The 51,028-nt window shown below is 38.1% G+C and carries 54 protein-coding genes, 3 tRNA genes, 1 other RNA gene, 1 pseudogene and 1 other annotated feature; of the genes and pseudogenes, 7 read left to right on the top strand and 52 right to left on the bottom strand.

Features of this window, described 5'->3' with window-relative positions; genetic code table 11:
• The 22 genes from ACVRWY_RS05065 to ACVRWY_RS04960 form a co-directional block, all read right to left on the bottom strand.
• The coding region (locus ACVRWY_RS05065) for a VirB4-like conjugal transfer ATPase, CD1110 family (RefSeq protein WP_447455782.1) at nt 1-2,245 on the bottom strand (2,245 nt) is incomplete at its 3' end.
• Nucleotides 2,202-2,555, bottom strand: a complete 354-nt coding sequence (locus ACVRWY_RS05060) for a PrgI family protein (protein WP_014636950.1) — start codon at nt 2,553-2,555, stop codon at nt 2,202-2,204. The genes ACVRWY_RS05065 and ACVRWY_RS05060, both read right to left, overlap by 44 nt.
• Before the next feature lie 61 nt (nt 2,556-2,616).
• Nucleotides 2,617-3,471, bottom strand: coding sequence for a VirB6/TrbL-like conjugal transfer protein, CD1112 family (locus ACVRWY_RS05055; protein ID WP_354368565.1), 855 nt, complete (start codon nt 3,469-3,471; stop codon nt 2,617-2,619).
• A gap of 18 nt (nt 3,472-3,489) precedes the next feature.
• Nucleotides 3,490-3,732 carry a hypothetical protein gene (locus ACVRWY_RS05050; protein WP_001072182.1) on the bottom strand — a complete coding sequence of 81 codons (243 nt, stop codon included), beginning with the start codon at nt 3,730-3,732 and terminating at the stop codon, nt 3,490-3,492.
• Nucleotides 3,733-3,749: 17 nt separating this feature from the next.
• Nucleotides 3,750-5,567, bottom strand: a complete 1,818-nt coding sequence (locus ACVRWY_RS05045) for a VirD4-like conjugal transfer protein, CD1115 family (protein WP_354368562.1) — start codon at nt 5,565-5,567, stop codon at nt 3,750-3,752.
• The gene (locus ACVRWY_RS05040) at nt 5,567-6,055 is read right to left on the bottom strand and encodes a hypothetical protein (RefSeq protein WP_002936460.1); all 489 of its coding nucleotides are present in this window, start codon (nt 6,053-6,055) and stop codon (nt 5,567-5,569) included. The genes ACVRWY_RS05045 and ACVRWY_RS05040 overlap by 1 nt, the downstream gene beginning before the upstream one ends.
• Nucleotides 6,056-6,132: 77 nt before the next feature.
• Nucleotides 6,133-6,717: a CPBP family intramembrane glutamic endopeptidase gene (locus tag ACVRWY_RS05035; RefSeq protein ID WP_354368559.1), complete on the bottom strand. Its 585-nt coding sequence runs from the start codon at nt 6,715-6,717 to the stop codon at nt 6,133-6,135.
• 2 nt (nt 6,718-6,719) lie between these two features.
• The gene (locus tag ACVRWY_RS05030) at nt 6,720-6,953 is read right to left on the bottom strand and encodes a hypothetical protein (protein WP_001005705.1); all 234 of its coding nucleotides are present in this window, start codon (nt 6,951-6,953) and stop codon (nt 6,720-6,722) included.
• 8 nt (nt 6,954-6,961) lie between these two features.
• The gene (locus tag ACVRWY_RS05025; protein ID WP_354368557.1) at nt 6,962-7,345 is read right to left on the bottom strand and encodes a thioredoxin domain-containing protein; all 384 of its coding nucleotides are present in this window, start codon (nt 7,343-7,345) and stop codon (nt 6,962-6,964) included.
• A 10-nt stretch (nt 7,346-7,355) separates the two neighbouring features.
• Nucleotides 7,356-7,784, bottom strand: coding sequence for a hypothetical protein (locus ACVRWY_RS05020; RefSeq protein ID WP_044667138.1), 429 nt, complete (start codon nt 7,782-7,784; stop codon nt 7,356-7,358).
• Nucleotides 7,768-9,123, bottom strand: coding sequence for a DNA (cytosine-5-)-methyltransferase (dcm, locus tag ACVRWY_RS05015; RefSeq protein WP_354368555.1), 1,356 nt, complete (start codon nt 9,121-9,123; stop codon nt 7,768-7,770). Before dcm ends, ACVRWY_RS05020 begins: the two co-directional genes overlap by 17 nt.
• A gap of 148 nt (nt 9,124-9,271) precedes the next feature.
• Entirely contained in the window at nt 9,272-10,090 is an 819-nt protein-coding gene (locus ACVRWY_RS05010) for a replication initiator protein A (protein ID WP_354368553.1), read from the bottom strand.
• Nucleotides 10,087-10,260, bottom strand: a complete 174-nt coding sequence (locus ACVRWY_RS05005; protein ID WP_032514088.1) for a hypothetical protein — start codon at nt 10,258-10,260, stop codon at nt 10,087-10,089. Before ACVRWY_RS05005 ends, ACVRWY_RS05010 begins: the two co-directional genes overlap by 4 nt.
• Nucleotides 10,261-10,459: 199 nt before the next feature.
• On the bottom strand, nt 10,460-10,828 hold the full coding sequence (gene rplL, locus ACVRWY_RS05000) for a 50S ribosomal protein L7/L12 (protein WP_354368551.1): 369 nt from the start codon (nt 10,826-10,828) through the stop codon (nt 10,460-10,462).
• A 67-nt stretch (nt 10,829-10,895) separates the two neighbouring features.
• Entirely contained in the window at nt 10,896-11,399 is a 504-nt protein-coding gene (rplJ, locus tag ACVRWY_RS04995; protein ID WP_354368549.1) for a 50S ribosomal protein L10, read from the bottom strand.
• A 35-nt stretch (nt 11,400-11,434) separates the two neighbouring features.
• Nucleotides 11,435-11,566 (bottom strand) — a sequence feature (ribosomal protein L10 leader region).
• Nucleotides 11,567-11,643: 77 nt separating this feature from the next.
• Complete coding sequence (gene mmuM / locus ACVRWY_RS04990; RefSeq protein ID WP_354368547.1) at nt 11,644-12,591, bottom strand: homocysteine S-methyltransferase; 948 nt, start codon at nt 12,589-12,591, stop codon at nt 11,644-11,646.
• A gap of 8 nt (nt 12,592-12,599) precedes the next feature.
• Nucleotides 12,600-13,976, bottom strand: coding sequence for an amino acid permease (locus tag ACVRWY_RS04985; protein ID WP_354368545.1), 1,377 nt, complete (start codon nt 13,974-13,976; stop codon nt 12,600-12,602).
• Between the two features lie 147 nt (nt 13,977-14,123).
• Nucleotides 14,124-14,720 carry a ribosome biogenesis GTP-binding protein YihA/YsxC gene (gene yihA / locus ACVRWY_RS04980; RefSeq protein ID WP_354368543.1) on the bottom strand — a complete coding sequence of 199 codons (597 nt, stop codon included), beginning with the start codon at nt 14,718-14,720 and terminating at the stop codon, nt 14,124-14,126.
• An 8-nt stretch (nt 14,721-14,728) separates the two neighbouring features.
• The gene (gene clpX / locus ACVRWY_RS04975) at nt 14,729-15,952 is read right to left on the bottom strand and encodes an ATP-dependent Clp protease ATP-binding subunit ClpX (protein ID WP_354368541.1); all 1,224 of its coding nucleotides are present in this window, start codon (nt 15,950-15,952) and stop codon (nt 14,729-14,731) included.
• A gap of 23 nt (nt 15,953-15,975) precedes the next feature.
• Nucleotides 15,976-16,146, bottom strand: coding sequence for a hypothetical protein (locus tag ACVRWY_RS04970; protein ID WP_354368539.1), 171 nt, complete (start codon nt 16,144-16,146; stop codon nt 15,976-15,978).
• A gap of 4 nt (nt 16,147-16,150) precedes the next feature.
• Nucleotides 16,151-16,660: a dihydrofolate reductase gene (locus ACVRWY_RS04965; protein ID WP_354368537.1), complete on the bottom strand. Its 510-nt coding sequence runs from the start codon at nt 16,658-16,660 to the stop codon at nt 16,151-16,153.
• 75 nt (nt 16,661-16,735) lie between these two features.
• Nucleotides 16,736-17,575, bottom strand: coding sequence for a thymidylate synthase (locus ACVRWY_RS04960; protein WP_354368535.1), 840 nt, complete (start codon nt 17,573-17,575; stop codon nt 16,736-16,738).
• Nucleotides 17,576-17,756: 181 nt separating this feature from the next.
• Here ACVRWY_RS04960 and ACVRWY_RS04955 point away from each other — a divergent pair, with 181 nt between their 5' ends.
• Together ACVRWY_RS04955 and ACVRWY_RS04950 are read left to right on the top strand one after the other, a co-directional pair.
• Nucleotides 17,757-18,923, top strand: a complete 1,167-nt coding sequence (locus tag ACVRWY_RS04955; RefSeq protein ID WP_354368533.1) for a hydroxymethylglutaryl-CoA synthase — start codon at nt 17,757-17,759, stop codon at nt 18,921-18,923.
• A gap of 5 nt (nt 18,924-18,928) precedes the next feature.
• Nucleotides 18,929-20,206 (top strand): hydroxymethylglutaryl-CoA reductase, degradative, encoded by a 1,278-nt coding sequence (locus ACVRWY_RS04950; protein ID WP_354368531.1) that lies wholly within the window; start codon nt 18,929-18,931, stop codon nt 20,204-20,206.
• A 22-nt stretch (nt 20,207-20,228) separates the two neighbouring features.
• On the opposite strand, the gene fni is transcribed toward ACVRWY_RS04950, so the two are convergent.
• The 10 genes from fni to ACVRWY_RS04900 all read right to left on the bottom strand — a co-directional run bounded on the left by fni (nt 20,229) and on the right by ACVRWY_RS04900 (nt 28,510).
• The gene (gene fni, locus ACVRWY_RS04945) at nt 20,229-21,239 is read right to left on the bottom strand and encodes a type 2 isopentenyl-diphosphate Delta-isomerase (protein ID WP_354368529.1); all 1,011 of its coding nucleotides are present in this window, start codon (nt 21,237-21,239) and stop codon (nt 20,229-20,231) included.
• Between the two features lie 3 nt (nt 21,240-21,242).
• Complete coding sequence (locus ACVRWY_RS04940; protein ID WP_354368527.1) at nt 21,243-22,235, bottom strand: phosphomevalonate kinase; 993 nt, start codon at nt 22,233-22,235, stop codon at nt 21,243-21,245.
• Complete coding sequence (gene mvaD, locus ACVRWY_RS04935; RefSeq protein WP_354368525.1) at nt 22,236-23,195, bottom strand: diphosphomevalonate decarboxylase; 960 nt, start codon at nt 23,193-23,195, stop codon at nt 22,236-22,238. It abuts the gene before it with no gap.
• Nucleotides 23,177-24,055, bottom strand: coding sequence for a mevalonate kinase (mvk, locus tag ACVRWY_RS04930; protein ID WP_354368523.1), 879 nt, complete (start codon nt 24,053-24,055; stop codon nt 23,177-23,179). Before mvk ends, mvaD begins: the two co-directional genes overlap by 19 nt.
• An 87-nt stretch (nt 24,056-24,142) precedes the next feature.
• Nucleotides 24,143-24,406 carry a hypothetical protein gene (locus ACVRWY_RS04925; protein WP_354368521.1) on the bottom strand — a complete coding sequence of 88 codons (264 nt, stop codon included), beginning with the start codon at nt 24,404-24,406 and terminating at the stop codon, nt 24,143-24,145.
• A 45-nt stretch (nt 24,407-24,451) separates the two neighbouring features.
• Nucleotides 24,452-25,216 carry an amino acid ABC transporter ATP-binding protein gene (locus ACVRWY_RS04920; protein ID WP_354368519.1) on the bottom strand — a complete coding sequence of 255 codons (765 nt, stop codon included), beginning with the start codon at nt 25,214-25,216 and terminating at the stop codon, nt 24,452-24,454.
• A gap of 12 nt (nt 25,217-25,228) precedes the next feature.
• A complete protein-coding gene (locus ACVRWY_RS04915) occupies nt 25,229-25,909 on the bottom strand; it encodes an amino acid ABC transporter permease (RefSeq protein WP_354368517.1) in 681 nt (226 codons plus the stop codon).
• A gap of 3 nt (nt 25,910-25,912) precedes the next feature.
• A complete protein-coding gene (locus ACVRWY_RS04910) occupies nt 25,913-26,605 on the bottom strand; it encodes an amino acid ABC transporter permease (protein ID WP_354368515.1) in 693 nt (230 codons plus the stop codon).
• Nucleotides 26,606-26,614: 9 nt separating this feature from the next.
• On the bottom strand, nt 26,615-27,496 hold the full coding sequence (locus tag ACVRWY_RS04905) for a transporter substrate-binding domain-containing protein (RefSeq protein ID WP_354368513.1): 882 nt from the start codon (nt 27,494-27,496) through the stop codon (nt 26,615-26,617).
• Between the two features lie 12 nt (nt 27,497-27,508).
• Nucleotides 27,509-28,510 (bottom strand): uroporphyrinogen decarboxylase family protein, encoded by a 1,002-nt coding sequence (locus ACVRWY_RS04900; protein WP_354368510.1) that lies wholly within the window; start codon nt 28,508-28,510, stop codon nt 27,509-27,511.
• Between the two features lie 189 nt (nt 28,511-28,699).
• Here ACVRWY_RS04900 and ACVRWY_RS04895 point away from each other — a divergent pair, with 189 nt between their 5' ends.
• A complete protein-coding gene (locus ACVRWY_RS04895) occupies nt 28,700-29,608 on the top strand; it encodes a LysR family transcriptional regulator (protein ID WP_354368508.1) in 909 nt (302 codons plus the stop codon).
• 83 nt (nt 29,609-29,691) lie between these two features.
• Here ACVRWY_RS04895 and ACVRWY_RS04890 read toward each other — a convergent pair whose 3' ends face one another.
• From ACVRWY_RS04890 to ACVRWY_RS04865, 6 genes are all read right to left on the bottom strand, one after another.
• On the bottom strand, nt 29,692-31,443 hold the full coding sequence (locus ACVRWY_RS04890) for an ABC transporter ATP-binding protein (RefSeq protein WP_354368506.1): 1,752 nt from the start codon (nt 31,441-31,443) through the stop codon (nt 29,692-29,694).
• Nucleotides 31,436-33,199: an ABC transporter ATP-binding protein gene (locus tag ACVRWY_RS04885; protein WP_354368504.1), complete on the bottom strand. Its 1,764-nt coding sequence runs from the start codon at nt 33,197-33,199 to the stop codon at nt 31,436-31,438. Before ACVRWY_RS04885 ends, ACVRWY_RS04890 begins: the two co-directional genes overlap by 8 nt.
• 2 nt (nt 33,200-33,201) lie before the next feature.
• Complete coding sequence (locus ACVRWY_RS04880; protein ID WP_354368502.1) at nt 33,202-33,633, bottom strand: MarR family winged helix-turn-helix transcriptional regulator; 432 nt, start codon at nt 33,631-33,633, stop codon at nt 33,202-33,204.
• 128 nt (nt 33,634-33,761) lie between these two features.
• Nucleotides 33,762-34,172, bottom strand: a complete 411-nt coding sequence (locus ACVRWY_RS04875) for a peptide deformylase (RefSeq protein WP_354368500.1) — start codon at nt 34,170-34,172, stop codon at nt 33,762-33,764.
• A gap of 109 nt (nt 34,173-34,281) precedes the next feature.
• Nucleotides 34,282-35,631, bottom strand: coding sequence for an NADP-specific glutamate dehydrogenase (gene gdhA / locus ACVRWY_RS04870; protein ID WP_354368498.1), 1,350 nt, complete (start codon nt 35,629-35,631; stop codon nt 34,282-34,284).
• Between the two features lie 181 nt (nt 35,632-35,812).
• Nucleotides 35,813-36,733: an AEC family transporter gene (locus ACVRWY_RS04865; protein ID WP_354368496.1), complete on the bottom strand. Its 921-nt coding sequence runs from the start codon at nt 36,731-36,733 to the stop codon at nt 35,813-35,815.
• Nucleotides 36,734-36,854: 121 nt separating this feature from the next.
• Between ACVRWY_RS04865 and ACVRWY_RS04860 the strand changes: the two genes are divergently transcribed.
• Complete coding sequence (locus ACVRWY_RS04860; protein ID WP_354368494.1) at nt 36,855-37,358, top strand: DUF308 domain-containing protein; 504 nt, start codon at nt 36,855-36,857, stop codon at nt 37,356-37,358.
• 55 nt (nt 37,359-37,413) lie between these two features.
• Here the strand turns inward: ACVRWY_RS04860 and ssrA are convergent.
• Nucleotides 37,414-37,764, bottom strand: a transfer-messenger RNA (tmRNA) gene (gene ssrA / locus ACVRWY_RS04855).
• Nucleotides 37,765-37,842: 78 nt separating this feature from the next.
• Here ssrA and ACVRWY_RS04850 point away from each other — a divergent pair.
• A complete protein-coding gene (locus ACVRWY_RS04850; RefSeq protein ID WP_354368492.1) occupies nt 37,843-38,454 on the top strand; it encodes a TVP38/TMEM64 family protein in 612 nt (203 codons plus the stop codon).
• A gap of 47 nt (nt 38,455-38,501) precedes the next feature.
• Here the strand turns inward: ACVRWY_RS04850 and ACVRWY_RS04845 are convergent, their stop codons facing one another.
• The 3 genes from ACVRWY_RS04845 to ACVRWY_RS04835 are packed head-to-tail and all read right to left on the bottom strand — an operon-like array spanning nt 38,502 to nt 40,347.
• Nucleotides 38,502-39,260 (bottom strand): ABC transporter permease, encoded by a 759-nt coding sequence (locus ACVRWY_RS04845; RefSeq protein WP_354368490.1) that lies wholly within the window; start codon nt 39,258-39,260, stop codon nt 38,502-38,504.
• A complete protein-coding gene (locus tag ACVRWY_RS04840; protein WP_354368488.1) occupies nt 39,260-39,979 on the bottom strand; it encodes an ABC transporter ATP-binding protein in 720 nt (239 codons plus the stop codon). Before ACVRWY_RS04840 ends, ACVRWY_RS04845 begins: the two co-directional genes overlap by 1 nt.
• On the bottom strand, nt 39,976-40,347 hold the full coding sequence (locus ACVRWY_RS04835; protein ID WP_354368486.1) for a GntR family transcriptional regulator: 372 nt from the start codon (nt 40,345-40,347) through the stop codon (nt 39,976-39,978). The genes ACVRWY_RS04840 and ACVRWY_RS04835 overlap by 4 nt, the downstream gene beginning before the upstream one ends.
• Nucleotides 40,348-40,508: 161 nt before the next feature.
• Here ACVRWY_RS04835 and ACVRWY_RS04830 point away from each other — a divergent pair, with 161 nt between their 5' ends.
• Nucleotides 40,509-41,126: a DUF3862 domain-containing protein gene (locus ACVRWY_RS04830; protein WP_354368484.1), complete on the top strand. Its 618-nt coding sequence runs from the start codon at nt 40,509-40,511 to the stop codon at nt 41,124-41,126.
• 178 nt (nt 41,127-41,304) lie between these two features.
• Here the strand turns inward: ACVRWY_RS04830 and ACVRWY_RS04825 are convergent.
• The 10 genes and pseudogenes from ACVRWY_RS04825 to parE form a co-directional block, all read right to left on the bottom strand.
• Nucleotides 41,305-41,376 (bottom strand) — tRNA-Arg (locus ACVRWY_RS04825).
• A gap of 35 nt (nt 41,377-41,411) precedes the next feature.
• Entirely contained in the window at nt 41,412-42,611 is a 1,200-nt protein-coding gene (gene rpsA / locus ACVRWY_RS04820; RefSeq protein ID WP_354368482.1) for a 30S ribosomal protein S1, read from the bottom strand.
• A 124-nt stretch (nt 42,612-42,735) separates the two neighbouring features.
• Nucleotides 42,736-42,807, bottom strand: a tRNA-Gln gene (locus ACVRWY_RS04815).
• A 6-nt stretch (nt 42,808-42,813) separates the two neighbouring features.
• Nucleotides 42,814-42,894, bottom strand: a tRNA-Tyr gene (locus ACVRWY_RS04810).
• A gap of 49 nt (nt 42,895-42,943) precedes the next feature.
• Entirely contained in the window at nt 42,944-43,174 is a 231-nt protein-coding gene (locus ACVRWY_RS04805) for a DUF2969 domain-containing protein (RefSeq protein WP_354368480.1), read from the bottom strand.
• Nucleotides 43,175-43,242: 68 nt separating this feature from the next.
• On the bottom strand, nt 43,243-44,286 hold the full coding sequence (locus ACVRWY_RS04800; protein ID WP_354368478.1) for a branched-chain amino acid aminotransferase: 1,044 nt from the start codon (nt 44,284-44,286) through the stop codon (nt 43,243-43,245).
• Nucleotides 44,287-44,418: 132 nt separating this feature from the next.
• Entirely contained in the window at nt 44,419-46,866 is a 2,448-nt protein-coding gene (gene parC, locus ACVRWY_RS04795; RefSeq protein ID WP_354368476.1) for a DNA topoisomerase IV subunit A, read from the bottom strand.
• Between the two features lie 370 nt (nt 46,867-47,236).
• Nucleotides 47,237-47,743, bottom strand: a complete 507-nt coding sequence (locus tag ACVRWY_RS04790) for a YkvA family protein (protein WP_354368474.1) — start codon at nt 47,741-47,743, stop codon at nt 47,237-47,239.
• Between the two features lie 46 nt (nt 47,744-47,789).
• Nucleotides 47,790-48,151, bottom strand: a pseudogene (locus tag ACVRWY_RS04785) (Fic/DOC family protein); the annotation flags it as partial.
• Between the two features lie 23 nt (nt 48,152-48,174).
• The gene (gene parE, locus ACVRWY_RS04780) at nt 48,175-50,124 is read right to left on the bottom strand and encodes a DNA topoisomerase IV subunit B (RefSeq protein WP_354368472.1); all 1,950 of its coding nucleotides are present in this window, start codon (nt 50,122-50,124) and stop codon (nt 48,175-48,177) included.
• A 118-nt stretch (nt 50,125-50,242) separates the two neighbouring features.
• Between parE and plsY the strand changes: the two genes are divergently transcribed.
• Nucleotides 50,243-50,887 (top strand): glycerol-3-phosphate 1-O-acyltransferase PlsY, encoded by a 645-nt coding sequence (gene plsY / locus ACVRWY_RS04775; RefSeq protein WP_354368470.1) that lies wholly within the window; start codon nt 50,243-50,245, stop codon nt 50,885-50,887.
• Nucleotides 50,888-51,028: the final 141 nt, after the last annotated feature.

Raw genomic sequence — 51,028 nt, 5'->3', positions numbered from 1 at the left:
CTGCCCCTTTTTCAGGATTGACCAAGTATTTCTCCAGTTCCTTGGAAAGTCCAAGCATATGCACCAATTCTTCGCGATCGCTCTTAGCCTGTTTTAATAGAATCATAAACTCGCTATTGGCAATAATGCGTCTGCCATTAGCATCCAAAAGAAGCGTTTCTACATTCTGAGTAATACCTGTCGGTATCGCCCCATACTTACGGACACGACTCCAGAGTTTAAAGAAAAAATCAGAGGCATACTTGTCCAATAAGAGAAGCTGCATTTCATCAAAGTAAATCCAGGTCTTCTTGCCTAGTTTTTGATTTTTCACCACACGATTCCAAATCTGGTCAAAGATAACCATGAGGGCAATCTGTTTTAATTCATCGCCTAACTTTTTGACATTGTAAATCAGGAAATGACTGTCTGTTTTAATATTGGTCCGATGTGAAAATATGTCCAGCGACCCTTCCACATAGAGTTCCATATCCAGTGCCAAGTCCTTAGCTTCCTGTTCAGGTTGTTGAGCTAAGACAAAGACCCATTCGACCAAGGACGGTGTGTCAAAATGCTTATAGGTCAAGCGTGTCACACGGTCAATCAAGGACTTCTCACGACCATCCATTTTGCGATCCAAGAGCTTCCCAATCCAAGACAAGAGAAATTCGGACTTAACCTTAACCGGATCCTCATCCATATTCTCATCAGATAGATCTAAGACATTTAAGAAGGTAGTGGAATCTGGAGCAATATCAATACTCTCCCCACCAAAGGCTTGGCCGATTATACTGTACTCATTTTCTGGATCAACAATAATAATTTCAGTATCACTATCTGCTTCCTTGAGCTTTGTAGAGATGATTTCATGTTTTGTCGCCATCCCTTTGCCCGCTCCAGAAGTCCCTAAAATCAAACCTGACGGAGTATTTAACTTGCCACGGTCAATACTGATGATATTACTTGAGATTTGATTGATGCCATAAAATTTCCCACCCTTGTCCTGAATATCAACGGAAGTCCAAGGTGCATTCACGGCAATGTTTGAAGTCAATAGAGACCGAGAAACACCTTCAAGATAGTTCTTCCCAAATGGCAAGAGACTATTAAAAGCAGCTTCTTGCATATAGGTCAAGTTATCGATAATCATATCATTAGACCCTGCCACTTGCTTGATAATACCAAGAGATTGTTTGAGTTGGTCTTCAGTATCCGCAAGCACTCCAATTAGAAATACGGTGTCAAACAGCTTATCTCCTGTCTGGGTCATGGTTTGAAGAAGAGCTTCTGCTTCATCGATGTTGTTTTCAAGAACATGGCCGACCTTCTCCAAATAGATTCCAGTCCGAGCCATCTTTTGTTGTTCCCCAATCTTTTGCGATTCCATCAAGGTCTTCTTGGTTCGTAGCTTGGTCATGGTTTCAGACTTGGTAGAGCCTTTAGCATGCAGACTAATCATCACTTCCAAATCTGACTGCATCAAGTCTCGAATAAATTTATCCCCTAACTCCATGCCATAGTCACGAACATAGACAATCTGTAATAATCGATCGTCCAATTCAATATGATTTTTGTGTTTAAAGGAAAGGTAGGTTGGGGCAATAAAGTGTTTGGTGGATTGACCTGAGAGGGTCAAATCCTTGTAAGAAAACGGTAAATGATTTTCACCCCGCAACATATCCGCAAGGACATTCACTCGCTCCTCTCCACCGAGCAGACCAAGAGATACATCAATCTCTGAAAAGCCACTCTTGAAATATTCCCCAATCTGTGACAGAGAACGAAAAGCTAGTTTTGGTGTTTGGTCGCTCTTGCCAAATGAAAGAAACTTGACAGCTGAAAAGTTGTTCTCACCCGCCTCTAAGTTGGCATCCATCATGCGATTCAATTCATCACGATAAGCATCAAACCCATCTTCCTGTAAGGGATAGAGAATACTCTTACGGAATTTTTCCAGATTGACTTTTTGATTGAAAATAGTCAATTGGAAATTGGTCTTATCATCCAGTGAATTGATTAAATCGGAATATTTCTCAACAATAGCTCCCTTATCGTCTAAGCCAACTGTTTGATAATTAATATCTCCTAAGAGATAGGTTTGTGAGAAGTAACTTGGACTGACCTGCATAAGGCCATTCTGAAAAAGCCCTTGATAAGCTAACGTATTTATGGTAGAAGGTCTAATCTCCTGTTTCTGTGTTTTCGTCTTTTGCTTTTGGTCATTAGAAGATGTCTTTGGTTTCATTGAGTGTTTTAATTTTTTCACGTTGGTCTCCTTTTCTTCCAGTTATTGTACGGTCTGGCACTGTTAGTTCATAATGAAATCGGTACCTGAGATAGGTTTCAAATGGTAAGTCATTGGGGCGATAGACTCCAAATAACATGAGTGGAATGGTAAAGCTAAAAACAAAACCATAGACAAACCAATCCCCAAATTGCCAGTAAAATAGGTTCAAGCCCAATACCAAAATGGTTATGGCGACGGCTGGAAATACAAAAATAACCTGTCTAGTTGTAAATCCTAGCCATGCCCTGTGTTGAACCTTTGAGATGTCCTTAAAGACACGAGTGTTCATAAATGTTCTCCAATCTAAGTAAGCTATAAAAAGAGGAGGCGAGATAGTGACTCCCTTCCTCCTACATCCCCAAAATACTTCGGGCGGTTCGTTGACTGCCAACTAAGGCAATGATTAACAATATGGCCTGTACCAAGCCACCAAACATAATGGCGAGTGATTCCATCACTCCAGCTCCATTTGATACGGCAATCTTTCCAGCCGATTCAAACAAGGGAACAAGAGATACAATTAGAAAAATCAAAATACCTTGAATGGCATAGACCATGATGTTTTTAAGGTAACCAATCCCAACACTTCTCCAGTCATCACTAAGAAAGGTTGGAATGGTAACAGGAGCAAAAGGAATCATCAGATAGAGTTGGATAAAGCGAATGGTAATCAAGATATTGACAACCATGATGCTGGCCATTCGTACCAACCAAATGAGAATCGCAAAAAAGCCAATAATCATTTTTCCTACAATTCCAGATCCCTTAATGCCTGAAATGGTATCATAATTAGCACCACCATTCGTGACAAGACTTGCCACTTGTTCAATAACATAAGAGGCAATGGCAATAATGGCTTCCACAATAACCGTCGTATTGGTAATCACGACCGCGACCATGATGTAGCTGACAATCATAGGTGCCATGGCTTCAAAGGTCATTGCACCACCTGAGTTTGCAATTTTCTTGGCCATTTTTGAAAATTCGAGTACGAGAACAACCGCAAGAATAGCTACTCCCAAGGGTTGCATAATCCCCTTGGTAATGGCTGTCATGTAAGACCACACCGTCGGATTAAAGTCCGCTAGTGACTTAACCAAGTTGGCGGTTGATTCTAAATCCACATGAAACCCTTCAAAAAGGCTATCGCTAGATACTTTTTCAGAGGCTAGAAATACAAAAGGTGACGTAAAATTCATTATCATGTCATGTGCTATCCTCCCCTAAATGGTAATCTGAGTCACAAAAGCACCAGCGGCTCCCACCATGACCCCACCAACAATTTCTAGAATAGCATTTCGGACACCTGGCCCACCATCTTTAATGTTGGTTGAAAGGTTGATAATGCCCATGACAACAAGAAAGGCTCCTACTGCAATTAAGCCTTTTTGTAATAGAGACATGGCTTGGGAGAACATGGAGCTGGCGTCCACTCCGTAAACAAAGCCTGTTAGTTTTTGATTCATATAATTCCTCATTTCTATTAATGTAGTGTCGTTTCTGTGCTTAAATCCCTTATTTTATGGCCTGACAATTCTAGCTCTTCCTCAGCGGTTAGGGGATTGATATGATAGTGCCACCACCGTTCATCGGTTTCCTTATCCGCAAGCCATTTCCAATTCTTATGTTTGGGTGGAAAATATTTCTTGGTTCGAAAAACAGGAACCCCTGCAATGCGTACAAGACACTCATCTCGTTTCATATTCCCTACTTCATCAGCCGTCATCAAGTCACGGGCAATTTTCTGATGAGAGGTAGAACTTGAGCCAGTCTGCCCAAAAGAACGACTGGTACTTCTGACATCAATGGTTTGTTTGCCTAATAGACCACTCATAAATTTGAAAGTTTCCTCGTCATTTCCACCCAAATAGAGGAGGCTGTCACAGTTCCCCAGTATAGTTTTCCAAGCCTCTTTTTCCTTATAAAGTCCTTGGAGTTGAGCAATATTTTGGAGAATAGGCACAAGACTCATATTCCTAGAACGAACTGTTGAGGTTTGTTCAGCAAAGTCTGGGATTTCTCCGACATTCGCAAACTCATCCAGATAGCTTCTAACATGAATAGGCAGTTGCCCTTTAAAGTCCACATCAGCCTGTCTGGTCAAAGTGGAGAAAACCGTAGAGAAAAATAATGCAGATAGAAAACGAAAGGTCGTATCATTGTCTGGAATAACAAGATATACCATGGTCTTTTGAGTGCCCCACGTTTTCAAATCCATAGTGTCTTTTTGCGTCAAATCAATCACCGATTGAATATTAAAAAGGGCGAACTTAGCGGTCGTCACAGCAATGACCGAATCCAAGGTCTTATCCTTATAGTTTTGAAAATCCGCCCAGTTTCGCATGGTAAAGTTTTCGTGACCATATTTTTTAGCATAATCTTCAAACAGGACTTCAAGAACACTTTTGTCCTGATTGTCTCCCTTTGATAAGAGTTTGATGAGTTTCCCAATCTCAGAAAAGGCTGGATAACGGCCACTCTTACGTCTTGCTTCCTGCTCTTGCTTAGAACTTCCTGGTGGATTGTAAAAATCTACCAAATAAGAGGCAATAGCTCTCACCAATGTCATAGAAGCCTCGTCCCAAAATGGATCACTGCGTGAACCAGACCCACGGGTATTGTTAAAATAGACCGTTAACATGCGGTTCAAATCATTCTCTGTTTCTACATAACGAAAGGGATTAAAACCGTCTGAATTGGTCATATTAACCAAGTCTAAAACTTTGACCTGATAACCGTTTTCTAAAAAGAGTTTACCTGTCCTCTCAGCCAAATGGTCTTTAGGATCTACGACAATATTGGAACAATTAAGTTGGATAAGGTTGGGTTTCACAAAGCGAAAGGTCTTGCCTGCCCCAGAACCCCCAATGACAATCAAGTTTTTATTTCGGTCAAACTGGGGTTTCTTCTTTTCCAATAAGGTTAGACGAACATCACGAGCCAAAATCGTGTCATTAAAAGGATTCTTACTGTAAAAGTTCCGCTTTTCCTTATTGGTTCCAAATCGTGCAGAACCGTATTCTTCCCCTTCTCGATAGACCTTCTGTCCTGTCGATACATAAAGATAGACTAGTGTCATCGTTAGAACCCCAAGGATAAAGGCAAGAAGAGATTTTTGAGTAAAGGAAAATAGCCATAAAGGATTGAAAACCTGATTTAACCCCTCTCCTAAGAGGTAGGCAAATCGTTCCATAGGTGGGGCATTGGTTAAACTATCATAGAGCAGGGTTAGACGATGGCAGAAATAACCAAAGGCGAGACCCAAGAGACCAAAGACAAATGCTTTTTGCCTGGAATACATTACAAGGTCACCTCCTTGGTTTTGACTGCCGAAGGTTCTGTCACTCTAATTTTCTCTTTGGCTAGTTCTATCTCTTGGTCCAAGGTTTTATCAAAGGTTAAACCTTCTAGCTTCTCTGGATTAGACATCAGTTTCTTCAACAATTCATCCAAGTGATGATCGAGCAAGGTCTTATCCTTGGCATAAAAGTAGAGATAATCTTTTTGCCAACTAATTGCGATTGGCAGTTTTTCTGACTCCATCAACTCCTTAAATTTCTCCACATCGATTGGCTTATCCAGTATGTCTTTACTAACATCTATCGCTTCAATTGCGTAAGGGCTTTGAAGGAGTTCTTCCAGTTTTTGAACCCCAATCTTATAAGCTGAATCTTGAGCTAAGGCTTGCCTAGCCGACCATTCTAAGAGCTTTAAGAGGGTTCTGACTGTCAATAAACTACTTCTTTCCACGTATTGCATCGCTTGACGTTCTTGTTGTTCAGATGACATGGTGACCTCCTCTTTTTTTCGATTCCCTCTCAAACATAAGGTGTTTCCATAATACGGAAACACTCTTGATTTTGGTATCACAAGAAAGTTACGACATAAGCCAAACTATTCCAAAGTAAATGTAAGATGATTGCCGTCATACAATCAGTTTTCAATCGAACAGCAGCCAAGGTCAAGCCAAGACAGCTATACATGAGCCAACTCCCTAACTGATTGGGGCCATGGGATTGAACAAAGAGAAAACTGGTCACGCCTATTTGTACAAAAGGGAATGTCAATTTTTCCCACAGCAATTGCCTATAAACAATCTCTTCAAGGATACTTGCATTGACCAGAAACAATAAAAAGATAATAGGAGGAACCTGTTTTCCTACTTGTACCAATACCGCTTGATTCCTAGTCTGACCTGGAAATAGGAAGCTGATGAAGACTGCAAAAGCAACCATAGCCACAAAGCCAAGAAGCAACCAACTTAGGCGATTTTGTACGCCCACAATTTTTAATTGAACAGTTTTATGACGGGCAATCTCTAAGCAAGTCACACTTAATAGGACCAATTGTAGCAAGACTAAGACCTTAATCGTCATATACTCTTGTAAGTATAAACTCACCAGAAGTCCGTTAAGCTGTATGGCTAGATAAAACAACACTATCCTTATCATTGTCACCTCTTGAATAAATCTTCATAATCAATATCTAAGACTAGAACGATTCGCTCAACCCATCTTGTCTGTGGCATTAGACGATTGGATTTGTAATGCCGTAATTTTTGATAGAGGCGATTAAACTCACTTGGATAAACATATTGACCTTTGAATACTTTGCGAGCTAGTTCTGCCCAAGTGAGGTCTTTTTCTGCCAGAATGATTTCTAAATTGTCCCAAAATCGTTCATTCATCTTCACACCTACCCTGTCACTTGTTTCATCAGGCTGGCCTGAAACAGCTCTTCTTTTACCTGTCTGGGAAGAAAGGTTCGCACTTCATCTAACCCAATAGCTGGATAGACATGATTCTGGCAGACAATGAGAGGCAAACGAAGGTTTTGGTCTGGCTTTTGTAGAATAAGCTGAATCATCTCATTCAAACTTATCGAATATTGACGCTTAAAGCGAAGAAATCGTGGCGACAGCAACTCAAAACAATCCATTGTTTTGGCAAAGAGTGACAGTAAGATTTCACGGTTTACATCACACGCTTTTATACAACGATAAGTCACACCATAGGTCGTCAAAAGGGTTAGTAAATCTTGATTTGTATTGGCATTATTTCCTAGATATACCTCAAGCATAGGCACCTCCTTATAGGGTTAGGCTATTTTCAACTGTTGGTTCAGGAGTTGAGAAATAGCGACTCATATCAATGGGCATCCGTCCTTCACCAAAGCACTTGACCGTCACTAAAGTCGTTAAAATGCCATCCTTACCCCTAGCAGAATAATTTTCACCAAAGGCACGAAAGGCCAGGTGATTGTCTTTCGTCAAGAGAGTATCTACACCATTTTTAATATCCCTAGTTTCCATAAAATCCGAAATTCGATGAAGATTGGATTCGTAGAATAGGGGATCATTCATCTCTTTGTGGTAATCATCTTCAAAAGTCACCTCAAAGTCACAATCAAAATTGGGGAGCGACAGTATCTTTTGCAGTAACTGATTGGTTTCAACTTGGTGAATACGTTCTTCTAATTCAGTACACTCTAGGATACTTTTCTTATGTAGTAGGTTCATGTTTTTCTTCCTCTTCCATTCTTCTAAATTCTCTGGCAATGGCTTCAATAACCGTCACCGTTACACTATTGCCGGCCTGTTTGTATAGTTGGCTCTTACTAGAAACCCCCTCTGCTCTTTCATAAGCCCAGTCAGGAAAGCCTTGAAGTCTGAAACACTCTCTTGGTGTCAGTCGTCTGATTCTCAGGCGATAAAGTTTCCCCTCTAAGACAATGCCTGTGACTTCATACCACTTATCCTGTCGATATTCCAAAGCAGCAACCACCACTCCCATATTGTCTGAAGTCGTTAGAGTATTGGATATTCCCTTTCCCACACGTCCCCTACGTTTGGTTGAGTCTGGATAAGCCAGATTGACAGAGTCTCCAAGAGTTGCCTTTGCGTAGCCTGTTTTTGTGGCTTCCTTGATTTTCAGAAATGGCAGTTCCTCCCTCAGCAAAATCTTTGGCACCTTGTCTCCACCTTGCATGGTGGTCAAAGTCGGTGACAAGCCAGATATGTCAAATACTCTTCCAGTCTGGTCAAAGCTAGTCGGCAGATTTCCTACGACAACAACTCCGTGTCTGTCTTGACTTGTCAAAGTAAACATAGGGTCTTGATTGTCCTTAAGTCGACGACCATGTTGCCGTTTTTCTAGTCTATCTGGTGTTAAGACTGGAATGGCGATTTTTGCCCCCTCTCCTTTACCTCTTGTTAGTGTAGGAGCAAGTCCACTCGTCAGATAGACTTCACCATTCAAACCATGTTTAGAGGGATTGATATTTCCTAGCCTTTCAAGATGAGCTGGGCTGTCTTCTCTTCTGAGAGGAAATATGAATCTGGAACGGTATCTTCTAGAATGTCCGATAATAAAGACCCGTTCTCTGTTTTGCGGGACTTGGAAGTCCTTGCTGTTAAGCACCTGCCATTCGACATCATACCCCAATTCATCCAGCGTGGAGAGGATTGTGGCGAACGTCCGTCCCTTGTCGTGATTGAGTAGGCCTTTGACGTTTTCCAAAAATAGAAAACGTGGTTGGATTTGTTTGGCCGCTCGAGCAATCTCAAAAAAGAGAGTCCCTCGAGTATCTTCAAATCCCAGTCGTCTGCCTGCGAGTGAAAAAGCTTGGCAAGGAAATCCCCCGCAGATAACCTCCACTTGCCCTCTAAATTGTCTAAAGTCATAGTCTGTGACCTCTTTAATGTCATGATATTCTATTTCTCCTTCTGTGTTAAACATGGCTTTGTAGGATGTTCTAGCGAATTTATCAATTTCACAAAAGCCCAAACAATCATGGCCCTGTGATTCCATTCCTAGCCTAAAACCACCTATCCCAGCAAATAAATCTAAAAATTTCATTCTTCCTCTCTTTCCAAATAAAAAAGAGCCTTACACTTGTAAAACTCTTGCCTATATATGATCATCCATTTCTGGTGCACAGATGATTTCAACAATCAAAATGATGATAGAAATCAGATAGATTCCACCTAGTATCCACCAAATCATCTTATTCACCTCCTTTTACTTCTTGTCGTCTCAGTTGCTTGGTCCACTCTGACAGCACTCCATTAAACACGTATTCAGCTATCACTTCCGCTGACCGAGCAAATCGCATATGTTCCAAAGCATACTGATAACGGTCACTAAAATAAATCATGGCATAGTCACTAGCCGATTGAGATAGACCTGTCTGTCTTAACTGGTCATGAACCAAACCCCAAATATAGTCTCGATCGTACTTGGTCACAGCATCTACTTTTTGAGTAAAGTTTTCTTCTTGTTTGTCATCTACTAGCTGAATCTCCTCCTCGTCCTCAATAAGGAAATCACTCCCTTCAGTTTCACTATATTTAGTCTCACTTCCTTCAGTCTCACTAGGGGCTGAATTTAAGACCGGCCCCGTCTTTCTTTGAGACCCCCCTGGTGTTTTTTTAACACTAGCCCCGTTTGAATCGGAGACTGGGGTAGGTTCATGTTCTAATTCCCCCAAGTAAATTTTATTTGCCAGTCGACCTTTTTCACTAGAAGACTGTTGGACTTCATCAATTAAGCCATATTCACGTAAGGTTTTCTTGATAGAGAGTAATTTTGACTTTGAACAGCCTAAAAGTGCCATCAGATTTGAATTGGAATAAATCAAATAAATTGCCCCATCCTCATCAATCCAGCCTTTACTCAAAGACAACTCCAACCGATCTTTTAAAACCGCGTAGGCTACCTTAACCTCCAGTTTCATATCCTTATACCGTTCACTCTCAAACAAAACTTTAGGGAGTTTATAATATCGCTCTGATGTCTGATACTGATTAGCGGTAATACGTTTCATGATTGTCCCTCCAAGACTAATATTCCAACATTTCCAAATTCATCAAATCGGATTAAACCTACTTGTTCCATTTCATCAATTAGCTGAGTTGCTTTCTCAATATCAACTCCCAAGATAGACGCGAGATGACACATCACGATTTGGCGTGATGATTGTTCCTTCTTTTGCATAATTACCTCCAAAACGCAAAAAAGGGGTAGACAATTTAATGTCTACCCCCCGATAATTTATTAAAACAAAAATCCTGCCAAAGAAATTTTGGCAGGATTTTTGGCAGGAAACCAAATCAATTTATCAGTTTCTATCAATCGCTTATCGCTCTCAAAGACTGGTAAATAGGGATTCCGCAATCTAATTATGATGTGACTCTTATTTAAGAGTAACTGAAGCGCCTGCTTCTTCAAGTTTAGCTTTGATGTCTTCAGCTTCAGCTGCAGCAACACCTTCTTTGATAACTTCAGGTGCACCATCAACAAGAGCTTTAGCTTCTTTAAGACCAAGACCTGTGATTTCACGAACAACTTTGATAACGCCAACTTTTTTGTCGCCTGCAGATGTCAATTCAACGTCGAATGAATCTTTAGCAGCACCAGCGTCAGCAGCACCAGCTGCAGCAACCGCTACAGGAGCAGCCGCAGTTACACCAAATTCTTCCTCGATAGCTTTTACAAGATCGTTAAGCTCAAGGATTGAAGCTTCTTTAATTTCAGCAATAATGTTTTCAATGTTCAATGCCATTGTGATTTCCTCCAAATTTTGTTTTTAATATTAAATAGGTTGTAGCATTAAGCTACTAAAGGCGCTATTAAGCAGCGTCTTCTTCTTTGTTGTCTGCAACCGCTTTGACTGCAAGAGCAACATTGCGAACTGGCGCTTGAAGTACAGATAGGAGCATTGAAAGAAGTCCTTCTCTGTTTGGTAATGTCGCAAGAGCAACGATTTCTTCTTTTGAAGAAACAGCGCCTTCGATAGCACCACCTTTGATTTCAAGTGCTTCAGCTTCTTTTGTAAAGTCGTTGATAACTTTAGCTGGTGCAATAACATCTTCATTTGAAAATGCGATAGCAGTTGGTCCAACGAAAATCTCAGAAAGGCTTTCAAGACCAGCTTTTTCAGCAGCACGACGTAAAATTGAGTTTTTAACAACTTTAAACTCAACATCGTTTTCACGAAGATTACGACGAAGAACAGTATCTTGCTCTACTGTCAAACCACGTGAATCTACAACAACGATAGATGCAGCTGCTTTCATTTTTTCAGCATAAATTTCAACCAATTCAGCTTTTTTAGCAATACTTGCTTGACTCATTAGTGTTTTACCTCCGTAATTATTTTGGGCTGGATTGTTTCAATAAAAAAACGCATCCAAACCTAGACACGAAAGTACAATACGTTCTTTTTAATGACGTTTTGTGCCTCGGCAGGATTATTATGAGCACGCTCCCCTGCTGTCTTAGGTCAGTTTTATTTCAAAACCTTCTATATGATATCACGTCTAGATACTCTTGTCAACACTTTTTATTAATTTTACAAAAAAATAAAGGCTATTGCCTCTATTTTAGAAATTCTGCTAAGGTTTTAATATCTTCTGGTCTTGTACGACAGCAGCCTCCAACTACTTTAGCACCTAACTGATGCCAGCGGATCGTATCGTCCAGAAGTGTGCGACTTGTATCAGCGGTGTCCTGCCAGCTCTGTGTATTACCATCATAAACCTCACCTGAGTTTGGATAGGTTACAAAAGCTTTGTTTGTTTTCTTTCTCAGTTCTTTAAGAAAATCATCGTAAATTACTGGAGCTGAGCAGTTGAGTCCTACTGCTAAGATTTGTGGTGTCTTATTGATTAGCTCTGCAATTTTATCGATAGGGGTGCCATCTGAAATGACCTTCCCATCTTGAGAAGTAAAACTGATATAAACCTCAACATCTGGAAACTCCTCACGTAGAAGCTGACTGAGTGCTTGCGCTTCTAGATAATTTGGAATGGTTTCTAAAGCTAAAAGGTCAACTCCCTCATCCAATAGCAGATGAATACGCTGGCGATGAAAATCTTTTAGTTCATCAAGGGTGATACCACCATAGTTTCCACTGTATTCAGAACCATCGGCTAAATAAGCGGCATAGGGACCTACATCTCCAGAAATCAGTGGGTAATAACGCCCCTCTTTTTCCTCATCAGAAAGCTCTCCCCACACCTCATCCCGTGCTTCTTTAGCTAATATAACCGTCAAACGAATCAACTCTTCAGCTTCTTGAGAAGATAATCCTGTCTCAGCCAAGCCTTCAAAAGTTGCTTGATAAGTTGATGTTGTTATAACATCTGCTCCTGCTCGGATATAGTCCTTATGAATATCTTTAATCAGCTGGGGATTGCTTAATAAGTATTTAGCAGACCAGAGTTTGCCTGACACATCATGTCCTCGAAATTCCAATTCTGTTCCTAAAGCACCGTGTAAGATGATGTACTCCTGCTGTTCTAACAGGTCTTTAAAACGTCCCATATCTCCTCCTAGAATTTTTTAAAACGCCAATAGTGGTAAAGGTAGCACACTATGATAAACGGAATCCCAAAATACAATCCTGCTCGTTGGGAAGCATCCCAGGCAATTCCAATAATTGAAATGACTAATAATGTGATGGTTACATACGGTAAAATAGGGTTAAAAGGTGTTTTATAGTGTAATTCTTCCTCACTATGCTCCTTTAACCATGCTTTTCTGAAATTAATCTGTGCAAGTGGAATGGATAGCCAAACAGCCACTACAGCAAATCCTGCAATCGAGACTAGAGCGAGGAAAACAGTGTCTGCTGTATAAACACTAGCAAAAAGCGCTAATACCGCTCCTACCATAGATAAGAGAAGAGCGCGCATCGGAACGCCATGATCATTAATTTTAACAACTTTTTGTGATAACATTCCCTCATTGGCTAAAGACCAAAGCATACGACTTGACGCATATAGACCTGAGTTCCCCGCTGACAAAATAGCTGTCAAAATGACAAAGTTCATCAAATCCGCTGCAAACGGAATTCCCATTTTATCAAATACCGTTACAAAAGGGGCATCAGTCACTCCCGCTTCTTTCATTGGTAAAAGTGACGCTAACACAATGATGGTCAAGACAAAAAAGATAACTAAGCGTCCGATAGTTGTCTTGATAGCCTTAGGAACAGTCTCTACAGGGTTTTCCGTTTCTCCTGCTGCAATACCAATCAATTCTGTTCCTGAAAAAGCATAGTTAACAGACAGCATAACAGAAACCACTGCAATCGTCCCATTTGGAAAAAGTCCCTCTTTAGTTAAGTTATGAAAGAGTGGCGCACTGCTTGCTCCTTCAAACGGAATCACTCCAAAAATAGCTAATAACCCTAAAATAATGAATAAGATGATTGTAATCACCTTAATGCTTGAAAAATAAAACTCTGCCTCAGCAAAAGAACGTACTGACAAAGCATTAATCGCAAAAATAATAGCAGCAAAAATGGCAGCAAATATCCAAGCTGGGACATCTGGGAACCACCTTCCCATTAACATACCAGCCCCTAAAAACTCGGTCCCTAGTGCTACTGTCCAACAAATCCAATAAAGCCAAGCCACTGTAAATCCTGTTCCTGGACTAATAAATTTTGTCGCATAAGTATGAAAGGATCCAGTCACTGGCATCGCTACTGCCAATTCCCCTAGAGACAGCATCACCAAATAAACAACAATCGCTCCGACTAAATAGGATAAAATCGCTCCAAAAGGACCTGCTTGGGCAATAGTATAACCTGAGCTCAAAAAGAGACCTGTTCCAATAACACCTCCCAGTGATAGCATAAAGAGATGACGACTGGTCATTTTTCGCTGAAACTGACCTTCATTTTCAAAATTATGATTATCCATGAAATCCTCCACAATAAAATATTGAAACTATCATAACATGAATTCTTAAAAAGATGTTATACGGATTTTATAGAGCTTAACATAGTTTTCAACTATAACAAATAGAGCTTAACACGATATCACACCTGGTTAAGCTCTGTTTTTATATCATAAATGTTCTAAAATTATATCCCATGATCGATCTAAGCCTTCTTTGTTAACAGACGAGAAGATGATAAAGGCATCTGATGAATCAAAGTTCAATTTTTTCTTGATAGCCGACTCATGTTTGTTCCACTTTCCTCGAGGAACCTTATCAGCTTTAGTAGCGACCACAATGACAGGAATTTCATAATATTTCAGAAATTCATACATCTGAACATCATCTGCCGATGGATCGTGACGTAAATCAACCAAACTCACAACAGCCCGCAGGTTATCACGACTAGTCAAATACTCCTCAATCATTTTCCCCCACTTAGCACGCTCAGCCTTTGAGACTTTAGCATACCCATAACCAGGAACATCAACAAAACGCAACTTCCCATCAATGTCATAAAAATTCAACAATTGTGTCTTACCTGGTTTACTAGAAGTGCGAGCAAGATTTTTACGCCCCAAAAGTGTATTAATAAAACTAGACTTGCCTACATTTGAACGACCTGCAAGTGCTACTTCAGGTAAGTCATCCTGTGGGTAATGTGCCTTTGAGGCTGCACTCAAAAGAATGGAAGCATTATGCGTATTTAAAACTTCTTCTGACATAAGACCTCCTAAGCTGTTTCTAAAATTGGTTTATCAGTGCCCTCAACTGCAGCTTTAGTGATACGAACAGCCTGAACATCCTCTTGACTAGGGACTTCAAACATGACATCAAGCATAGTCTCTTCGATAATGGAACGAAGTCCTCTAGCACCTGTTTTACGTTCAATAGCTTTGGCCGCGATGGCTTGAAGGGCATCCTCGTCAAATTCTAATTCTACTCCATCATAGGATAAGAGTGTTTTATATTGTTTGACTAAAGCATTTTTAGGCTCTGTTAAAATCATTACAAGATCATCCACTGTCAGTTGCTCTAAGGCAGCAAATACAGGTAAACGACCGATAAATTCAGGAATTAGTCCGAATTTTTGAATATCCTCAGAGATAATTTCTTGCATATAAGAACCATCTTCATCAATTTTACGGTTATTTTGACCAAATCCGATAACTTTTTCACCTAAGCGTTGTTTAACGATTTCTTCTATACCATCAAAAGCACCACCAACGATAAATAAAATATTTTTTGTATCAATTTGAATCATTTCTTGTTGAGGATGTTTTCTTCCTCCCTGAGGAGGGACACTAGCAACTGTTCCCTCTATAATTTTCAAAAGAGCTTGTTGGACGCCTTCACCTGATACGTCACGAGTAATTGAAACATTTTCCCCTTTTTTAGCAATTTTATCAATTTCATCGACGTAAATAATGCCACGCTCTGCACGTTCAATATTAAAGTCAGCTGCTTGAATAAGTTTTAACAAGATATTTTCAACATCTTCACCAACATAACCTGCCTCTGTTAAAGCAGTTGCATCAGCAATTGCAAATGGGACATTCAAACTTTTAGCTAAGGTTTGAGCTAAAAAAGTTTTACCTGATCCTGTCGGACCAATCATCAAAATATTAGACTTCTGCAAATCAACATCAGTCTCATCGGCATTTTCTTTAAAGTTCACTCGTTTGTAATGATTATAAACTGCAACAGCTAAGGCACGTTTGGCACGCTCTTGACCAACCACATATTGATTTAAGATATCGAGTAATTCTTTTGGCTTAGGTGTCTCAGCTAAGTCAGCCAAGACATCTTCTGCTAGCTCTTCTCTAATAATTTCTTGCGATAACTCAACACACTCGTTACAAATAAAAACATTATTAGCCGCAATGATTTTCTTTACTTCTTCTTGACTTTTACCACAAAAAGAGCAATGAAACATAAGATCTGTTGTATTTGTCATGATATCCTCTAAACTTTAATTTTCTAAAATAGTGTTCCATAAAAGGCATGGATGGTATTAACAATATTTGTAAAGGCATTTAGGAGTAGAAAAATCCCTAAGCCATAGCGTCTTTTTTGAAATGCTGGAATAGCACACAAGAGACAAATCACAAATAAAAATGCCGTAAAAACGCCGAAAATACTTCTTTGCATTTATTTACTCTCTTACTTTTCTTATATAATGTAAAACTGTGAAAGCATAAGGATTTCCATCATCTTTGTCATAAAAAACCTCAGAGACTTTTTGATAATCATCTAAATTGATATCGCTTGGAAAATAAGTATCACCTTCAAAACAAGCGTGAATCTTTGTCACAATGAGTTCGTCATAAACATCCTTAAAGGCTGCATAAACATGGCTTCCACCAGTGATAAACAACGTTTTATCTTGTTGATGGTACCAGGTTAAAACTTCATCAATGGAATGGAAAACCTGAGTTCCCAAGACCTGAAAAGATTGATCACGCGTTAAGATTAGAGTTTCTCTTCCTGGTAAAAGACGTCTTTTCATTCCATCAAAGGTAACACGCCCCATCAAAATCGCCTCTCCCATAGTGGTTTTCTTAAAATGTTGGAGTTCTTTTGGCAAGTGCCATGGTATTTTTTGATTTGATCCAATTAATCGATTTTCATCTTCTGCCCAAATGGCAACTAGTTTCTTGCTCATCCTATCTCCTAAAATGCTTTTTTTCTATTTTATCAAAACTCTAGTGAAAATGCATTTGAAAAAATTTTCTCTGCTCTAAATTGCTAAATCAAATTTCAATTGTGGTTTAACTGGATCATAATCAAGTAATACAAAATCTTCAGGTTTAATCTCAAAAAAATTGGTCTTATCAGGAACGTTTAAGACTAAATGTGGCGAGCAACTCGAAGGCTGACGACGTAGTAATTCCTTAGCTTGTTCAAATTGATTATCATAGATATGTAAGTTATTAACAAAATAAAAGAATTTGCCAACTTTCCAACCAAAATGCTTTGCAATCATCATTTGAAGGGCAACATATTGCATGGCATTGATGTGATGAGCAACGAGCATATCATTAGAACGTTGAGTAAGAGTTGCATCAAGATAGATCTCTTCCCCTACTCTTCTAACATCAAACATCGTTTGAAAGGCACATGGAAGTAAGCCAGCTGAAGTATCAAACGCCTCATAATCCCATAAAGAAATGACATTACGTCTATTCCAAGGATTTTCCTCTAATTGCTTTAAAATTTTATTGATGATGTCGTATTTTTTAACAATCGCTCCGTATCGCTCTCCGATATGACCACTTTTATCAACTTCCCAATCATTCCAATACTTGACACCATATTTATCATTTAAAACAGATAAGTCGTTAGTTTGATCTTGATAAATCCAAAAAATTTCCTTAATAGCTGATTTAATGGCAATAGGACGCAGGGTCGTAATGGGAAACTCACCTTTTGAAAGATCATATTCTGCAAAAGAGCCTGTAATATATTTCGAATTAGCTGATGTCCCGTCTTTATACTTAGGTCTAGCTTGCTCACTCCAAACGCCCTCATCCATAATCTTTTGAATATTTTCTTTGAAAATTTGATCTGCTTTAGTCATCATAGCCCCCTATTTTTTTCACTTTGCTTATTCTATCTAAATTTAAAAGAAAAATCTACTAAAAATATTGCCAACGAAATGACTTACTTTGATGACTCAATGTTTATTTTCATCCATTCCATCAAAATATGATAGAATGAAAGTATTAATGACTTTATTTTAGAGGAGTAAGATTTTTCTTATGACAATCGGAATTGATAAAATTAGTTTTTCAACCAGTCACTATGTACTAAAGATGAGCGATTTGGCCCAAGCAAGAGGGGAAGATCCTAAAAAATTTAGCCAAGGCTTGATGCTAGATGCCCTTAGCATTACACCTATAACTGAAGATATTATCACATTAGCTAGTTCTGCCGCTTCTGAAATTTTAGATGACCTTGACAAACAAGCTATTGATATGGTGATTTTTGCTACTGAATCAAGCCTTGATCAAAGTAAGGCAGCAGCCGTTTATGTACACGGTTTATTGGGAATTCAACCCTTTGCGCGTTCAATTGAGATGAAAGAAGCTTGCTATAGCGCTACTGCTGCGCTTAACTATGCCAAATTACACATTGAAAAACACCCTGAATCCAAAGTTCTAGTTTTAGCAAGCGATATTGCAAAATATGGCATTGCATCAGCAGGAGAATCCACACAGGGTGCTGGAGCGATTGCCATGTTGGTTAGCCAAAATCCACGCATCTTGGCATTAAATGATGATAACCTAGCTCAAACACGCGATATTATGGATTTTTGGCGTCCCAACTATTCCGATACACCATATGTCAATGGCATGTATTCGACCAAACAATATCTTGATTGCTTAAAAACAACTTGGACTGAGCATCAAAAGCGCTTTAATTCAACTCTATCAGATTATGCAGCTTTTTGTTTCCATATTCCATTCCCTAAACTAGCTCAAAAAGGTCTTCAAAAAATTATGGATAAACAGTTATCCGAAAACAGAAAGACCCTTCTGATCCAAAATTTTCAAGATAGTATTGCCTATAGTCGCCAAGTCGGAAATATCTACACAGGATCCCTTTACCTTGGATTCTTATCCCTATTAGAAAATAGCCAAAATTTAAAGTCTGGCGATAAAATCGGGTTCTTTAGCTACGGTAGCGGAGCAGTTTGTGAGATCTTCTCGGGACAGTTAGTTGATGGCTTTCAAGATCAACTCAAGTCATCTCGTCTTGAGCAATTAAGTCAGCGAACACCACTTTCAGTTAAAGAATATGAGGAGATGTTCTATGAGGAAACTCAATTAGATCAAGATGGAAATGCTTGTTTTAGACAATATCAAACAGGACCATTTGCCCTAACTGCTATCACCGAACACCAAAGACAATACCAAAAAGTATAATCATTATGAACAAACAAAATTGGACAGGTTTTTCAAAAAAGACCATTTTACAACGTATAGAACATTTAGAAAAACTTCATTTCTTAACAAATTCTTCATCAGAAACACTTTATCAGCACAGAACGCTACCTCTTGAAACCGCTGATCAAATGGTTGAAAATGTGCTAACAACTTATAATCTCCCCTATGCTCTTGCACCTGATTTTCTTGTGGATGGAAAAACTTATCAGCTTCCTATGGTCACCGAGGAGCCATCAGTTGTAGCGGCAGCATCATATGCAGCAAAAATCATTAAACGATCTGGTGGATTTCAAACAACCATTCAAAATCGTCAAATGATTGGCCAAGTTGCTCTTTATCAAGTTCCTGATTTAGAACAGGCTAAAAAAGATATTTTGGCTAATAAAGAACACCTGCTGCAAACCGCAAATGCAGCTCACCCCTCTATTGTAAAACGCGGTGGTGGAGCTTGTGACCTCCGTCTTGATTTTGTTGGAAATGACCCTACATTTTTAGTTGTCTACCTTATCGTTGATACAAAAGAAGCTATGGGAGCCAATATTATCAATACCATGATGGAAGCTTTAACACTAGATTTGGAGCAATTAAGTGGTGGAAAAAGTCTGATGGCCATCTTGTCAAACTATGCGACAGAATCTCTTGTAACTGCACAATGTACTATTGATTTACGTTATTTGAGCAGAAATAAAGATGAAGCATTGGAACTTGGTCAAAAAATGGCTTTAGCAAGCCAACTTGCTCAAGTGGATGTTTATCGGGCCAGTACTCATAATAAAGGGATTTTTAACGGAATTGATGCGCTTGTCCTGGCAACAGGTAATGACTGGCGTGCTATTGAAGCTGGCGGTCACGCTTATGCTTGTAGAAATGGACAATACCAAGGACTTAGCAGTTGGCACTTAGATGAACAACAACATCAAATTATTGGTCAACTGACCTTGCCTATGCCAATTGCCACAAAAGGTGGATCTATCGGCCTTAATCCTAATGTTGCACTATCATTCGACCTTTTAGGTCAACCTGATGCCAAAACACTAGCTAGGCTGATTGTCTCCTTAGGGTTGGCACAAAATTTTGCTGCCTTGAAAGCTTTAACCAGTTCAGGAATTCAAGCTGGACATATGAAATTACAGGCAAAATCATTAGCCTTACTAGCAGGAGCTAGTGAAAAAGAGGTTCCCTTATTAGTTCCACAATTACTTAAATCTCCCCATTTAAATCTCGAAACCGCACAAGAACTCCTCGAAAAAATACGCCAATAAGTGAAACAAAAAGTTCTGGAATTTATTTTCCAGAACTTTTTTTAACTTGTTGTGCTAATTTGCCATATAGTAGGTACTCTACATTTTGTAACTCTGAAATGCTTGAGGCATTTAAAGCGCACATTAGCATTTTTAAATCCGTTTTCCAGCCATTAACGATATCAATGACCTGATCAAGCTCATACTCTTCTACCAAATCAAGCATGGTCCGTGAAAGCCCAACTGCTTTAGCACCTAAAACTAAGGCTTTGATCATATCTAGTGGATGTCTTACGCCTCCTGAAGCTAAAATTTCAATTTCATCTGTCATATCTTGAAGATTTAAGAGCGCCTGAACAGTTGATTGCCCCCATTCATCTAAATATTGACGATTCCCTCCACGTTGATTTTCAATGTAGGAAAAACTTGTTCCTCCTCTACCAGAAATATCAAAAGTTTTTATTCCTAATGATTTTGCGTAAAGAATAGTTTTTTTGTCCATCCCAAAACCAACTTCTTTTAAAACCAAAGGAGTGGTGATTTCCTCACTGTAAGATGTCAAATGCTTCTTCCAATGACTAAAATGACGTTCTCCTTCAGGCATCAGCAATTCTTGCATCAAATTAAGATGAACTTGTAAAAAAACTGGCGATAAATCCTCAATCGCTTTCTGAGCTGCTTGATAAGGTTTGTCGATACCAATATTGGTTGCCAGTTGTACCTTAGGTGCTACCTCTTTAACGGCATAAGAATCATCATTTAAATTTTTTAGAGCCGCACTGTAAGAGCCTGTCACAAACAAAATACCACATGCTTCTGCAACCTGAGCTAATTTTCTATTGATAACTTTACCTTTTTCACTACCACCTGTCATTGCATTGATATAAAATGGATAGTCCCATCGTCTCCCTGCAAATTCTGTCGATAAATCAATCTGATCCAGATCATAATCAGGCAAAGATGAATGGATGAGTTCCATGTCATCAAAACTATTGTAAGGTGATTGGTATTGTCTGGCAAACCTAATATGATCATCTTTACGATTTTGTGTCATTTTCTATAGTTCACTGGCGTATAAAAGCTCAATTCCGAGTTCTTGCCATCTTTCTTTTATTTTTTTTTCGGCAACTTTAGAAAAAACTAAAGCAATACCACAGTCTCCTCCGCCAGACCCACTTGATTTGGCAACAGCTTCTAACCCTTCTGTTGCTTGACGTAAGGCAACTAAATCCTCTGTGTAGATTAAAGGACTCAGATTAGCCAGTAGCTCACTGATACGATTTATTTGTTGAATACTACCTTGTTGATTCCCCTGCTCGATGGCTTTAGTTAATTTCTGAGTGGCTTTTTCTGTTTCAGATAAGAACTGAGGGGTAATGGCTGATTTGACTTGAGTAATCATTTCTGCTGAAATTGATGGCTCTTGCGTCCAACCAACTAAAAATTGACAAGTTAGCTGGGATGAAACTGGCTTGATTTGATAACCCCAATCACTTGCTAACACTTGTCTTAAAGGTATTTCTTGTATCAGTTGGGCTAGGATTTGTCTATCAAAAGATTGATAAAGTATCAAGTCTTCAAAAGCAATACAGGCTAAATCCCCCATTGAACCGTTATCACCGCGTTTTACTAAAATATAGGTTGCTAAGCGAAACAAGCTATCACGAGATAAAGATAAATCATATAACTCAGCCATAGCCTTAATTGTTAAAAGAACAACTGAACCACTTGATCCTATACCAAATTTTTTTCCATCCCTTTCCATCTTTCCTGAAATAGATAGTCGAACTGGCCTTAATTTCAAACCTTGATCAGTAAGAAACTCTTCCATGACCAAGATTGTCTCTTGTATAAGCGCATAATTTTGATCAGGATTTAAATCAACAGTGTAGTTAAACATATCTGAAACCAGCTGATAGGTTTCAGAAAAGTCAATCTCAGCTTGCATTCTGATGTTGATATTTTTTATCAAAGCTGACTGTCCAGGTGTTAAAACAGCATATTCTCCTGCTAGATAAAGTTTCCCACAAGTTGTCACATATTTTGTCATCTATAATTCCTTGGTTTTTGAAACAATGATGTGATAGTCTTTTGATAAGATAGAGGCTAGCTGGTCTAAATCCTCTTCTAGACAAAGTACCTTAACATTTGGTCCCGCATCCATCGTAAAATAACAGCGATGCCCTTCTTGTCGCAAGGACTTCACCTTTTCCATCGCTTGATAAGAGGCTTCTGTCAAATAAGAGAAACTAGGCGTGGCGTGACGTGTCGTAGCATGCATAAAAAGAGCATTAGCTTCTGTTAACTCACCAACTTTTTGAAAATCATTAGCCTTTAGATAGGCCTTCATCGCAACAAAATCTTCTTCAGATTGCTTGACCCACTGCTCAAAATTGGTTGAGGTTTCCATACAAAGCTTCATACCATCCCTACTTGAAATCGGTTTTTTTTGATCAGTCAGCACTAACATAATCATGGCTAGTTTCAAATCTGTCTCTACAGGGTAAATCTCACCTGTATCTTTGTCCCAAGCAGCTAGTGGTCCAAAGAAGCTACGCGAAGATGAGCCTGAACCGTATTTCGAAATTTGAGCCAGTTCTTTTTGACTAAGGCCTTTTTTAAATAACTCATTACAAGACTTAATAACAGCTGATAAGCCACTAGAACTTGAAGAAAGACCTGCTTCAGTTGGCATGTTATTAAACGTGTCAATTTTAACATACTGTGATTGATCCTCTCTAAAAAGATCAATCACCTTACTAATTTTTTCATGTTGCTTTTGATCTTGAAGCACGCCGTTAAGATAAAAAAGGTCACCCTCCACACCACGTTCAGCTAAAGCCGTTTCAGAACTGATAAAAGTAGCTTGTGTTTCTGTGAACATGTTGTCCAAGGTTAATGAAATACTTGACGTTGATGGAATCATTTTGTCAGCATCAGTTTTTCCCCAATACTTAATAATAGCAATATTGGCATATGATTTTACCTTAACTAAATGTGTTCGATCCATGTATTGATCGCTCCTTTTTCCATGAGATGTTGTGATATCAGATTAGCTTGGATAGCATTATGAGCAAGAGCGATAATACAGCCTCCTAGACCACCTCCACTCATTTTTGCTCCTAAGGCACCTGATGACAAAGCCTCAAAAACAAGGTAGTCTGCTTTTTCAATGCTGACCCCTAATTTTTGAAGTTCCGTGTGAGCTTTTGTCATTAAAAAACCAACACTAGCTACTGCTTTTTCAGAAATAGCCTGCTCCATCTGTTCAGTTAGATTTCCCAAGCGATGTAAAATAGGAAGAGATTTTTCTTCCATTGCTTCAACTTTTTTTACAGCTTCCTTGGTTTGACCATGAATGCCAGTATCTGCAATGATGAGGTAAGCATCTAAATTTACGGTCAGTTGGCTAAAACCAACATTACGAATAAATTTAATAGCATGATCACTTAAACAGGTTTTTGCATCTAGTCCACTAGGATTGGTGTGCGCAATAATTTCTGCTTGATTAGCAAGTTGTTCTAGTGTCTCCTTATCCACTGTCTGATTAAAATAATCTAATACAGCTGAAATGGCAGCAATACTAACTGCAGCAGATGATCCCATTCCACGCTTTTCAGGGACAGTTGAGGTAATCTGATAATCAATGTTAGCAGTTTTTAAATTTAAATACTCTAAAGCAGAGAAAATAGCAGTTGATAAGGTATCATCAGGCTGAAATATTAATGGACTATCGCTTGCAGTAATCTGACACTCTACCTCTACATTTTTTAATGGCAAAGCAATAGCAGGATACCCATAAACAACCGAATGTTCTCCTATTAAGATAATCTTACTGTGTGACCACCCTCGGCCCACTTTTCTTTTCATGTTACTCATCAGGTTCTATTTTATTATAAAAACAAAAAATTTGCGACTGTTAACCGCAAATTTTGTAGAATCAAATCATTTTATGCATCAAAAATGGGGAGCAAAGCGTAAATATATTTTTTTAGAAACTTTGATATGGTTATGATCTCTAAACAAACGTTTAGATTTGACTTCGACCAAGTTTTTAAAACTAATGATGTAGTAAACAATCGTTCGTTTGCGATCTTTCTTTTTAAAAACTTTACATCCACTATAAGTACCCTGAAATCGTAACCGTTGATGGAGCATTTTTTCAAAATAAGCTGACATGGTATCACTTCCTTTTCTTGAAGTCGCTTCCAGTTTTATCATATCCCAAGTAAACTCTTTTTTCAAGCAAATATAACCATCAGAATATCAAATTTGGTATTCCACACTATAATGTGGATCTTTTAAGATGCGAGATAAGAATTTTTTGGTCCGCTCTTGTTTTGGATAACCAAAAAACTCTTTTGGTGTTCCTTCTTCAATAATGTGACCCCCATCCATAAAAACAATATGATTGGCCACATCACGCGCAAAGCTCATTTCATGCGTAACAACTACCATGGTCACCCCTTCTTCTGCTAGCTGTTTCATAACCGCTAAAACATCATCAATAAGCTCTGGATCAAGTGCAGATGTCGGTTCATCAAATAAAATCACATCTGGTCTAACCGCTATTGCTCGGGCAATTCCAATGCGTTGTTGTTGCCCTCCTGATAGCTGTTTTGGATAATGGTTTTTATAGTCTAAGAGTCCCACTTTTTTTAGAGCCTCTTCTGCTATTGTTAAAGCCTCTTGTTTGGGAATTTTACGTGCTACCACTAATCCTTCTAAAATATTTTCTAAAGCTGTTTTATTAGCAAAAAGGTTATAATTTTGAAAAACAAAAGCTGTTTTTTGTCGAATAGACAAGATGTCTTTATGGTGTAAATTAGGCAAATGATACTCCTTATTCTCCAATACAAGATACCCCTCATCAGCTTTTTCTAAATGATTAATGGTTCTTAAAAATGTCGTTTTCCCAGAACCAGACGGGCCTAAAATGACCACAACATCTCCTTGATTAACCTTGAGACTCACACCGTCTAGAACCGTCTTATTGCCAAATCTCTTTTTAACATGCTTTATTTCTAACATCAAAATCTCCTCTCACACTCTCTTCAAATAACGGTCAAACCAAGAAAAGCCAAACTGAACTCCTCCACATAAAAGCAGATAGATCACAAAAATTACAAAATAAGCTTCAAAATAATGGTAACCATAAGCTGCCTCTACTTTTGCAATGGCTGTAATATCCTTTATGGTCATCACAAAGACAAGGGAGGTTCCTTTTATTATAGTGATCACTAAGTTACATAAATTAGGTAAAGCCACTTTTAATGCTTGTGGAAATACAATTCGTCTGTAAGATTGTATTGGCGTTAAACCAATGGATAAAGCCGCCTCTATTTGTCCCTTATCGACTGTTAAAATCGCCGAACGAATGATCTCTGATAAACTAGCTGTTGTCATTAAACTAAAAATAATATAAGCATAATAAATTGGGTTTAAATCAAAAATATTGATATGACTCATTTTCAGAGCGGCATTTAATAAACTCGGCAATAGGCTATAAAAAAAGAGAATCAATAAAATAGATGGTGTTGAGCGAATGACAGCTAAATAAATAAGAGAAAAACGTGTCACTCCTTTCTTTCCTTTAATTCGAGCTAGAGCGATATAAAGAGCTGGAGGAAAGCTGAGTAGTAAAGAAACCAGTAAGATAGATAAGGTGACAGGAATTCCTCTTAGGCTGAGAAAAAAAGTTTTTATAATAAAGTCCCAGTTCATCACTTATCCCCCTCTTACTACTAAGTTTTTTTCTATTATGTGGCTGAGAAATGTCACAAGTAAGGCCAATCCCCAATAAATAATGGCAACCGCAGTATAAGCCTCCAGTGAGTAATTGCCCATATTTCTAGAAATCAGTAGGTTGGTTTGTCCCATGATATCGACCAGGCCAATCGTATAAGCCAAAGCCATATCTTTCATCAGATTTAAAATAGCTGTTGTCAGATTAGGAAGGGCAACTCGAAAAGCTTGTGGAAAAATAATTCTAAAAAAGGTTTGCCAAGAATTAAGTCCGATACTCAAACCAGCCTCTGTTTGCCCGTAGGGAATGGCAAGGTAAGCTGATTTAAAAATCTCAGCTGATGTTGCTGCAAACAGTAAAACCATACTAATCAACGTGAAGCTTGCTCTAGACCAAGACTCAACATTTATTCCTAACCACCATTTTAAAAATTCAGGTAAACCATAAAAGACCAGAAACAATAAAACAACAGGCGGTGTGCAACGAATAACAAAAATATAAGCGTTTGCTAGTTTTTTGGTCGTATCATCTTGACTAAGTTGTCCACGGGTGATAAGCCCCCCTAATAAACTGCCAAATAGAATGGATAAAACTAATATCAATAATGTTAAGGGAAGAGCTGTCAAAATCTCTGGAAGAAATCTAAAAATATACGATGGTTGGTAAGAAACCATAATCCCTCCTTAGTCTGTGACATATGAGAAAACATCCTCACCGAAGTATTTTTCTGATAGTTTTTTAATCGTTCCATCTGCCTGCAATTCTTTGATTGCCTGATCATAAGCCTTGGCAAATTTTTCATTTGTGGCATTACGGTTCAACAAAGGATAGGTCTTGATGCCTTTATAAGGGAAATAGCTTAGTTGATCAGCATATTGATGGTAAGCTCCATCAGTTGCTTGAACAGCTTTCTCATAGGATAATTTTATATCAAAATAAGCATCATATCGTCCCTCAAGAACCCAAGCATAAGCATCAGCTACAGAAAAACTTTCAGCTGCCGTTAGGGTAATAGGATTTTCTTTATGAGTATCATTGTATTCTTCAATCACATTCCATTGTGCATTTTGTGGAGAAATAGGAACTAATTTTCCTTTTGATTTTGCAAAGTCGTCAATAGTTTTAATGGTATCTGCTTGATCTTTTCGGATGGTAAATCCAATCACACTTGCTCCAATCGCTTGCTCTGGAATAATAAATTTCTCCGCACGTTCATCTGTGTACCAAGCACCTTTTATCCCGACATCATATTTCCCAGATTCCAACCCAATAAGGAGGTCCTCATCACTTGTGCCTGTATAATCAAATTCATAGTCTGTTAGTTTTTCATCAACAGCTTTTAAGACTTGAACCTCAAAACCATCACTTTCTCCTTTATCATTCACAAAATCATAAGGAACGTAATTCTGTGTATGGGCTACTTTTAATCGTGTCACCTTTTGACTGCTTGAATCGGCGCTCTGTGCCGATGTTGATTGACTTTGATTTAAATAGCGACTGGCAAATGTCACACCTGCAACCGCCAATAAAACCCCACCTGTTATGATCCACTTTTTCTTTGTCATCTCTTTTCTCCTTTATCTTACTAAAACTTCTCTTACCCACTGTAAACGCTCAAGATTAATATCACCTGGAATGGTACAATCCGCACCGATAATCACCTTATCTCCCGCTGTTTCATCCAAAATCTCTCTCACCCTAGATTGAATAGCATCCTGACTTCCTTGATAGAGAAGACCTGCTTTTGTGTTATCAAAACCTCCTAAAACAACCTTATCTCCAAAATAGGATTTTCCATCAGCTAATGAGAGTTTTTCAATACCTGTTGCCCAATTTACCACTTGACTTGGATAATCAACAAACAAACTAAGATCATTTGTGGCACCTTCATAACCACAAATGTGTAGGATATTCAACCCTCCCAATCTATTAGCTACCTCTAATAGATTAACCTCACTTGGTCTAACCACTTCAAGATAGTCTGATTTTGTCACACGCTGATCTTGTAGGGTTTGAACACTAAGATAAATCCCATCGGTATCAGCTTCCTTAATCAAACGCTCAACTAAAATAGCAATATCTTGACCAATAACATCTAAAACGTGTTGTGTCAACTTAGGATTACTCTTGATAAAATCTGCTAAAATGTCGTCTCCGCTGGAGACTTGACCAGCCAACTTCCATTTAAGATAGGTAGCAGGAGCAAAAATATTATAAACCGTAAAAATATCCTCTGGGAAGTTTTCTTTAATAGATTGAACAAGTGATACTTGCTGATCAAACCACGGATGTTTTTCCCCGATGGATTGGATAGCGGCTAACTCCTCAATTGATTTAATTTCCGAATGAATGATGGGATTAGGATAATCAAAAAAGCCATCGCTCATCAATTTTACAAAGTCTGGATGAACGGTTTCCACAAAATGTTTATGACCCTGAATATTTTTAACTGCAATGCTAGGATCATTTAACCCTTCCGTCCAGTCCTCTTCTGATGTAAAATGATACCAAAAACCAATTGGTACCTGATTAACTTTTTTACCTTGAAAAACTTCTTTAATCCATTGACGCTTACTCATATACCTATCTCCTTTTCAAAAACATGTTATTATCTTACCACTGACCGATTGATCTGTATAATCTATATTTTTTATTCCCAGCCATAAATTTTATTTATACCGAACATTTTTTATCATTTTCTAGAATTTTGTTGCTTTTTTTGAAACACTTAAGTACAATAAGAACACTAACTGAGATGGAGGTAGGCGATGAATATTCAACAGTGTCGTTATGTTGAAGCGATTGCAGAAACAGGATCCTTTAGCGAAGCTGCTAAAAAACTTTATGTTACCCAACCCAATCTTTCAAGCTCTATTAAAGAGCTTGAAAACGAATTAGGGGTACTGCTGTTCTTTCGATCAAATACAGGAGCTCGTTTAACAGATGATGGCAATGACTTTCTGAAATATGCTAAACGTATTCTTGGTGAAATTGACTTACTAGAACAAAGGTATCAACAAAATTATCGAAAAAGTTTTACGATTACTTCGCATCATTATGACTTTCTCTCCATTCCTCTGTTGGAAATTGCTGAACAGTTCAAAGATCATTACCAACATTTTCATATGTTTGAAACCACTACTAAAAAAATACTGGAGAGTGTCTTAAACTTTGAGAGTGATTTGGGGATTATCTATCTTAATGATGATAATAAGCATATCCTTGAACGTTATATGAGACAACATAATCTTTCTTTTACTCCCTTAGGCGAATTTCCAACCCGTATCTTTTTACGCAAAGGACACCCACTAGCTAATCAAACACTTATCTCTGAGGAGGATTTAAAGCCCTACACTCAAGTTCGATTTCGTCAAGAAAGTACGGGTTTAAATTTTGATGAAGATACCTTAACAGTCTCTGAACATCAAAATATTCTCTACAGCAATGATAGAGGAACGGTCATGAATCTATTGTGTGGATCAGATGCCTATGCTTCTGGTTTAGGTATTGTCAATAGTTTTATTAAAGATCAGATTGTTCTCATTCCTTTAAAAAATAGCCAAATTCATACTTTAGGATTTGTCACCAATGACCATAAAACCCAATCTGACATCACAACCTCTTTTATCAAGTCTATCAGACAAAGTTTAGCAGACTATACCAACAATACTCGCTAACGATTAGTCACACTAAATTTTTTATGCAGTCACCACAAAAAAGGACTTGGTCTGTGCTTAGACCGAGTCCTTTTTTAGATGTTTTAAGATGCTTGCTCAAACTGAGAGTTGTAAAGATCTGCATAGAAACCTTGTTCCATCATCAAGGTCTCATGATTTCCTTGCTCAATAATGTTCCCATCTTTCATGACCAAAATCAAATCTGCATTACGAATGGTAGATAGCCGGTGAGCAATAACAAATGATGTCCGTCCTTCCATCAATCTATCCATCGCTTTTTGAATCAATTCTTCTGTTCTGGTATCTACTGATGAGGTTGCCTCATCTAGAATTAACAATGGCGCATCTTTAAGCAAAGCACGCGCAATGGTTAAAAGTTGCTTTTGTCCAACTGATAAAGTGACTGAATCATCTAATACCGTATCATATCCCTTAGGCAAGGTCATGATAAAATGATGAATACCAACAGCTTTAGCGGCGTCAATCACTTCATCATCCGTGATATTTGACTGATTATAAATCAAGTTATCCTTAATGGTTCCTTCAAATAACCAAGTATCTTGTAAAACCATTGAGAACGCTTCATGCACCGCCTCACGTGTCACTGATTGTGTATCAGTCCCATCAATACTGATATGTCCTTTATCAATATCATAAAAACGCATGAGCAGATTAACAATGGTTGTTTTACCTGCACCAGTAGGGCCGACAATGGCCACTTTTTGACCAGGTTTTGCCTCAGCAGTAAAATCATGGATAATCGTTTTGTCTTTACTGTATCCAAAAGAAACTCCTTCAAAATGGACATGACCACGCACATTGCCTAAAGATTTTACTTTATCAGCCTCTTCAATCATTTCGTCTTCTGCTAAAAATTCAAACACTCGTCCCATCGCTGCACCTGCTGATTGAAGTTGTGTGATAGCTTGTGCAATTTGTGATAAGGGTTGCGAAAAGATACGAACATAAGTCATAAAGGCCACAATTGTCCCAATACTGATATCTCCATCTAAAGCCATAACAGATCCTACAACACAGACCATGACATAACCAAAGTTTCCAATAAAAATCATCATTGGCATCATAATACCTGAAAAGAACTGTGATTTCCACATACTACTATAGAGTTGATTATTCAACTGACTAAAATTTTTCTTTGATTCTGTTATAGCATTGTAGCTAGTGATAACATGGTGACCTGAATAAGTTTCTTCCACAAAACCATTTAAATTAGCTAAATTTGATTGTTGCTGCTTAAAAAATGGTTGAGATTTCGCCATGATGACCATAGTAAGTACAAAACCTGCAGCCACAGATAAAATTGCTGTTAGAGCCAGGCTTGTATTGGTTTTGAACATCATAAAGATACTACCAACTAAAAGTACAGAAGAAGTTACCAAGTTCCCCAAGCTTTGATTAAGGGATTGACTAACTGTATCAACATCATTTGTGACACGTGATAACGTATCGCCTTGAGAATGACTATCAAAGTAGTTTAATGGTAATCGGTTAATTTTTTGGGAAATACCCTGACGTAGCCGTTTTGAAAACTTTTGGATTAAAGTAGAGACAATGAAACTCTGTATATAAGCAACAACAGCACCTATAGCGTATAGACCTGCTAGTGAAAAAGTAATACGATTCACTTCATCAAGATCAATGCCTATCATCAACCCTTTAGTGATTAAATCTGTAATTTCCTTTAAACGGTCAGGCCCAATGACTGTAATAGTACTTGAAATCACCGCCCCTACTAAGGCGATGAAAAAAGGGAGTTTAAAACCTTTAATATAAGGATTTAATTGTTTGATAAAGGATGGCTTTGTTTTATTCATTTTCTAATTCCTCCTTAGATAATTGAGAATAGGCAATTTCTTGATAGACCTTGTTATGGCTCAATAATTCTTTATGAGTACCTTGTCCCACTACTTTACCTTGATCTAATACCAAAATTTGGTCCGCATCCATAATCGTCGAAATACGTTGCGCAACAATCAATTTTGTCATGTGACTTGTTCGCGTAGACAGTTCTGAACGAAGAATACGATCTGTTTTATAGTCCAAGGCAGAAAATGAATCATCAAAAATAAGAATTTCAGGTTTTCTAGCCAAGGCTCTTGCAATCGCAAGTCGTTGTTTTTGTCCACCTGAAAAATTAGTTCCCCCTTGTGCTACTTCCTCATCAAGTCCTTTAGCCTTACCTTCAACAAACTCCTTGGCCTGTGCCAAATCTAAAGCTTCCCAAATTGCACTATCTGTTAATGGGCTCGCTGAACTTTCTCCCAAAGTCATATTTGATCGAATAGTCCCACTAAAAAGAACAGCTTTTTGAGGGATATAGCCAACCTTATTATTCAAACTCTCACGAGAATAATCTCGAATATCTCGTCCATCAATTTTTATAGATCCTTCAGTAACATCATAAAAACGTGGAATTAGATTGACCAAAGTACTTTTACCACTCCCCGTTGAACCTATAAAGGCAATCGTTTGACCTGCTTTAGCTTCAAATGAAACATGCTCAATAACAGCCTCTGATGTTTTAGCATAACGAAATGAAACATCTTCAAAAACAATATTACCTACTTCGTTAGATGGCGTCTCATGATATTGGTGATAGTGGATAGAAGAATCCAATTCCAATACCTCATTGATACGACCTGCCGATACTAACGAGCGAGGTAAAATAATGAATATCGCTACCATCAGCATAAAACCAATAACAACTTGCATCGCATAAGATGAAAAAACAACCATATCACTAAATATTGGTAACTTATCCGTCATTGCTGCATCATTAATCAAACTAGCACCAATCCAATAAATAGCTAGGGTTAAACCACTTGAGATCAAGGTCATGACAGGATTCATCAAAGCCATTAATCGGTTAACAAATAAGTTTAAATTAGTCACATCGTCATTAGCTTTTGAAAACTTCTCACCTTGATAGCTTTCAGCATTATAGGCACGGACTACACGAATACCTGATAAAATCTCTCTTGTGATACTATTGAGTTTATCCGTTAGAGTTTGAATATGACGTTGCTTTGGAAAAGCTAACAAAAGTAAGACTAAAAGCATCAGCAACAAAACAAAGACTGCAACAATAACAGCCAACATCCACTCCCCACTCTTATCTGCAATTTTTGTCATTGCCCAAACAGCCATAATAGGACCTTTTGTGACAACTTGCAAGCCCATCGTAATCAACAATTGCAACTGTGTCAGGTCATTAGTAGTTCTCGTTAACAAACTTGGAATAGAGAAACCTTTAATCTCTGATTGAGAATAATCCATCACCTGATTAAAAATATCTGCACGCAAACGCGTTGTAAAACTAGCTGCCAAACGAGCTGCTAAAAAGCCAACAACGGCTGAAGCCCCAAAACTTAAAAATGACAAACCAATCATGGTCCAGCCTGGTTTCATAATATCTGATACCTCTGTTCCTTTTTCTTGCAACAAGGTCGTAATTTCAGACATATATGATGGGACTTCCAAATCCAACCAAACTCCTGCACAAACAAAAGCGACACTGAAAAATACCATTAACAGCTCTGTCTTATTCATACGTTTAAATAATTTAAACATTCTTATTCCTCACTTAGATTTTTCTTGATTTTCCTAAAAACATTACGGACCGTTTCCATATCTTCCATACTAACATCTTTCAATAAGCGACTATATTTAGCTTTAAAAAACTCATCCATCTTGTGAGCTTTTTCAATACCGAATTCAGTCAGGACAATTTGCTTACACCTTTTATCGACAGCAGATGGAACAATAGAGATAAAGCCATTTTTTTCCATTCGCTTGATCAAGTTACTGGTCACAGACTTTGAGATATCTAATTCTCGCTCTATGTCTTTAATAAAAATTTCTTTATCTTGATTACGGAATAAATACATTGTGGTAAAACCTTGAGGACCACTCAAGTGCTCCACATCATATTCCTTTGATAAAGCTTGTAAATGATTTTCTACCTGATTAATCAAGTTACGCATCTCATTTAACGGTTCTTTCATAAACAACTCCTTCCATATAGTTATCACGATAACTATTTTAGTTCCCATGATAACTATTGTCAAATAAAAAGTTCTTATCGTAACTTTTTAGCATCAAAAAAACCTAGATGTATTCTAGGTCGCATCCTTTAAATCAAAATCCCCTCCAGGTGATCTAATTCATGTTGACAAATCTGTGCCTGAAGTCCTGACAGGGTGAGCTTCTGCTTATTCCAATTGACATCTAAAAAGGTCACCTCAATCTTTTGGTAGCGTACTGTAGGACGACTTCCACTCAAAGATAGACAAGACTCCTCTGTCTCAAACGGCAAGGATTTAGCAGTCATAACAGGGTTAAACATCACCAGATTTCCCAAACCCATATTGATAATAATGGCTCGTTTTTTGATGCCAATCATATTCGCGGCCATCCCAACACAAGCCTCTTGATTAGCTTGCAAGGTGTCTTCCAAATCTTGAGCTAAATATAAATCTTCTTTAGTACAATCTACTGACGTCTGCGCAAGAAAGAAGGTATCTTTACAAATCGGTTTTATCATAACTATCTCCTGTCATCTAATCATCTGTCTTTATTATATCAAAAAGCAGCCACGAAAGTGACTGCTTAAATCTTGTTTTATTGGAAGATTTGAATTAAGAAATAATTTCTTAAACCACACCTTGTGCTGACATTGCTTCAGCAACTTTAAGGAATCCTGCAACGTTTGCACCAAGAACAAGGTTACCTTCTTGACCAAATTCTTTAGCTGCTGCTGCTGAGTTCTCATAGATACCTTTCATGATATCGTAAAGCTTAGCGTCAACTTCTTCAAATGACCATGGCGTGCGTTGGCTGTTTTGTGCCATTTCAAGAGCTGAAACAGCTACACCACCAGCATTTGCTGCTTTGGCAGGACCAAATGATACACCAGCATTCAAGAAGACATCAATCGCTTCAAGTGTTGATGGCATGTTAGCCCCTTCTGATACGGCAATAACACCGTTAGCCACCAATGTTTTCGCTTGCTCTTCATTGATTTCATTTTGTGTCGCACATGGGAATGCAAGGTCTGCTTTGTTATCCCAGATTGAACCTTCTCCAACAGGAATGAATTTTGCATTTGGACGAGCATTTGCATATTCAACGATACGTGCACGTTTCACTTCTTTAATGTCTTTAAGAAGCTCTACATCAATACCATCTTCATCATAAACATAACCTGAAGAATCAGATACTGCAACAACTTTAGCACCAAGCGCGTGAAGTTTTTCAGTCGCATAAATCGCAACGTTACCTGAACCAGATACAAGCGCAATTTTACCTTCAAAGTTTTCACCACGCGCCTTAAGCATTTGCTCAGCAAAGTACACCGCACCATAACCTGTTGCTTCAGTACGCGCCAATGAACCACCGTAAGTCAAGCCTTTACCTGTAAGAACACCTGTGTACTCATTACGAAGACGTTTGTATTGACCATAAAGGTAACCAATTTCACGGCCACCAACACCGATATCACCAGCTGGAACGTCAGTATCAGCACCAATGTGCTTGCTTAGCTCTGTCATAAAGCTTTGGCAGAAACGCATAATTTCGTTGTCTGACTTCCCTTTTGGATCAAAGTTTGATCCACCTTTGCCACCACCGATTGGTTGACCAGTTAGGGAGTTTTTAAAGATTTGCTCAAATCCAAGGAATTTGATGATTGATTGGTTGACAGATGGATGGAAACGAAGACCACCTTTGTATGGACCAATTGCTGATGAGAATTGTACACGGAAACCACGGTTTACTTGTACATTCCCCTTGTCATCAACCCATGGTACACGGAATGAGACGATACGTTCTGGTTCAACCATACGCTCTAAAATATTTTCTTCAATGTATTTTGGATATTTATCGAAGACTGGAATAAGTGAGTTAAAGACTTCTTCAACTGCTTGAAGAAACTCTGCCTCGTGACCGTTTTGAGCCTTTACTTTCTCAAACACACTATCTACATACTGTTTACCTGTAGTCATATATAAGTCCTCCATATATTCATAATAAATAGTTACTCTTAATATTATAAATATTCTGAAAATTTTGTCAAGCATTTTTATTTAAAAAATAATATTTTTTTGAAAATACTTCGATAATTTTCTGAAAATAAGCATAACTAAACTATTTCTACACAAAAAAATCTCAGACTACTCTGAGATACTAAAGGTATAAATATCCAGCAACCGTCATCCATACTGGAATAGTCAACATAGAAAACATGGTTGTCAAAAGAACCAAGCGTGAAGAATACTCATAATCTCCACCATAGACCTGACTTAATAGCGCAGCATTTAAAGCTGTAGGGGAAATTGAGGCAATTGTGAGAGCTAATTTGACACTTCTTTCATCTATCGGTAATAACCAAATTAATATAATCGAAAAACCAGCTGTTAGAACTAATCGTAAAAAAGCAGTATAATAGGCAGGTTTATAGAAAAAGACTTCTTTCAGATCAACTTTATAAAAGTAAGTCCCTAACACCAAGGTAGCTAAAGGGGTATTGAGCTCTGAGAAGGTGTTGACAGTATCAATTAGAACTGTAGGCAGATGAAATGGCAAACAAAATAAGGTCACCCCAATAACTGTACCTACAGCAGCGGGATTCAATATGGCACTTCTAAAAGAAATGCTACTTCTCTTTTTAGTAATTAAAAAAAGGCCATAGGTCCATTGTGTCATCTGGTTTACTAATATAAATCCTGAAATAAAAAATACGGCATCCATTCCTCCAGCAGCTGTGGCTAAAGGAACCCCCATAAAACCTGCATTAGAAAACATCGCAGCGTACTTATCCATAGGGCGTGATACTGGCACTATGAAGTGTAATAACAAGGCTCGTGTCAACAAAATAAAACCTGCAGATAAAATAGTCACTATCAAAAGTTTTAATCGCGACAGGGAAAAATCTGAACTAATGAAGGCAGAAACAAACAGAGTCGGGACCACATAAACTGTTAATAGTTTTGATAACTGTTTTGTTAAATCTCTTGTAAAGATATCCCTTTGCATCAGATGGACCCCAACCCCCATCAGCAAACACAAAACAATTAACTTTTGCAGAACAACATAGGCGATTTCCATTTTAACCTCCCAAAGCACAGTAATGCTTGTCATTATAACAAAATTCTCAGATTTTGTAAATTTCATTGACAAAGCATGGAAACTGACTTAAAATAACTGTATTACTCAAAAGGAGCTTTAAATGAAATATTTTTCACTATCTGCTGGTATCATCACACTTATCATTGGGTTGTACCTATTCTTCAATCCACTGGCCACTTTAGCAACTATTGGATGGGTTTTAGCACTGGCCGTCTTCATTAGTGGGATTTCTGGGCTAAACCGATATTTCTCCACTGATAAGCAACATCGTAATATATGGTCATTACTCCAACATACCATCTCTCTAATATTTGGTTTCTTATTATTAACCAGTTCTACTTTTTCACTTAGTAACGCAGTAACATTATTATTAAGTTACTGGCTGTTCATCGTTGGAGCATTACGCTTAATCGCTGGAATCAAACTGAATCAATTTGAATCAGGTCTCGGTAGAAATGACATTATTTCAGCAATTATTACTTTGATTTTAGCACTAATCTTATTTGCCCACCCGATTTTATCTGCTGCTATTATCGGCCGTCTCATTTCTATCATATTTATTAGTATAGGTATCTCATCACTTTACTTATACTTTAAATTATAAATATCTTAAAATAAAAAAACGCTTCAAACGGCGTTTTTTGTTTTAAGATAACTTTTAATGGAGCCGGTGGGAGTCGAACCCACGTCCAAACACCTGCCAACTTATTCGTCTACAACTATAGGTTATGTCTTAATTTAACTTGACAGCGATACATAACTCAAACCTCAGCCAAGCGATTCAGTAAATCTCTTTTAGAACAACCTGACAATGCTCTAACGTAGCTTGCCATTTTTAAGACCAGTCAAACAAACGCAAGCAATCTGCGACTAGTCACACATAACAGGTTATTAAGCTGCTAATGCGTAAGAATTTGTATTTTTTGCAGTTATATTTAACTGACGTTTTACATCCGCACGATGAGTTGCAGAACAAGCCTCATAATGCCTGTCGAATCCGTAACGACCCCAAAATCATTACTTGATAATAAGTATAACAGATTTATTTGAATTAAGCAAAATTTTTATAGATATGATATGATAGTGTTATGGAAATGAAACAAAGTAAACGTTATAAAATGATTCAACGGATCGTTCAAATTCTAGGTATCATTGCTATTATTGCTTCTTTTATTTTGGTCATCTGGCTCTATCAATTAGGCATCTTAAATGACAGTAACCAAATGAAGGATTTGGTCAAGCGCCATGACATTCTTGGCCCCCTTATCTTTATTGGAATTCAAATTCTACAAGTTGTTTTTCCAGTTATTCCAGGTGGTGTGACAACTATTGTTGGATTTCTAGTTTTTGGACCATGGCTTGGATTTATATTAAATTATGCAGGTATAGTAATCGGCTCCATCATACTTTTTGCTTTAGTGCAACGTTATGGGCGGAAATTTATTCTATTATTTGTTAAAGAAGATGAGTTTTTCAAATATGAAAAAAGATTGGAAAGTGAAGGATATGAAAGATTTTTCATTCTTTGTATGCTATCTCCAATCTCACCTGCTGACATCCTTGTCATGATTACAGGCCTAACAAATATGTCAATCAAACGCTTTACAACCATTATGATTCTGACCAAACCACTCTCCATTCTGAGTTACTCTTACTTATGGATTTATGGTGGGAAATGGATTCAACAATTTTTAAAATAATACAAAAGAGGCATAACAGCCTCTTTAATATTGTTATCAAAACTAGGTTACTGCAAATTCAAATGTTCTTTCATTAAATAAACCATGATAAAATAGAATATTGTCGAAATCACTAACTGATAGATGCTACCAAATATAAGGTATGAAAGATCAAATTGGTTCCATGACATAAAAAGATCTGAAATAAAGTTCCACACTATCCCCATTAAGATATTGATCAAAAAATAACTGACAAAGGAGGCAAGTATCCTCCTATCATGAAATGTTTGACCAACAACAATGGACAAATAAATCACAAGGATGGAGGCCAAAATCGACAAGAAAAGATATACTATACCCATATAAAGCTCCCAATGACGAAATATTGTAGATATTTCTGGAAAAGCAGCTAAAATTTGATCACCATTCTTCACTAGACTTGGTAAAGCTACGAGAAAAAAACTCAAGCCCAGCACAAGCCCATTCATAAGCACACAAATAAATGAACTCAATAGTTTGGATAAAAGAATTTGATGCTCTGTCACAGGAAGAGTCATCGTTAAATAACCTTCACGTCCAAAAATATTTTTATAAAAGCGATTAATAACTAAAAATATTGTCCCAATGGAAAGACCGACCAATAAAGCCACAAAAATTAAAACTAACAAAGCTGAAAGTGTACTTTGGCCAATTTCATAATTGTTTTGACGATCTACTGTGGTTACCATCATCCCCAAAATAATAGAAACCAGTACTGTCAATAAATAAAGAATAAAGTACCATTTACCTATAGATTTTAATTCATACTTAACTAACTTTCCAAACATCATTCTCCTCCTTGCGCTCTAAACTGTTCACGAAATAAGCTATCTATTGATTGCTCATATTTTGTGCGTAAATCATCAGCATCACCTTGAAGAAGGACTTCACCATCTTTTATGAAAATAACATCATCTAAAATAGACTCCACTTCTGAAATCAGATGAGTAGAAATCAAAACAGATGCATCCTCTGAATAATTTGTAATAATTGTTTTTAAAATATAATCTCGTGCCGCAGGATCTACCCCACCAATAGGTTCATCGAGGATATATAGTTTGGCTTTACGACTCATTACTAAAACCAACTGCACTTTCTCCTTGTTCCCTTTCGATAAATGTTTCAACCTGTCACTATCATTCAGACCAAGATCACTCAACAATCGCTCTGCTTTATCCCGATCAAAATCCTGATAAAAATCTTGAAATAAAGACAAAACATCTGCGATACGCATGGTATCATTTAGATAGCTCACATCTGGCAAATAAGAGACAATCGCTTTAGTCTCTTTAGAAGGTGATTTCTCATCAACTAAAATCATACCTTTATCGAGTTGAAGTAGTCCGTTAATTGCTTTAATGATGGTTGTTTTCCCACTTCCGTTTGGACCTAATAAACCTACAATCTTTCCTGCTTCGATTGTAAAATTAATATTTTTTAAGACTAACTTACTACCGTAACTTTTTTCCAAGCCATTTAATTGTAGTATATCCTTTCCTCTAGTCATTCTCTTTCTCCTTTTAGGTAACTTTCCAATTCGGTAATTATTTCATGTTTCGAAAATCCAATTTTACCCATTTTAGATACAAACGCATCAAGTTCTGCTTCTGCAACACGATGACGTTCTCTGGCAATTAAATCTTGGTTTTCAGTAACATATCGTCCAGCCGTTCTATTAGAAAAAACCATTCCATCCTGCTCCAAATGAGCAAAAGCTCTTTGCATAGTATTAGGATTGACACCGGCAAGTTCAGCTAGTTCTCGAACTGTAGGGAGTTGATCACCTGCTACTAACTCCTGACTAATGATTTGTAATTTTATCCTATCTGCAATTTGGAGATAAATAGGAGATTTTTCATCAAATTTCCAGACCATAACCGTCTCCTTTCTTTTGCTATTTGTACTATTTTTATAATACATTAACAATTCTACGATGTCAAATAAAGCAGCCGATTTATAGGAGGAATCATTTTCAAAGGATTATTATCGCCCTCAATTTCTTAGAATATGTTAAAATAGTAATGAAGGAGAATAATATGTTTAGAAAAAAAATTGCGATAACCGTCAGTTTATTGTCACTACTTCTATTTTTAAATGCTTGTAGCATGATGACGTCAAACAAAACATCATCAAGTGACACTACAACCACTGCTTCTCAAATTAAACCTAAAAATGAGGCGTTAAGATTAAATTTTAATAAAGTTAAATTAGGTGTTATTGATAACGATGGGAAAGGTGGAACTAGCTTAAAAGAGTTAGAAGCGCTATTTGGTCAACCAGATGAACATACCACACAACAAGGGGGAGATGTGACTCTAGATGTCTATACTTGGCGTAAAGACGAAACAATTATCGTCACTCAACTCTATGCCGATAGCACGATTGCTAAATCAATTTCTAATTTTCGCTTCATCCGTGAAAATAAGGTGGGATTAACGGAGTATGATAAAATTAAAAACGGTATGAGTTTCCAAGAAGCTATTGAAAAACTGGGGGAACCAGATGTTATGTCGCAAGCTGTCTCTTCTGACGGCGAAGAAATCTCTGCTATTTGGTCAAGTGGCATTAAATCAAATAACACTAATGCTAATATTCAGCTAGATTTTAAAAATAATAGTTTAACCAACAAAAGTCAACTAGGTTTAGTGAACTAAGATGCTCCAATAACCAATTTTAAGACCCTTGTTATTCAAGGGTTTTAATCTACTCTATAGCTCACCTTTTCGAAGAAAAACAATCCCAAAATTTTGATAAAATCAGAAAGCTTTTCGAAAAATTTGGGGCAGACATAACAAAAACCCTTGTAAACCAAGGGTTTTTAGTGTATTTTAGTCCACCTTGAGGGAATCGAACCCCCATCCTAAGAACCGGAATCTTATGTGATATCCATTACACTAAAGGTGGATAATAAAAGCTTGCGAAAGCAAGCTTTTTTGATATTATAACTCAATATCACCAAACAAATCAGCCATTGAGAATCCAGTTTGAGTTTCTGGAAGTTCATAATCACGTTTTTCTTGACGTTTTGGACGACGTGGACGAGACTGACGTTTTTCTTCTTTATTTTCTTCTTGTGCTGGACGTTCTTCAAGTGCTTTGATAGAAAGTGATACACGTTCATCAGCTGCGTTAACTTCAAGAACTTTAACGTTAACATCTTGACCAACTGAAAGAACATCTTTTGGATTATCAACACGTTTGTGTGAAATTTGTGAAATGTGAACAAGTCCATCAATTCCAGGTAAAACTTCAACAAATGCACCGAAATCAGTTAAGCGTTTCACTTTACCTTCAATAACATCACCTGCTGCAAGTTTTTGTTCAACACCATCCCATGGTCCAGGTGTAGTTGCTTTAAGTGAAAGTGATACACGTCCTTCTTCTTCATCGATAGCAAGAACTTTAACTTCAACTTCTTCACCAACAGTAACAACTGATTTTGGTGAAGCGTTACGCTCATGTGATAACTCAGTAACGTGAACAAGTCCATCAACACCACCAAGATCGATGAAGGCACCAAAGCTAGTCAAACGAGCAACAGTACCAGTGACAACTTCACCTACTGCAAGTTTAGAGAAGACTTCTTGACGAGCTTCTGCAGCTGCAGCTTCAACAACTTCACGACGTGAAAGGATGAAACGATTTTCTGCTGCATCAACCTCTTTGATTTTAGCATCAAACTCTTGACCAACAAATTTTTCAGTGTTACGTACAAAACGTGTATCGATCATTGAAGCTGGAATGAATCCACGAAGTCCTTCAAATTCAACTGCAAGACCACCTTTAACGGCACGAGTTCCTTTAACAGTAACGACTTCACCTTCACGACCAACAAGTTTATCCCATGCTTTACGAGCTTCCAAGCGTTTTTTAGATACAAGGAAAGTTACTGTATCAGTATCTTTACCTACTACTTGACGAAGAACAAGCACTTCAAGTGTTTCGCCAGCTTTAACAAAATCGTTGATATCAGCGTTACGGTCATTTGTCAACTCACGAAGAGTAAGAACACCCTCAACACCAGTACCCTCGATGATAACGTTAGCTTGGTCGTTATCAACAGTCAAAACTTCCGCAGTGACAACGTCACCTGGGTTTACTTCGCTAACACTATTTAGCAAATCTTCAAATTCATTCATTCTAAAAAATCCTCCAATAAAAACTAACCATTCGGTTAGTTTTTACAACAATATATTTTCTCAAGGTAACCCGCAAGGACAAGATTATCATTGACGGTGTTAGTAAAAACTAATACCTCTTTGACTGGGGTAGCTGGATTCGAACCAACGCATGAGGGAGTCAAAGTCCCTTGCCTTACCGCTTGGCTATACCCCAATATAATGGAAAGAGAGGGATTCGAACCCCCGAACCCGAAGGAGCGGATTTACAGTCCGCCGCGTTTAGCCTCTTCGCTATCTTTCCGTAACAACAAAAACTATTATATCAGCTAATAGTTTCTTTGTCAACACTTTTAATGATTTAAATTGAAGTTTTCAATAATTTTCTCAACGGCTTGATCGAATTTTTTATACAAAACTTCAACAGCACCATTTTTTAAAATAGCAAATTGACCATCCACTTCTGCAATTTGACCGATTTCTCTTTTACCAGCTGTCAAAATATAGCCTTCCAATGTTTGTCCGTTCACGTTTACTTGGCTATCTGCAATTTGAATTTCAATTTTTTTATCTTTTTTACGCATAATTCACCTCTCTTTTAAAATTTTACAAAAAAAAACTTGCAAGAGCAAGCTTTTTTATGATGATTTCCTTAATCTACTTTCACTATCCAACCTTCAGGTGCTTCGATATCTCCAAATTGAATCCCTGTTAACTCATCATATAAGCGACGAGTAACTGGTCCAACCTCAGTTTCACTATAAAACACATGAAGTTGATCTCGATATTGGATACCCCCAATTGGCGAGATCACCGCAGCAGTTCCACAAGCTCCTGCTTCAATAAAGCGATCTAATTCATCAATTTTAACATCACCTTCTACTGCTGTTAACCCTAAACGCTCCTCTGCTAACTGCAACAAGGAATATTTCGTGATAGAAGGTAAGATAGATGGGCTAAGTGGAGTGACAAATTGATTATCTTTAGTAATACCAAAGAAATTAGCAGAGCCTACTTCTTCAATTTTTGTATGTGTTGCAGGATCTAAATAAATAACATCTGAGAAACCTGAGGTCTTTGCTTTTTTACCTGGTAATAAACTTGCGGCATAGTTTCCACCAACTTTTGCTGCACCTGTACCGTGTGGAGCAGCGCGATCAAACTCCTCTGAGACAATAAAGTTAGTAGGAGCAAGGCCTCCTTTGAAGTAGTTTCCTACTGGCATCGCAAAAATCGTAAAAATATATTCCTCAGCAGGTTTAACCCCTATAATATCTCCAACCCCTATAAGAAGAGGACGAAGGTATAGGGTACCACCTGTTCCATATGGAGGAACGTAGTCAGCATTCGCTTTTACGACAGCTTTGGCAGCTTCAATAAATTTATCTGTTGGCACTTGTGGCATTAACAAGCGGTCCGCTGTTTTTTGTAAACGCTCTGCATTTTTATCAGGACGGAAAAGTTGAATGCTTCCATCTTTTGTACGATAAGCTTTCAATCCCTCAAAAGCTTGCTGACCATAGTGTAGCGCAGGTGAGCTTTCCGATAAATGAAGGGTGGGATCTTCTGTCAGTTTTCCGTCATCCCATTGACCATCTTTATAATAAGAAATATAGCGAAATGGTAATTTTTTGTACTCAAAACCTAGGTTTTCCCAATCTAATTCAACTGTCATATTTTTTCTCCTTGCTCTCAATTCTTCTTGTTCTATTTTACACCTTTTTCAATATTTTTCAAGAACTATTCATAAAATTCTGAAAATTTTACACAAAATAAAAACCAGATCAGTTACCCTGTCTGATTTTTATTTGCCAATGCCGAAATGCTATCAAATAAGTTTTGCTGTATAAACTTCTTGATCACTAATATCATCAGATACAAAAGAGCCGTTGCTGGTTCTTTCTGATAAGCTTAAATCTGCTAAATTAACATCAATCACCCGACCAGTTTTTGAGGTGATTTGTAAACATTCATTCATGTCTTGCTGGTCCAAGGTAAAAAGATTTAAGTCATCACGATGATTTTTAACAGCCCCAGCTGAAAAGACACGGTGTGGTTTCGTCTTCAACTCGCGTAACACAAGAAGCCCGCGTTTAGCACGGCTACCCAGTGGAATCTGATCAACTGCCATTTTCTTCAAACTTCCCCGCTGGGTTAAAACATACATTGTCTCGGTATTTACAATGAAGGCGCTAGCGACAGAATCACCTTCTTTGAGATTCACTGCCTTAACTCCTGCAGCCTTTGGTCCTACAACTGGAACTTCTTCGATCGGAAAATGTAGAGCGTAGCCATTTTCAGTAACCAAGATGACATTTTCTAACATAATTGGAGCCACCGTTAATACAAAATCAGATGTATCTTTTAATTTGGCAAATTTCACAGATTTTGATTTGTAGGTTCGCCAAGGGCTCAATTCCTTACGCTCAAAACGTTTAATTTGCCCCTGTTTTGTAACAGCAAAATAGGTTGTCTCATCAAATTGATCCAACACTTCTGCATATAGCACTTCTTCATCAGTAGCAAAATTGGTGATACTTTGTGAGAGATGCTCTCCAATATCTTTCCATTTGATATCCGCTAACTCATGAACAGGGCGATAAATGAGATTTCCTAAATTTGTAAAAATAAGCAAGTGTTGAGTCGTCTTGGCACTTGTTACAAAAATTAGATCATCATCATCACGTTTACCTACCTCCTCCATATTTGAAGCAGAGTAAGAGCGTGGGCTTGTCCGTTTAATATAACCAGCTTTTGTCACACTAACATAGGTTTCTTCTTCTGATATAAGGCTAGCTGTGTCAATCTGAATCTGTTGAGCTTTTTTTTGTAGCTCTGTCCGACGAGGGTTTCCAAATTTCTTTTTCACCTCTCGTAATTCTTTTTTCATGACATTAAACAGCGTCTTTTCGTCTGCGATAATAGCTGAGAGTGTCATGATTTGTTGGCGAAGTTTTTCTTCTTCTTCCTCTAAAGTGACAATATCTGTATTGGTCAAACGATAAAGTTGAAGAGTGACAATGGCTTCTGCTTGCTCCTCTGTAAAAGCGTAGCTAACTTTCAAATTTTCTTTTGCGTCAGCCTTATTTTCAGAAGCCCTAATCAATGCAATAACGTCATCCAAAATAGATAAGACACGAATCAGCCCTTCTACGATGTGGAGGCGTTTCTCTGCTTTTTCCTTATCAAACTTAGAACGAGCAATGATAATATCACGGCGGTGAGCGATATAGCTAGATAAAATCTTCTGCAAGCCAACCTGACGCGGTGTGAAATTGTCAATCGCCACCATGTTAAAGTTGTAATTGATTTGCAGGTCAGTGTATTTATAGAGGTAGTTGAGAATGATTTGCTCATCACTGTCTTTTTTCAGTTCAATGGCAATGCGCAACCCTGTACGGTCTGACTCATCACGCACTTCTGCAATTCCTGGGACCTTATTATTCAGACGAATATCATCGATTTTCTTAACAAGATTAGCTTTGTTAACCTCGTAAGGAATCTCGGTAATGACGATTTGTTTTTTCCCTGCTTTTAAAGGTTCAATGTCACAACGACTACGAACAACAACACGACCCTTGCCTGTTTCATAGGCTTTTTTGATTTCGTCAGCCCCTTGGACAATAGCTCCTGTCGGAAAATCTGGTCCAGGTAAAAATTCCATCAATTTTTCTAATTTAGCTGACGGGTGGTCAATCATATAAATAACAGCATCGATGACCTCTGCTAGATTATGTGGCGGGATGTCCGTCGCATACCCTGCTGAAATTCCTGTCGCTCCATTAACCAAAAGATTAGGGAAGGCAGCAGGTAGCACAGTGGGCTCTTTTTCCGTATCATCAAAGTTCCAGGCAAATGGCACTGTCTTTTTCTCAATATCAGCAAGCAGATAGCCAGCCATTTCCGAGAGACGAGCCTCGGTGTAACGCATAGCCGCAGGCGGATCACCATCCATAGAACCGTTGTTTCCGTGCATCTCCACCAAAATCTCGCGGTTTTTCCAGTCTTGACTCATACGGACCATGGCATCATAAATAGAGTAATCACCGTGCGGGTGGAAATTCCCCATGATATTTCCAACTGACTTGGCAGACTTACGGTAGCCCTTGTCAAAAGTATTACCGTCTTTATTCATAGAATAAAGAATCCGACGTTGCACGGGCTTTAGACCGTCACGAATGTCCGGCAAAGCCCGCTCCTGAATAATGTATTTGGAGTAGCGACCAAAACGCTCTCCCATGATGTCCTCAAGGGACATGTTTTGAATGTTAGACATAAATTAAGATACAAAGGGACGATTCGGCGTGCCGAAAAATTCCGTAGGAAAATAGGAAATCGACCGACGATGAGAGACATTTAGGGAGATTTATCTTTTTCACTAGGAATTTAGTCCCGTGTTCAGTTAGACAGACTAACTGAACATTCCTTTCTTTGTTTCTTGTTGGAAAGTTTAACTTTCTTTTTTACTTTTTTGATAATGGAGATGGAAGCAATCTTCTACGAAGTTCCATTACTAAGTTGGAAGACTTCGGCTTCCAACCCCCACACAGTTGATTAGGTTAGATTCGGAATGTGAAACACGAACAAATCTACCAATCAACCACTGCGTTGAGATGTTGACATAAACCTTAGACATTGGACCTAGGCTAATTATCCAACTCCTTGGTCTGACTTTCTTGCCAGCTTCTAAAGTCATCGACATCAGTTTTGATTAATTTCAAACAGGCATTAAGGACAAAGGCATCATCCAACAAACCTGGACCGAATAGGAAATCTGGAAGAGCATCGAGTGGACTAAAGAAATAAATCAAAGCACCAATGGCTGCCAAAATTGCCCCTTTAGGAAGAGCAGTATAATCTCGCCTCACATAACTTCGAATCATGGAAATCATACCTGGAATAGCTGAAAACTTGTCCCCACCAAAGGGGAGTTTAGCCAACTTCTTCTCGATATCTTGCAGAAAATGTTCCAATTTCCCTTGGTCTGACAGCAAGACCTCTGCCCGCTCTCTTGTCTTGGATGATTTCCAAGATTCCAGCGCCTGGTCAAATTTCTCTTCCAATTCCTGTTTGTTTTTAAATGGCTTGCGCTTTCGAGTCCATTCCATCAACTGTTTTTGAAAACGGTCAGTTAATTTTACTCTTAGTGGCATAAAACACCTCACATAATTTGTCTGTACTAAATTTACAATTCATCATGCTACGACCATTTCCCTCATGGAAGGGGTGTGCGATGTTCATCTCTACATATTTTTCTATGATTTCTTTAAATGTCCGCTGAGGCATTTTTCAATTGTTTCTAAGGACATGTGAAGATACATGAGAGGAGCGAAACGAAAGCCACCTTTTGCGATGTTGACATCTCTTACCTTTCCTACAAAATCATGGATATCTTCAAACAGAAAACGGTGAATAAAAGCAAGGGTTTCAAAAGTACCAGCTTGTTTACCAGCTAACAATTTTCCCTCAAAAAGCCGTTTAGCTTTCTCTTTACTGGCTTTTTCTTCCATTTTTGCCAGCTCTAGAGAATCTCTTATCTCCAATTTATTTTCTAAAACCATGCTGCACTTCAACTTTCTTGAGATTATTTGGTAAAAGCTGTCGCTTCCTCCAAAGTAAACTTCACATTATCCTCAATCCACTTACGTCGTGGCTCAACCTTATCACCCATGAGGACGGATACACGGCGTTCAGCACGCGCCAAATCTTCAATGGTTACTCGGATAAGGGTACGTGTTTCAGGATCCATAGTTGTTTCCCAAAGCTGATCGGCGTTCATTTCACCAAGACCTTTGTAACGTTGGAGAATAGCCCCTTGTCCAAATGATTTTCGTAAATCTTCCAATTCACCATCTGACCAAGCATAAGCCACTTTTTCTGACTTTCCTTTTCCTTTAGACATCTTGTAAAGAGGAGGAAGAGCGATATACACCTTACCAGCCTCTACTAATGGGCGCATATAGCGATAGAAAAAGGTCAGCAAGAGGGTCTGAATGTGGGCACCATCCGTATCGGCATCGGTCATGATGATAATCTTATCATAGTTGACGTCTTCAATCGTAAAGTCAGTCCCCACTCCTGCACCAATGGTGTAAATCATGGTATTGATTTCTTCGTTTTTAAGGATATCTGTCATCTTTGATTTTTCAGTATTGATGACTTTACCTCGTAAGGGGAGGATAGCTTGGAATTTACGGTCACGACCTTGTTTGGCAGAACCACCCGCGGAATCTCCCTCAACAAGATACAGTTCATTTTTCTTAGGATTTTTAGATTGTGCTGGGGTCAATTTCCCAGATAAAATCCCTTTATCTTTTTTACTTTTCTTGCCTGATCGTGACTCGTCACGTGCTTTTCGTGCAGCTTCTCTAGCATCACGCGCTTTAATGGCTTTACGAATAAGGTTAGAAGCTAATTCGCCATTTTCCAAAAGAAAATAAGTCAACTGTTCCGATACCAAACTATCTACAATTTGACGTGCAATGGGAGTGCCTAGTTTATCCTTGGTTTGACCTTCAAATTGCAAGAAGGCCTCTGGAACCAAAATAGAAAGAACAGCTGATAGGCCCTCACGATAGTCCGATCCCTCTAAATTCTTGTCTTTTTCCTTGAGCAGACCTGTTTTTCTAGCATAATCATTCATAGCCTTTGTAATAGCCGTTTTTAAACCCGTTTCGTGTGTTCCCCCACCTTTTGTTCGGACATTATTAACAAAGGAAAGAATATTGTCAGAAAAACCATCGTTGTATTGAAGGGCTACCTCAATTTGAAACTCTTGGTCAGTCCCCTCAAAGTAGATAACAGGGGTCAAGGTCTCCTTATCTTCATTAAGGTAGGCTACAAAATCTTGGACGCCATTTTCATAATGGAAGGAAACATACTCATCACTTCGTTCATCTGTTAAGGTTAGCGTCACATTTTTCAGAAGAAAAGCCGATTCATTTAGACGTTCTGAAATGGTATTAAATTTAAAATCTGTCGTTGAAAAAATGTGAGCATCAGGCATGAAGATCACCTTAGTACCACTTTTAGTCTTAGGAGCGGTTCCAATTTTTTCTAGTCCTGTGACGGCCTTACCCCCATCTTCAAATCGTTGACGATATACTGCTCCATCACGTGTAATTTCAACTTCTAGCCAAGTGGATAAGGCATTCACAACAGAAGAGCCAACTCCATGTAGCCCTCCAGATGTCTTATAACCACCTTGACCAAATTTTCCCCCAGCATGAAGAACAGTAAAGATCACTTCTACAGTCGGCTTTCCTGTAGCATGCATCCCAACAGGCATACCGCGACCTTGGTCTGAGACAGATAAACTTCCATCCTTGTTAATCGTCACATCAATCTGGGTTCCAAATCCTGACAAAGCCTCATCTACCGCATTATCAACAATTTCCCATACCAAATGATGCAATCCCGCTCCATCAGTTGAACCAATGTACATTCCTGGACGTTTTCTGACGGCATCCAAACCTTCTAAAACCTGAATAGCATCATCATTGTAGTTATTTATCGTAATTTCTGTTTTAGTCAAATTCTGACCTCCGAATAAAATTCATCCTATTTATCTTACAAGTTTTTCTTTAAATTTGCAAAAGAAATTTTGAAAATGAGTATTTTTCTTGTTCCAGGAAATATGATATAATGGCACTATGAAAATTGTTTTGTTTATTATCATTGCCTATTTGCTAGGCTCTATTCCAACTGGCTTATGGATTGGACACTATATTTATGGCAAAAATTTAAGAGAACATGGGAGTGGAAACACGGGCACAACCAATACCTTTCGTATTTTAGGGCCAAAAGCTGGAACCATTACTCTTTTAGTCGATATCTTAAAAGGGACATTGGCAACAACGTTACCGATGATGTTCCATGTTGATGCGATTTCACCTATTTTAATTGGTTTTTTTGCTGTCATTGGGCATATCTTTCCTTTATTTGCTCACTTTAAAGGTGGAAAAGCTGTTGCGACGAGTGCTGGTGTCTTACTAGGCTTTGCACCGTTATTTTTGCTCTATCTTTTGGTGATTTTTGTGCTCACACTCTATCTTTTTAGTATGATCTCCCTATCCAGTCTAGTTGTGGCTATTTTTGCTTTGATTGGTGTTTGGCTATTTCCTTTGATTGGCTTTATTCTCCCTCAGTATGATATGATTTTCACCATTATTGTGACACTCTTAGCCAGTCTTATTCTTATTCGTCATAAAGATAACCTTGGGCGTATTAAGCGTCATGAGGAAAACTTAGTTCCTTTCGGGCTAAACCTTTTAAAACAAAAGAAAAAATCAGCTTAAAGGCTGATTTTTATAGGCTCTATAATTTCTGTAGTGGGTAAGAACACCGTGGAAATTATGGAGCCTTTTTGAATATAGAAAAAGGTCCCATATGACCTATAATGAAAAGCGACGAAACTCACATTAGAAAGGGTTCATATG

It is taken from the genome of Streptococcus porcorum (genome assembly GCF_053203725.1).
This window is presented reverse-complemented; position numbering and strand designations above follow the sequence as displayed.

Bases quoted from the DNA above. Each gene is read 5' to 3' on its own strand.
- ACVRWY_RS04845 (WP_354368490.1), bottom strand. From the start codon at position 39,260: ATGTTTGGAAAGTTAGTTAAGTATGAATTAAAATCTATAGGTAAATGG.
- mmuM (WP_354368547.1), bottom strand. From the start codon at position 12,591: ATGGGACGTTTTAAAGACCTGTTAGAACAGCAGGAGTACATCATCTTA.
- rpsA (WP_354368482.1), bottom strand. From the start codon at position 42,611: ATGAATGAATTTGAAGATTTGCTAAATAGTGTTAGCGAAGTAAACCCA.
- ACVRWY_RS05025 (WP_354368557.1), bottom strand. From the start codon at position 7,345: ATGCTTGAGGTATATCTAGGAAATAATGCCAATACAAATCAAGATTTA.
- ACVRWY_RS04985 (WP_354368545.1), bottom strand. From the start codon at position 13,976: ATGGATAATCATAATTTTGAAAATGAAGGTCAGTTTCAGCGAAAAATG.
- ACVRWY_RS04840 (WP_354368488.1), bottom strand. From the start codon at position 39,979: ATGACTAGAGGAAAGGATATACTACAATTAAATGGCTTGGAAAAAAGT.
- ACVRWY_RS04885 (WP_354368504.1), bottom strand. From the start codon at position 33,199: ATGTTTAAATTATTTAAACGTATGAATAAGACAGAGCTGTTAATGGTA.
- ACVRWY_RS04895 (WP_354368508.1), top strand. From the start codon at position 28,700: ATGAATATTCAACAGTGTCGTTATGTTGAAGCGATTGCAGAAACAGGA.
- ACVRWY_RS04865 (WP_354368496.1), bottom strand. From the start codon at position 36,733: ATGGAAATCGCCTATGTTGTTCTGCAAAAGTTAATTGTTTTGTGTTTG.
- ACVRWY_RS04890 (WP_354368506.1), bottom strand. From the start codon at position 31,443: ATGAATAAAACAAAGCCATCCTTTATCAAACAATTAAATCCTTATATT.
- ACVRWY_RS04965 (WP_354368537.1), bottom strand. From the start codon at position 16,660: ATGAGCAAGAAACTAGTTGCCATTTGGGCAGAAGATGAAAATCGATTA.
- ACVRWY_RS04835 (WP_354368486.1), bottom strand. From the start codon at position 40,347: ATGGTCTGGAAATTTGATGAAAAATCTCCTATTTATCTCCAAATTGCA.
- ACVRWY_RS05005 (WP_032514088.1), bottom strand. From the start codon at position 10,260: ATGCAAAAGAAGGAACAATCATCACGCCAAATCGTGATGTGTCATCTC.
- ACVRWY_RS05055 (WP_354368565.1), bottom strand. From the start codon at position 3,471: ATGATAATGAATTTTACGTCACCTTTTGTATTTCTAGCCTCTGAAAAA.
- dcm (WP_354368555.1), bottom strand. From the start codon at position 9,123: ATGAAATTTTTAGATTTATTTGCTGGGATAGGTGGTTTTAGGCTAGGA.
- ACVRWY_RS04960 (WP_354368535.1), bottom strand. From the start codon at position 17,575: ATGACTAAAGCAGATCAAATTTTCAAAGAAAATATTCAAAAGATTATG.
- ACVRWY_RS04880 (WP_354368502.1), bottom strand. From the start codon at position 33,633: ATGAAAGAACCGTTAAATGAGATGCGTAACTTGATTAATCAGGTAGAA.
- ACVRWY_RS05050 (WP_001072182.1), bottom strand. From the start codon at position 3,732: ATGAATCAAAAACTAACAGGCTTTGTTTACGGAGTGGACGCCAGCTCC.
- fni (WP_354368529.1), bottom strand. From the start codon at position 21,239: ATGACACAAAATCGTAAAGATGATCATATTAGGTTTGCCAGACAATAC.
- mvk (WP_354368523.1), bottom strand. From the start codon at position 24,055: ATGAAAAGAAAAGTGGGCCGAGGGTGGTCACACAGTAAGATTATCTTA.
- plsY (WP_354368470.1), top strand. From the start codon at position 50,243: ATGAAAATTGTTTTGTTTATTATCATTGCCTATTTGCTAGGCTCTATT.
- ACVRWY_RS04915 (WP_354368517.1), bottom strand. From the start codon at position 25,909: ATGAACTGGGACTTTATTATAAAAACTTTTTTTCTCAGCCTAAGAGGA.
- ACVRWY_RS04830 (WP_354368484.1), top strand. From the start codon at position 40,509: ATGTTTAGAAAAAAAATTGCGATAACCGTCAGTTTATTGTCACTACTT.
- ACVRWY_RS05010 (WP_354368553.1), bottom strand. From the start codon at position 10,090: ATGAAACGTATTACCGCTAATCAGTATCAGACATCAGAGCGATATTAT.
- ACVRWY_RS04875 (WP_354368500.1), bottom strand. From the start codon at position 34,172: ATGATAAAACCGATTTGTAAAGATACCTTCTTTCTTGCGCAGACGTCA.
- ACVRWY_RS04955 (WP_354368533.1), top strand. From the start codon at position 17,757: ATGACAATCGGAATTGATAAAATTAGTTTTTCAACCAGTCACTATGTA.
- gdhA (WP_354368498.1), bottom strand. From the start codon at position 35,631: ATGACTACAGGTAAACAGTATGTAGATAGTGTGTTTGAGAAAGTAAAG.
- mvaD (WP_354368525.1), bottom strand. From the start codon at position 23,195: ATGGATCGAACACATTTAGTTAAGGTAAAATCATATGCCAATATTGCT.
- ACVRWY_RS04950 (WP_354368531.1), top strand. From the start codon at position 18,929: ATGAACAAACAAAATTGGACAGGTTTTTCAAAAAAGACCATTTTACAA.
- ACVRWY_RS05020 (WP_044667138.1), bottom strand. From the start codon at position 7,784: ATGAACCTACTACATAAGAAAAGTATCCTAGAGTGTACTGAATTAGAA.
- ACVRWY_RS05060 (WP_014636950.1), bottom strand. From the start codon at position 2,555: ATGAACACTCGTGTCTTTAAGGACATCTCAAAGGTTCAACACAGGGCA.
- ACVRWY_RS04860 (WP_354368494.1), top strand. From the start codon at position 36,855: ATGAAATATTTTTCACTATCTGCTGGTATCATCACACTTATCATTGGG.
- clpX (WP_354368541.1), bottom strand. From the start codon at position 15,952: ATGACAAATACAACAGATCTTATGTTTCATTGCTCTTTTTGTGGTAAA.
- yihA (WP_354368543.1), bottom strand. From the start codon at position 14,720: ATGTCAGAAGAAGTTTTAAATACGCATAATGCTTCCATTCTTTTGAGT.
- ACVRWY_RS05030 (WP_001005705.1), bottom strand. From the start codon at position 6,953: ATGAATGAACGATTTTGGGACAATTTAGAAATCATTCTGGCAGAAAAA.
- ACVRWY_RS04805 (WP_354368480.1), bottom strand. From the start codon at position 43,174: ATGCGTAAAAAAGATAAAAAAATTGAAATTCAAATTGCAGATAGCCAA.
- ACVRWY_RS04920 (WP_354368519.1), bottom strand. From the start codon at position 25,216: ATGTTAGAAATAAAGCATGTTAAAAAGAGATTTGGCAATAAGACGGTT.
- ACVRWY_RS04900 (WP_354368510.1), bottom strand. From the start codon at position 28,510: ATGAGTAAGCGTCAATGGATTAAAGAAGTTTTTCAAGGTAAAAAAGTT.
- ACVRWY_RS04905 (WP_354368513.1), bottom strand. From the start codon at position 27,496: ATGACAAAGAAAAAGTGGATCATAACAGGTGGGGTTTTATTGGCGGTT.
- ACVRWY_RS04940 (WP_354368527.1), bottom strand. From the start codon at position 22,235: ATGACAAAATATGTGACAACTTGTGGGAAACTTTATCTAGCAGGAGAA.
- ACVRWY_RS05045 (WP_354368562.1), bottom strand. From the start codon at position 5,567: ATGTATTCCAGGCAAAAAGCATTTGTCTTTGGTCTCTTGGGTCTCGCC.
- ACVRWY_RS04850 (WP_354368492.1), top strand. From the start codon at position 37,843: ATGGAAATGAAACAAAGTAAACGTTATAAAATGATTCAACGGATCGTT.
- parC (WP_354368476.1), bottom strand. From the start codon at position 46,866: ATGTCTAACATTCAAAACATGTCCCTTGAGGACATCATGGGAGAGCGT.
- ACVRWY_RS04925 (WP_354368521.1), bottom strand. From the start codon at position 24,406: ATGATAAAACTGGAAGCGACTTCAAGAAAAGGAAGTGATACCATGTCA.
- ACVRWY_RS04790 (WP_354368474.1), bottom strand. From the start codon at position 47,743: ATGCCACTAAGAGTAAAATTAACTGACCGTTTTCAAAAACAGTTGATG.
- ACVRWY_RS04970 (WP_354368539.1), bottom strand. From the start codon at position 16,146: ATGCAAAGAAGTATTTTCGGCGTTTTTACGGCATTTTTATTTGTGATT.
- rplJ (WP_354368549.1), bottom strand. From the start codon at position 11,399: ATGAGTCAAGCAAGTATTGCTAAAAAAGCTGAATTGGTTGAAATTTAT.
- ACVRWY_RS04910 (WP_354368515.1), bottom strand. From the start codon at position 26,605: ATGGTTTCTTACCAACCATCGTATATTTTTAGATTTCTTCCAGAGATT.
- ACVRWY_RS05035 (WP_354368559.1), bottom strand. From the start codon at position 6,717: ATGATAAGGATAGTGTTGTTTTATCTAGCCATACAGCTTAACGGACTT.
- rplL (WP_354368551.1), bottom strand. From the start codon at position 10,828: ATGGCATTGAACATTGAAAACATTATTGCTGAAATTAAAGAAGCTTCA.
- ACVRWY_RS05040 (WP_002936460.1), bottom strand. From the start codon at position 6,055: ATGTCATCTGAACAACAAGAACGTCAAGCGATGCAATACGTGGAAAGA.